The organism is Burkholderia sp. BE17 (assembly GCF_009362305.1).
In the GTDB taxonomy this organism is placed as follows: domain Bacteria; phylum Pseudomonadota; class Gammaproteobacteria; order Burkholderiales; family Burkholderiaceae; genus Burkholderia; species Burkholderia pyrrocinia_C.
Genome location: NZ_WHNU01000007.1, coordinates 57,672 through 115,342, shown reverse-complemented (window position 1 = coordinate 115,342; position 57,671 = coordinate 57,672). Strand labels below are relative to the sequence as shown.

Genomic DNA, 57,671 nt, shown 5'->3' with positions numbered 1-57,671 from the left:
CGCTGATCTACGGCGCGGGTACGGTCGGGCTGACGATCCTGCAGGTGCTCAAGCGCGTGTACGGCATCCGCGCGTTCATCACCGACCGGCTCGATGCGCGTCTGCAACTCGCGCGCAAGTGCGGCGCGGCGGAGGACGAAGTCATCAACACGAGTGTCGAGTCGTTGCCGGACGCGCTGGAGAAGCGCGGCGTCGACGGCGGCCCGACGCTGATCTTCGATGCGGTCTGCCATCCGTCGATTCTCGAGGAAGCCGTGCGGATCGCGGCGCCGGCGGGCAGGATCGGCGTGCTCGGCTTCTCGTCGGAACCGTCCGCGATCGTGCAGGCGGAACTGACGAAGAAGGAACTCACGCTCGCCGCGTCGCGGCTCAATTGCGCAATGTTCCCGCAGGTGATCGACTGGATCGGCCGCGGGCTGATTCAGCCCGAGCATATCGTCACGCACAAGGTGGATTTTCGCGACGTCGCGCGGGCGTTCGAGATGGCCGAGCAGCGGCCTGCCGAGAGTTGCAAGATCCTGCTCGATTTCGCGGGCGGCTGATACCGGTTCGCGCCGCGAGCCGGGGCGGCGGCATCCGGTTCCGGATCGCACCGCACCACAAGTACTTCAGGAGACAGGCAGGATGATCCGAATTCCGTTCGAGGAGTTGCAGGGCGCCATTTATCTCGCGCTCCTGAATGCGGGCATGAACGAGCACGACGCGGGCGTTTGCGCACGGGTTCATGCCGAGGCGACCTGCGACGGCGTCAATTCGCACGGCATCAATCGCGTCGCGCGCTTCGTCGACTACGTCCGCAAGGGCTGGGTGAATCTGCAAGGCGCCCCCATGCCGGTCAAGCGCTTCGGCGCGATCGAGATCCTGGACGGCAATCGCGGCCCCGGCATTCTGAATGCATTGTCCGCGACCGAGCGCGCGATGGCGATCGCCGACGAGCAGGGCGTCGGCATCGTCGCGCTGCGCAACACGACGCACTGGATGCGCGGCGGGACGTATGGCTGGCACGCGGCGGATCGCGGCTACATCGCGATCTGCTGGACGAATACCGAATCCTGCATGCCGGGCTGGGGCGCCAGGAAACCGCGCGTCGGCAACAACCCGTTCGTGATGGCGGTGCCGCGCGACAAGGGCCCTATCGTGCTCGACATGGCCATGTCGCAATACTCGTACGGAAAACTGCAGGCGACCCGCCTCAAGGGAAAGAACATGCCGTTTCCCGCCGGTTTCGACAGCGAAGGGAAGCTGACCGTCGAGCCCGGCCCGATCGAGGCGTCGATGCGGATCCTGCCGATGGGTTACTGGAAGGGCTCGGGGTTCGCGATCATGCTCGACGTGCTGGCCGCCGTGCTGTCGGAGGGGCTGGCGACGAACGGGATCGATGCCGTGCAGCAGGGAAGCTGCACCGGCTGCTCGCAGGTGTTCATCCTGATCGACCCACGCAAGCTGGGCGGCGAAGCGTTCACGAACGAGGTCGCCGACGGCGTGGCCAATTACGTGAATACGTCGGAAGTCGCGGAAGACAGCGACGAGGTGCTGTATCCCGGGCAAAGCGCGCTGCGAACCCGCATCGAACAGCGGCGGCACGGCGTTGCCGTCGACGACGGAATCTGGGCCGACGTGTTGGCGCTTGCGGAGCGGTGAAGTCAGCGCATTCGCGACGCGGCGCCGGTAGGCAACCCGGCCCGCTGCGAGCATGCGAAACGGACCGGCGTACGGATCGATTCCATCGCCGTCGAGGTTCTTGTTTTCATCGGGAGAACTGATGATGAGGGGGGACGTCACACTTGCGCTAGGCGCAGGCACCGAAGCGCTGCACGAAGACGCGTTGTACCGGAAGGTGATACTGAGGATCGTCCCGCTGTTTTTCCTCGGGTTCGTCATGTCCTATCTGGACCGCGTGAACATCGGCTTCGCCAAACTGCAGATGGCGGCCGATTTCGGCCTGACGAATGCGTCCTTCGCACTCGGCGCGAGCGTGTTCTTCTGGGGCTACATGCTGTTCGAGATTCCGAGCAACCTGATCCTCCGGCGGGTCGGCGCGCGCGCATGGATCGCGCGGATCATGATCACGTGGGGGATCGTGTCGACCCTGATGATCTTCTCGCGGAACGAGGCCGCGTTCTATTCGCTTCGCTTCCTGCTTGGCGTATGCGAGGCCGGGTTCGTTCCGGGCGTGATGTATTACACGAACACGTGGCTGCCCGCCCGGCGCCAGAGCGGCATGTATTCGCTGTTCCTGATGGCGTTGCCGATTGCGGTCGTGTTCGGTGCGCCGCTGTCCGGCGCGATCATGGAGACGATGGACGGCGTGGCGGGCATCAGGGGATGGCAGTGGCTGTTCCTGCTCGAAGGGCTGCCGTCCGCGGTGCTGGGCGTCGTCATCCTGGCGCTGCTGCGGAACCGGCCGGCCGACGTCGATTGGCTGACGCCGCGCGAGAAGCAGATCATCGACGCGAATGTCGCGAAGGAAGCGGCGTTCAAGTCGCATCGCGTCGCGGATGCGTTCCGGACACCGAAGATCTATGCGCTGATCGTCGTGATGATCCTCTTCAACACCGCTTTCTATGGGCTGACGTTCTGGATGCCGACGCTGTTTCATGACGCCGGCGTCGCGAACAGCCTGGATGTCGGGCTGTTCACGGCCATCCCGTTCGGCGTCGCGGCGATCTGCATGTACGTGAACGCGAAGTATGCGGAGAGGTCCGGGCGGCTGCGCAGGCACGGCGGCGTGGTGCCGGTCGCGCTGGCCGCCATCGGGCTGTTCGTCGCGACGCTGGCGCACGACAGCTTTTGGCTCGCGCTGATCATGCTGACCGTCGCGACGTCGGGCATCCTGTCGCTGATGCCGATCTACTGGACGCTGCCGGGACGCGTGCTGTCCGGTGCGGCCGCGGCGGCCGGCCTCGCGCTGATCAACGCGTGCGGGAGCCTGTCGGGAATCCTCGGCGCGATGATCATCGGCTATGCGGGCATCCGGACCGGCATGGCGATCCTTGCCGGCTTCCTGTTGCTGTGCAGCGTCGTGTTCTACCGGGTCTGTCCGCCGACGGCGGAATGACGTCGAGCCGGGCCCGGCTTCCGGCGGCCCCGGCCGTCAGAACGACACCGTCGTCGTCAGCGTGACGAGCCGCGGCTCGCCGACCGCGACGATCAGGTTGTTGTTGCTCGACGGGTAGTAGGTCTTGTCGAGCAGGTTCTTCACGTTGAGCTGGAAGCGCGTCGGGAACTTGCCGATCGTCGTTTCGTAGGCCGCGAACGCGTCGACGGTCACGTAGCCGGGCAGCGTGAAGCTGTTCGCGGTGTCGCCGGAGCGTGCGCCGACGAGGCGTGCGCCGCCGCCGAAGCGCCAGCGGCCGGGCAGGTTCGCGAGCGCCGTGTCGTACACCGCGAACAGGCTGCCCGTGTGGCGCGCGACGTTGACGAGCGGCGTATTGCTGTCGCGATCGGTCGCGTTCGTATACGCATAGCTGCCGATCACGCTCAGGTGGCGCGTGATCTGCCCCGCGACGTCGAGTTCGATTCCGCGCGAGCGCGCGGTGCCGATCGTCGACGTGATGTCGCCGTTCGTGACCGCGACGTTGCGCTTGTCGATCTGGTAGACCGCGAGTGTGCCCGTGATCGCGGGCTTCAGGCTGAACTTCAGCCCGGCCTCGAGCACGCGGCCGTATTCCGGCGCGAGCGGCGCGGCGACGTTCGTTGCGACATTCGGCTTGAACGAGCGGCTCACGTTCGCATACGCGGTCAGCGCAGGCGTGATTGCATACGCGAGCCCGAACTGCGGCAGCCAGACATTGCCGCGCGAGCGGTCGGCGAACACGAACGGCCGCCCCATCCCCGATTCCTGCTGCCAGTTTTCCCAGCGCAGCCCGCCGACCGCGGTGAGACGCTCGGTGAGCTTCACCGAGTCCTGCACGACCATCGAATACGCATGCACCACCGAGCGCGAATCGCTTTGCTTCGGGTTGGGTATGCCGCCCGGCGCGAGCAGGCCGTACACGGGATCATAGAGATTGAAGCCCGTCGTTGCCTTGCCGCGGATCGTGTCGCCGCGGAAGCTGCGCTGCCGCTCGTATTCGCCGCCGAGGTAGAGCGCGTGGTTCATCCCGGCAAGCGTCACGTTGCCGAGCAGGCCGAGCGTCGCGATTTGGTCGGAGTCGTTGCGCCCGAGGTTTGCATCGGACGAGCGCGTCATTGCGCCCGTCTTGCTGTTGAACGAGTTGCCGCGGGTAATGTACTGGTCGTAGCGGTCGCGGCCCCAGCCGTAGGTCGCGCGCACGCGCCACGCGTCGGAGAAGCGGTGCTCGATGCGCGCGCGCAGCGTTTCCTGAATGCCGCTGCTCTGCGACCATGCTTCCTCGTAGCGGCGATAGCGCAGCGCATCGTCGAGCTGGCCGTTCACGAGCACGGTGCCGCGATCGAACGGCGTCGTGTAGTCGACGTACTGGTAGCTGACGTCGATCGACGTGTTCGCGTCGTGCCACGACAGCGCGGGCGCGATCAGCGCGTCGCGCTGGCGGCCGAAGCTGCGCCAGTAGCGGCTCGTGTCGTATTCGCCGGTCAGCCGGAACGCGAGCGTGCCGCCCGCGACCTGGCCGGGCTTGCCGAGCGGGCCCGTGAAATCGAACAGCGCGCTGCCGCCGCCGTGGCTCGTGCGCGACGCGGAGATCGAGCCGCCGAACGTGTCTTCCGGCTTGCGCGTGACGAGGTTGATCACGCCGCCCGGATCCTGCATCCCGTAGAGCAGCGAAGCAGGGCCCTTCAACACTTCGACGCGGTCGATCGTCGCGAGATAGCTGTGCAGCACCGGCGTGCGCACGCCGTCGACGAGCACCGAGCCGTCGTTGTTCGATCCGAAGCCGCGCTTGGTGAACGCGTCGCGCGTGCCGCCGAGCGTGTTCGTCTGCGTGACGCCGCTGATGTTGCCGAGCACGTCGTCGAGCGAGCGCGCCTGCTGGTCCTGCATCACGCTGCTGCTGACCACCGCGACCGATTGCGGAATCTCCTTGAGCGGGCGGTCGTTGCCGCCCGCGATGCTGGTGGTGCGCGGTTGATAACCGATCGTCGGATCGACGGCCGCCGATGCGTTGACGCTGATGGTCGGGAGTTCGCGTTCGGCGGGCGTCGATGCGGGCGTGGAGGCGGATGCGGGCGCAACGGGTTCGGCGTCGGCGCGTTCGGCGGCGTCGGCATGCGCGCCGCTTGCGACGCAAAGGGTGATCAGGGCGGGCAGGCTAGTGCGCCACGGACGAAGGGGCCGGGCGCGGCGGGTGGTTCGACGGGATGGCATGAATCGATGCAGGGCGGAGTGCTAAGGATCGTGTCGCGGGTCGCAGCACTGCGCCGCAACCGGGATGCGGATAATACATGTAATGAGAATCATTTGCAATTGTAATGGGGCGATCGGCAGCGGGCGGGCGTTGGTTGTCGGGCCGTCGGCCGTCTGCTACCGTAGCGGCCAAAATCAGACGCAGTGAAATTCAATGAGAGAGCCCGGGGGCCGCACCATGTCATCTTCCCGTCGCGTCGCGTTCAGTGCGACGCACCGCACTCGACCATGCGGGTGGTGAAGTGATCGCAGCCGTGTTCCGCCATTCGAACGACTGAAGCAACGGAAGCGAATTCAGTTGGCGTTGTGCCGCGCAGCCGACGCAGCGCCGCCTTCAATTACTTCAACCACCACGCTAGACGGGAGACCACCCATGAAAAAGATTTCCGCGCCGTTCGCGGCGGCTGCGCTTGCGGCGTGCGCGATGCTGGCGGGCGTTCACCGGAACGCCTGCGCCGCACCGGCGGACGAGCCCGCGATCGATGCGCACTACAGCGTCGTGATCGAGGCCTATACGCAGGACATGGCCGCCGCGAAGACGAAATACGACGGCAAGCGCCTCGCGTTCGTCGGCGCCGTGATCCGGATGGGCAGCGATCCGGGCGGCACGTACTTCGGTGCGCTGACGACCGACGGCGGGCAGTTCGACACGCACTTCGACGTGGCCGACCAGGATGTGTTGAAACCGAAATTCCCCGGCGGCGAGATCAAGCCGTTTACGGCGTCCGCGAATTTCCGGTTCAGCTGCGTGAACGAAGGTTATATCGATGCGCCGGTGTTGCCGGGATTGAAGCTGGCGCATTGCCGTCTCGCCAACTGATCGACGTACCGCGACGATGGTGTCGCGGTGTCGCGGTAACCCCGCCGCCGCACATCACGCGCGCGTGTTTTCCCCTTCCAGCCGCCGCACCGCTTCCGCCACTTCATTCCTGAAGCGCACGAGCGCCGCCTGTTCCGGCGCGGGCGGCTGCACGGCGGCCCACAGCATGTCGACCAGCTGCGTGGCCGTCGTTTCCGTATCGAGCTTGCGGTGCCCGAGGATCGCATCCCACAGCACGTGCTCGATCGGCCCGAACACCATCGAGCGCAGCAGGCTCAGCGGCAGGTCCGCGCGGACCTGCCCGGCCGCCTGGCCGCGCGCGAGCACGTCCATCAGCGGCGCGGTATAGCGGCGCTGCAGCGCGGTGAGCTCGTCGCTCAGCGCATGCTGCTTCGCGCGGCCTTCCGACAACACCAGCGCGCACAGCCCCGTGCCGTTCACGAGCATCAGCCGCAGGTGCGTGCGCACGATGAACGCGAACTGCTGCTGCACCGACGCATCCTGCGGCATCCCGTGCTCGAACGCGGCGATGATTTCGTCGTACCAATCCGCGATGACGCGCGCGCACAGCTCGCGCTTGCCGCGGAAGTAGCTGAACACCGTCGCTTCCGACACACCCACGCGCTGCGCGATCTCGGCGGCCGTCGCATGCTCGTAGCCTTTTTCGGCAAACACTTCACGACCGGCGCGCAGGATGTCCTGCACGCGCTGCTGGGATTTGCGCCCGGCGGGCGCGCGCGGCGTGTCGGCGCGGTCGGCTTTGACGGTGGCGGTCATGGTGTCGGCGGTAGCGGCTGTCATGTCGGCATGATATCTGAGTGTCACTCAAAAAACTATTGACGCCGAACCGGACGAGGCGCGAAACTGTGCAAAATTTCCGCTGTATTGGTCAATAAATCGACGCATTCATTCGATTTGAGCGAAACTCAGAAATCGGTGCATGCGACACACTTTCTGGAGACGGAGGAGACATGATCAACCTGCCCGGCGTGCAATTCATGCTCGGTGAAGACATCGAGATGCTGCGCGATGCCGTCGCGACGTTCGCGGCGAAGGAAATCACGCCGCGCGCGGCGGAGGTCGACCGCACCGACCAGTTTCCGATGGATCTGTGGAAGAAGTTCGGCGATCTCGGCGTGCTCGGCATGACGGTCGCCGAGGAATACGGCGGCGCGAACATGGGCTACACCGCGCACATGGTCGCGATGGAAGAAATCTCGCGCGCATCGGCGTCGATCGGCCTGTCGTACGGCGCGCACTCGAACCTGTGCGTGAACCAGATTCACCGCAACGGCACCGAAGCGCAAAAGCAGAAATACCTGCCGAAGCTCGTGTCGGGCGAACACATCGGTGCGCTCGCGATGAGCGAACCGAACGCCGGCTCCGACGTCGTCAGCATGAAGCTGCGCGCCGACAAGCGCGGCGATCGCTACGTGCTGAACGGCACGAAGATGTGGATCACCAACGGCCCCGATTGCGACACGCTCGTCGTCTATGCGAAGACGGACGTCGAAGCGAATTCGCGCGGCATCACCGCGTTCATCGTCGAGAAGGGGATGAAGGGCTTCTCGGTTGCGCAGAAGCTCGACAAGCTCGGCATGCGCGGCTCGCACACGGGCGAGCTCGTGTTCCAGGACGTCGAGGTGCCGGAAGAGAACATCCTCGGCCAGCTCAACGGCGGCGTGAAGGTGCTGATGAGCGGGCTCGACTACGAGCGCGCGGTGCTGTCGGGCGGCCCGACGGGCATCATGGCCGCATGCCTCGATGCGGTCGTGCCGTATATCCACGACCGCAAGCAGTTCGGCCAGTCGATCGGCGAATTCCAGCTGATCCAGGGCAAGGTCGCTGACATGTACACCACGTTCCAGGCATGCCGCGCGTACCTGTACGCGGTCGGCCGCCATCTCGATTCGGCGGGCAGCGACCACATCCGCCAGGTGCGCAAGGACTGCGCCGGCGTGATCCTCTATACGGCCGAGAAGGCGACGTGGATGGCCGGCGAGGCGATCCAGATCCTCGGCGGCAACGGCTACATCAACGAATACCCGGTCGGCCGCCTGTGGCGCGATGCGAAGCTCTATGAAATCGGCGCCGGCACGAGCGAGATCCGCCGGATGCTGATCGGCCGCGAGTTGTTCGCGGAAACGATGTAACGCCCCACGTCACGCGAACGGAGCCTCGTCGATGCCGATCATCGAATCAAAAATGAACCCGCGTTCGGAAGACTTCCGCGCGAATACCGCGGCGCTCGAGGCGGTCGTCGCCGACTTGCGCGCGAAGATCGAACAGCTTGCGCAGGGCGGCGGTCAGGCCGCGCGCGACAAGCACCTGTCGCGCGGCAAGCTGCTGCCGCGCGACCGCATCGCGCAACTGCTCGATCCGGGCGCACCGTTCCTCGAGCTGTCGCAGCTCGCGGCGAACGGCATGTACAACGACGACGCGCCGGGCGCGGGCGTCATCACCGGGATCGGCCGGATCGCGGGCCGCGAGTGCGTGATCGTGTGCAACGACGCGACGGTCAAGGGCGGCACCTACTACCCGGTCACGGTGAAGAAGCACGTGCGCGCGCAGGAAATCGCCGCGGAAAACCGGCTGCCGTGCGTGTACCTCGTCGATTCGGGTGGCGCGAACCTGCCGAACCAGGACGACGTGTTCCCCGATCGCGACCACTTCGGCCGCATCTTCTTCAACCAGGCGACGATGTCGGCGGCGGGTATCGCGCAGATCGCGGTCGTGATGGGCTCGTGCACGGCAGGCGGCGCGTACGTACCCGCGATGAGCGACGAGTCGATCATCGTGAAGAACCAGGGCACGATTTTCCTCGGCGGGCCGCCGCTCGTGAAGGCCGCGACCGGCGAGGAAGTGAGCGCCGAGGATCTCGGCGGCGGCGACGTGCACACGCGCCTGTCGGGCGTGGTCGACCATCTCGCGCAGAACGACGCGCATGCGCTGTCGATCGCGCGCAACATCGTCGATCATCTCGCGCCGAAGATCGCATCGCCGGTGGCGCTGCGCGAGCCGAAGCCGCCGCGCTACGACGCAAAGAGCCTGTACGGCGTGATTCCCGTCGATACGCGCAAGCCGTTCGACGTGCGCGAGGTGATCGCGCGCATCGTCGACGATTCCGAGTTCGACGAATTCAAGGCGCGCTTCGGCACGACGCTCGTCACGGGCTTCGCGCACATCTGGGGCCACCCGGTCGGGATCGTCGCGAACAACGGCATCCTGTTTTCCGAATCGGCGGTGAAGGGCGCGCATTTCATCGAGCTGTGCTGCCAGCGCAAGATCCCGCTCGTGTTCCTGCAGAACATCACGGGCTTCATGGTCGGGCGCAAGTACGAGAACGAAGGCATCGCACGGCATGGCGCGAAGATGGTGACGGCCGTGTCGAATGCGAAGGTGCCGAAGTTCACGGTGATCATCGGCGGCTCGTTCGGTGCCGGCAACTACGGGATGTGCGGCCGCGCATTCGGGCCGCGCTTCCTGTGGATGTGGCCGAACGCGCGGATCTCGGTGATGGGCGGCGAGCAGGCCGCGTCGGTGCTCGCGACCGTGCGTCGCGACGGTATCGAGGCGAAGGGCGGTTCGTGGTCGACCGACGAAGAAGAGGCATTCAAGCAGCCGATCCGCGACCAGTACGAGCGCCAGGGCCATCCGTATTACGCGAGCGCGCGGCTGTGGGACGACGGCGTGATCGATCCCGCGCAGACGCGCGACGTGCTCGGTCTCGGCCTTGCGGCGTCGATGAACGCGCCGATCGACGATACGCGCTTCGGCGTGTTCCGGATGTAACGAGGAGAGCGGACGATGCGATACGAAACCATCAAGGTCAACGAAGCAAACCGCGTCGCGACCGTCACGCTCGCGCGTCCCGACGTGCGCAACGCGTTCAACGAGACGACGATCGCCGAGTTGACCACCGCGTTCGAATGGCTCGACGCGCACCAAGGCGTGCGCGCGATCGTGCTCGCGGCGGAAGGCGCCGCGTTCTGCGCGGGCGCGGACCTGAACTGGATGAAGAAGATGGCCGGTTACTCGGACGACGAGAACCGTGCCGATGCGCGCAAGCTCGCGCGGATGCTCGAGGCGATCCATCGCTGCGGCAAGCCGGTGATCGCGCGCGTGCATGGCGACGCGTATGCGGGCGGCGTGGGCCTCGTCGCGGCGGCCGATATCGCGATCGCCGCCGACGGCGTGAAGTTCTGCCTGTCGGAGGCGCGGCTCGGGCTGATTCCCGCGACGATCGCGCCGTACGTCGTGCGCGCGATGGGCGAGCGTGCGGCGCGCCGCTACTTCACGACGGCCGAGGTGTTCGACAGCGCGCGTGCCGCATCGCTCGGCTTCATTCACGACGCGGTGCCGGCCGACGCGCTCGACGAGACGGTCGCGAAGCTGGCCGCGACGCTCGTCGCGAACGGCCCCGACGCGGTGCGTGCATGCAAGCGGCTCGTCGCCGACGTGGCCGGCCGCGCGCTCGACGCGACGCTGATCGAGCAGACCGCCGACTGGATCGCGCGCACCCGCGCAGGCGCGGAAGCGCGCGAAGGGATCGCGGCCTTCCTCGAGAAACGCACGCCGTCGTGGCGTGAATGACGTCGTCGTGACCCACTCTTTCCGGACGAAACCGAAGCCATGTTCGACAAGATTCTGATCGCCAACCGCGGCGAAATCGCGTGCCGCGTCGCCGCGACGTGCAAACGTCTCGGGATCGCGAGCGTCGCCGTCTATTCCGACGCCGATGCGAACGCGAAGCACGTGGCCGCATGCGACGAAGCCGTGCACATCGGCGGCTCGGCGGCCGCGGACAGCTATCTGCGCATCGAGCGCATCATCGAAGCCGCGCGCGCGACCGGCGCGCAGGCGATCCATCCCGGCTACGGCTTCCTGTCGGAGAACGAAGATTTCGCGCATGCGTGCGAGGCGGCCGGCATTGCGTTCATCGGGCCGCCGGTCGACGCGATCGCGGCGATGGGGTCGAAGGCCGCCGCGAAGGCGCTGATGCACGCGGCCGCCGTGCCGCTCGTGCCCGGCTATCACGGCGACGACCAGGACGCGGCCTGCCTGCATCGCGAAGCCGACGAGATCGGCTACCCCGTGTTGCTGAAGGCGAGCGCGGGCGGCGGCGGCAAGGGGATGCGCGTGGTCGAGCGCTCCGGCGATTTCCCGGCGGCGCTCGCGTCGTGCCAGCGCGAGGCCGCGAGCAGCTTCGGCAACGACCGCGTGCTGATCGAGAAATACCTGACACGCCCGCGCCACGTCGAGGTGCAGGTGTTCGGCGACACGCACGGCAATACCGTGTACCTGTTCGACCGCGATTGCTCGGTGCAGCGCCGTCACCAGAAGGTGCTCGAGGAAGCGCCGGCGCCGGGCCTGCCCGACGAGTTGCGCCGCGCGATGGGCGAGGCGGCCGTCGCGGCCGCGCGCGCGGTCGGTTATGTCGGCGCGGGCACCGTCGAATTCATCATGACGGGCGACGCGTTCTACTTCATGGAAATGAACACGCGCCTGCAGGTCGAGCATCCGGTTACCGAGATGGTCACCGGGCTCGATCTCGTCGAGTGGCAACTGCGCGTCGCGTCCGGCGAGCCGCTGCCGTTGCAGCAGGACGAACTGCGCGTGCAGGGTCACGCGCTCGAGGCGCGCCTTTACGCGGAGAACCCCGCGCGCGGCTTCCTGCCGTCCACGGGCACGCTGAAGCACCTGCGGCTGCCGGAAGGCGTCGAGTTTGACATCGGCGCAGCGGTGCGCGTCGACAGCGGCGTGCGCGAAGGCGATGCGATCACGCCGTTCTACGATCCGATGATCGCGAAGCTGATCGTCCACGGCGCGGACCGCGCGGAAGCGCTGGGCCTGATGCTGCGCGCGCTGCGCGCGTGCGAGGTGGTCGGGCTGCATACGAATGCCGCATTCCTGCAGCGGATCGTCGCGTGCGAGCCGTTCGCGACGGCGGATCTCGATACGGGCCTGATCGAGCGCAACAATGACGCGCTGTTCGCACCGCAACAGCCGCCGCGCGCGACGCTCGCGCTTGCTTGCGCGGCGCTGCTCGCGCGCGAACGCGGAGCGGCCGCGCCGGGGGCATCGCCGTGGGGCGCGCTGCCGGACTGGCGACTGAACGGCGGTTATCGCCGCACGCTCGAATGGCGCGCGGTCGATCGCGAAGCGGACGTGACGGTCGCGTATGAAGACGACGGCGCCGTTGCGCGCATCGCGGCCGGTGATGCGGCCGCGCAACCGTTCGTTTGGACGCGCGGCGCAACGCCGCTCGATTTCGACGTGACGCTCGGCGGCATGCGCAGCAGCGGCCGCGTGTATGCGGACGGCGACACGTTCCATGTGTTCACGCAGGGCGCGGCCGAGACGTTCGAATGGCGCAACCTGCTCGCGCATGCGGGCGATACCGAACAGGGCGGCGGGCGTTTGACCGCGCCGATGCCCGGCAAGGTGATCGCGGTGCTGGTCGAACCCGGCCAGAAGGTCGAAGCCGGCACGCCGCTGATCGTGATGGAAGCGATGAAGATGGAGCACACGATCGGCGCGCCGGGTGCGGGCGTCGTCGCGGAAGTGCTGTACGGCGTCGGCGACCAGGTCGCGGATGGCGCGCAGTTGCTGATGATGGCGGAAGGCTGATCGACGCTTTCGCTGTGCGCGGGCCGGCAGTTGCCGGCCCGTGAAAACCGCTTCGCGAATCGCAGCACGCAGGTGGTTGCGACAGGTGCCGCATCGATTGAATCGACACGCCGGCGCCGCACCAATCTTTCTTTCGCATTACGTATTTCCTGCGAAATACATACTTCCGTCGAACGCATGGCCCGCTGTGCCACTTCCTCCCGCCGCACCTTCATCGTCACTCGACACCTTCGTGTAACAAGTCGAACATAGCATCTCGCCGTCGATATGACCGACGCGGGTTCGCGTCCGTGTCACGTCATCACATCCACGGAGATACGTTATGCGAACGTCGGCCTTACGGCCTTTCGCGGTCGTCGGCCTGGTCGCGCTGATCGCACTCCTCAGCGCCTGCGGCGACGACCTGAATGCGGACCCCGCGCCCGTCGCGCAGCAGAAGGCCGCCTGCGGCGGCGCCGTCGTCGCCACCGCGCAGATGCGCTGCCCGCCGGGTTTCACCGCGCCCGCATCGTCGCCCGCTTCCTGATACCGGTCGTTCCAACCAGAAATCCAATCAAGAGCAACCAGCATGGCCACTCATTCGCGACGCGATTTTCTGAAGTTCTCCGCCGGCCTCGCCGGCGCGACCGCCGCCACCGCACTGCTTCCCGAATCGATCCGCAAGGCGCTCGCGATCGAGCCGAATACCGTGACGGGCACGATCCAGGATGTCCAGCACATCGTCGTGTTCATGCAGGAAAACCGCTCGTTCGATCACTACCTCGGGCACTTGAGCGGCGTGCGCGGCTACAACGACCGCTTCCCGGTCACGCTGCCGAACGGCAAGCCGGTGTGGTTCCAGCCGCGGCAGGAAGACAAGACGAGCGTGATCGCGCCGTTCCGCTACGACACGACCGACCCGGGCGTCAACGCGCAGTGCATCGGCGGCCTGCCGCATACGTGGGCGACGACGCACGGCGCGATCGACAACGGCCGCGCGGACCAATGGGCGGCGCAGAAGTCCAACATGACGATGGGCTACCACGTCCGCGACGACATCCCGTTCCACTACGCGCTCGCGGATGCGTTCACGGTGTGCGACAACTACTTCTGCTCGATCCCGGGCAACACGCACCCGAACCGCATGTACCTGATGACGGGCATGGTCGATCCGCTCGGCACGGGCGGTGGCCCGCTGCTCGACAACACCGACTACATCGACAACCAGTTCGACAAGATCAAGTTGCCGCCCTTCAACTGGACGACCTACCCGGAGCGGCTCGAACAGGCCGGCATCTCGTGGCAGGTCTACCAGCAGGGCACCGGGTTCGACAATTTCACCGGCAACTACGGCACGAATATGCTGGCGTGCTTCGACAACTTCGTGAATGCGCCGGCCGGTTCGTCGCTGCAGACGCGCGGGATGAGCACGCGTCCGATCACGCAACTGAAAGCCGACGTGCAGGCGAACGCGCTGCCGCAGGTATCGTGGCTGCTGCCGCCCGCCGCGTATTCGGAGCACCCGAAGTTCACGCCGCTGTACGGCGCCTACTACCTGTCGACGATCCTCGACGCGCTGACGTCCAATCCGGACGTGTGGAGCAAGACCGTCCTGCTCGTCATGTACGACGAGAACGACGGCTTCTTCGACCACGTCGTGCCGCCGCAGGCGCCGACGCTGCCGGGATCCGGCATGAGCACCGTGGACGTGTCGCTCGAGCGGCACAACGTCGTGACCTCGACGCAGAGCGGCACGTATACCGCCGACAACCTGCCGTACGGCCTCGGCCCGCGCGTGCCGATGTTCGTCGTGTCGCCGTGGTCGAAGGGGGGCTTCGTCTGCTCGCAGGTCTTCGATCACACGTCGGTGCTGCAATTCATCGAGAAGCGCTTCGGCGTGATGGAAACGAACATCTCGCCGTGGCGCCGCGCGATCTGCGGCGACCTGACGTCGGCGCTCGACTTTTCGAAATCGGACGCGACGCTGCCGACCCTGCCGAGCACGCAGGCGTATGTCGCGCAGGCGGACCTGCAATGTTCGCGTGCGTCGTCGCAGACCGCGCCGACCAGCACCGCGCAGCAGGTCGTGACCGCGCAGGAGCCCGGCACGCGGCCGGCGCGCGCGCTGCCGTACGAACTGCACGTCACCGGCCAGCTCGGCGCGCAAGGCTATGCGCTGACGTTCGCGAATACCGGCACGCAAGGCGCGCACTTCTGGGTCTATACGGGCGACGCCACCGCGATGCCGCGCCGCTATACGGTCGAAGCGGGCAAGCAGTTGACCGATACGTGGGCGCTCGACGCGAACGGCAACTACCTGGTGAGCGTCTGGGGCCCGAACGGCTATTTCCGGCGCTTTGCGGGGGCCGCTGCCGCGGACGCCGTCGCGAAGCCTGAAATCACCGCGTGCTATGACGCGGCGAACGGCGACGTTTACGTGACGTTCGCCAATGCGGGCAGCAGCGCGCTGACGATCACGGCGACCGACGTTGCCTACGGCGGGGCGGCGCGCACGCTGACGATTCCGGCGGGGCAGCGCGTCGAGGCGCACTGGGATCTGTCGTGCAGCAGCCACTGGTACGACCTGCAGTTCGCGGTTGCCGGGAATGCGGGCTGGATGCGCCGCATCGCGGGGCACGTCGAAACCGGCAAGGCCAGCGTCACTGATCCGGCGGCCGTCGCGCCGACGGTTACGGCGATCTGACGGCAAGCGGCATGCGTCGCCGGCTGGTTGGAGCCGGCCGGCGCATGCGCTTGAGATGTTGATGTCGCGGTGGCGGCGTCAGGGCATCAGCCCGTCGTCGTGCGCCATCATCGGCGCGCGCATCGCGGACTACATCCCGTAGTAATGCACGATGTAGCTGTCCGCGCGGCGAAACAGCCAGCGCGTGTTTAAGCTGACGAGATCGGCCACGCCTTCGCCGTGCAACTGCCCGTCGCGCTCCATCGCGCGAATGAAATGCAACTGGTCGCCGTCGCTGGCATGGACGGTCGACCTGTCTTGCGGCGCGGCGATCGTGGCCATCGTGGCCATCGTGTCGCGCAGCATCGCGTCGTTGCGTTCGGTGCGCCGGGACGCCGTCACGCCGGAGTTGAATGTGCACTGGCCGATATCTTGCGCGAGCAGCCAGTCTCGCCCTTCGAGCGGCGGCTCCAGCGCTTTCTGCTGGTCCGCGATCAGCACGTCGGCGTCGAGCCGCACGACCCATTCGTGGTGCCGCAGGTACGCATGCAGCGGCCAGGGCTTGAACCGGTTGCCGGTCGCGTGCAGTCCGATCTCGGCGGGAATGTCGCGATGCACGTAGAGCGTATCGCCGTGCGCGTCGCAGTGGCGCCGGACACTTGTTGATCGCGAACGTTGATTAGCGGCACCACATGGGATCGAGATTGGGGCCAGTCGGCATGACCGGATACAGCCCGTCGCTCGGTGTCATGTCGTGATGCGTGTCGAGATCCGTGAACAGCCTCATTAATTTTCCAATAGCTGTATTGCATTAAAAATCATCGCGTGAGTTTCTCGCGAGAGATTCAGGCATTGCATGCATTTCGTGAAAGTTATGGAATTTTAACGATTTGAAAACTTAATTTTCACGTCACTGATTTAATTTGCCGTTTTCGTAAATTTCGTATTTGTCTCATGGATTTTGCTGCGAATACTTGCTTAACTCGGGAAAATCTGACGGCATCGTATTCCTGAGGTTTTGGCGAATGGGCGTGCCGATGTATGTAACCCTTCATGCAACGGTGGCCATGCGAACCATTCAGGATGTGCTCAAACACCCGAGCGCGATCGCTACCCAGTCGCTTCATCTCGAGATCGCGACGCTTGCCTCTCCGCTCTCCGTGTTCGAATTCACGCTCACGGAGGCGATGAACACGCCGTTTCTTGCCGACATCACGGTCACGTCTCCAGACAAGCATATCGAGGGCGCGGCCTGCGTCGGGCGGCCGGCGATCTTCATGATCGACGAGCATGCGTCGGTGCCGTCCCTGCCGGGGTTGATCGACCCCGTGCTTCACACCGCGCGCACCGTGCACGGTATCGTCATGCAGTGGACGCGGATCAAGACCACGCGTGACGAGGCGACCTATCAACTGCATCTGAAGCCGCGCTTCGCGCTGCTCGAGTCGGTGCATGACTCGGCCGTGCTTCTCGACCGCTCCTTGCGCGAGTTGCTCACCGACGCGATCGTCGACCGCAACCTGTTCCAGTCCTTCGATGTCGAGTTCGAACTGGAAGGGCTTGACGGGAAGTTCGAACAAACCGTGATGTACGAAGAGACGGTCGCGAACTTTATCGACCGGCATTGCCGGCGCGCCGGGGTCTATTACTACTTCAAACAGGCGAAGAAAGAAGACGGCCCGCAACGCGACACGTTGGTGTTCGGCAATACAGCACGAGGCTATGTGCGTGCGCTCGAAGTGCCGTTGCTGCCGCACTCTGGTCTGGTGAGTTGGCACGAGGCGATTCTGACGTTGGAAGCCACGCGCGAGCTGGTGCCGCAGACGGTGCGCGAATGGGATCACAACTATCGCACCCCCGACGATCCGTTGCAGGTCGAATCGGTCGTGGCCGACGACGATCGCTCGGTCTATGGGAGCGTGAACCGCAGCATCGAGCACTTCCATTCGGTCGAAGAGGGGCAGGCGCTGGCTGATGCGCGGCGTGACGAACTGCTCACGCGGCAGATGCGACTCGCGGGCACGAGTAACGTGATTGGCATGATGCCCGGCATGGTGGTGCGGATCACCAATGACGTGGTTCCCGAGGCGCCGCACGGGATCGTGATCACGAAGCTCGTCACGACCGGCAGTCGCAGCCAGTCGGTGACCAACACCTTCGAAGCGATCCCCGCGCACCAGACCTACCGGCCGGAATATGTGCCCGAAAAGCACTGGCGATGGATCACCGGCATGCTGATCGGTGTGATCGAGTCCGGCGATGACGAACCGTACGCGTGGATGGATGAACACGGCCGCTATCGCGTCAAGTTTCTGTTCACTCGACACAGCGGCAAACGAGGCACGAACAGCATGCCGTTGCGCTTGCTGCGGACGTCTGCGTCGTATCAGGGTGGCTTGCACATTCCCTTGTTGCCAAGAACGGAGGTTCGCGTTGTCCCGACGCAAGGCAATTGCGATCGATTGCTGATTGCCGGGGCGGTTCATGACTACGCCCGCCGGGATCTGGTACATGGCAAGGAGGGCTGGTACAGCCGCGCCGTGTTCCGCTCACCGTTGCTTGGCAACAAGCTGCGCTTCGAAGACCTGAAAAACCACGAGGGCATTCGGCTGGCGACGGTGTTTGGGCAGTCATCGCTCAATATGGGTTATCTGGTCGACAGGGAGAAGAACAAGCGCGGTGAGGGCTTCGAACTGACCACGCAGCACTGGGGCACGGTGCGTGCGCCGAAGGGGCTGTTTTTCTCGGCGGACGCAGCCGCCGGATCCGAGACGCCGCACCTCGATATGCCTGCCGCGATCGCGCAGCTCAAGGCTGCGTTGCAGCGCGTGGCGGATCTTGCGGCAGCGACGACGCAAGCCAAGGGCGACCCTGCGGACCGTGCGGCGCAGACGGCACTGCTCGATGGCCTGAATCAGCTTCGCGACGCGGGGCTGCTTGCGAGCGCTCCCGGTGGTATGGCATTCGTGACACCGAAATCGACGCAGCACTCGGCGGGCGAGAACGTGATCGTCACCGCAGGGCAGGACATGGACGTGAGCATCGTCAAGCGCCTGCGCATGGTCGCGGGTGACCTGATATCGCTGTGCGCGCACAAGCTTGGCATCAAGATTTTCTCGAAAGGGAAAATCGAGTTGCAGGCCCAAGGCGCCCCTATGGATCTCTTTTCCGACCAGCAATTGCATGTGTCGAGCGCCGGCGCGAACGTGCTCGTGAGCGCTAAGACCAAGGCGACGGTGGTCAGCGGCGGTGCGTCAATGACCATCGAGAACGGCAACGTTGTCTTCAACTGTCCGGGCGAATTCCGCATCAAGGCGGCGTCGTTTAAGTTCGAAGGGCCTGGCCATACATCGGTCGAACTGCCACAACTGCCGGTAAGCGACTATCAGCCGAACACTCGATATAGCCACACGCATTAACGACCATGATTATCAGCCCCCCATTTTTGCCCGATGCAGGTCTCGCGGCCCCAACCGGGACGAACCCCGATCCGATGATGGACGCGGTGGACAAATTCGAATGCGCCCATGGTGTCTACCCGATCGCCTTCGATCGGCGCTGGCATTGTGGTGTGCATCTTCAGCCGAATACAAAGGCCAAGGTGTACGCGATCGCCGATGGCGAGGTCGTTGCCTACCGGGTGTGTCAGCATGCGGTTGACGACGGCGCGAGCCATACAGGATTTGTGCTGCTCAAGCATACGACCGAGACCGGTGAGGGCCGCACGCTGACCTTCTATTCTCTCTATATGCATCTGTTGCCGTTGGTGGAATATGGGGAGCACGGTGCGGACTCTAAAGAGTTGCCTTACGAGTTCTTGCGCATGCCGACTGGCCCGGTGAGCAAGGGGCAGGTGACGCCGGCGGTCTCGGGGGAGGGCAAGAAGGTCCGGCGCAAGGACGTGCTTGGGTGGCTTGGAAAATATGAAGATATGCCGCATTTGCATTTCGAAATCTTCATGTTGCCGGAGGATTTCGACGCCTATTTTGGGCGCACGCAACTGGGTAACAGTACGCCAACCCCTCCCGCTCCTACTGAAACCGACTGGTGGGGGCATGCGTACTTCGTCATTCCAGCAGGCAGCGCGTTTCGCCGTCTGCCTGAAAAAGCCGATGCCCGCAACAAATTACACGGGATCGCATTCAAGCCAGGTCACGAGGGCTCTAACACCCTGCCGTTGCTTGTTGAGACCTACTTCAGCCTCGGTTCGAAATACACCAACGTTTGGAGCTTGGCACAGGACGGCACCCGCGCGCTGCTCACGCCACAGCCCGTTGAGGAAAAGGACTACGAATACGATCTGTATAAGCGTGCGACAGCGCTTTATTCGTCATGTCCAAGCGATGGTTACGAACTACTGCGTTTTGGTCGCATCCTGTCCACAGACAAAAAATTGGCTGCCGATGCATGCGTGACATGGATGCAGGTCAACTGGGCGGCGGACAGGGCCGGCTACATTGATATCAATGACTCGAATATTCATAAGTTCTCCGACGCTGATTTCCTGTCCTTTATGGGTTGGCAGAAAATTAGTAACGGTAATACACCGTTCGGCAGTGACGGTCTATGCGATGTAGATGCATTGAAAAAAATTGTCAAGGCTGCTGCAGATAGTGAGCAGCCAACGGTAGTGGTGAAAACGACCGAAAACCAGAAAGCAGCCGCACTTTCGAGCTATGTGAAATACAACGATCAGGTACGCCAGCAGTTGTGCGGATTTGTCTGTGACGCGCCCAGCGAGTGGGATAGTGCAAATAACGAGGAGCGCTATGCGAAGTTGCTTGATGAGGACGGCTATTACCACGGTAATGACAAGGGCTACAATGATTTCATGAAGTATCTGAAGGAAGTTCAGTTTTGGAACAAGACAGGACTTCCGGCAGGGCAGAAGCTGTGGTTTTTCCATCCGCTTGCGTTTATTCGGCATTTCAGACGGTGTGGCTGGCTATCGTTGCCCGAACTCTCGTGCATCTACCCAGATAAGTTCTATAGACGTAAAGAAACGCCAGATCCAAATGCCAAGAGAGAACAATATCGGATATCGCTCAATCAAGGAATGCGCAAATATCTGATAAGCACATCAACGAGGATGACACATTTTCTTGGCCAAGGAGCCGTGGAATCATTCATGCTCGCTCGCATGTTGGAAGCGTCCACCACCAATTTTTCGGCGAGTCTTCAACCTGAGACAAGTGGTTATTACAACAGTAAAGATGATCGCTATTTCGACTATCTTGAAGGGCGAACTGATCTTGGAAACATCGCCTCTGGCGATGGGATCAAATTCCGAGGTCGTGGCATGAAGCAACTTACCGGGCGAGTGAACTATGCCAGCTACTGGGTGTACCGCGGCTGGCTAGATTCATCGTCATTCGACAAAAAATGGTGGGAAGATAAAACGCGTCGCCGACCTATTATTGCCGCCCCCCAACAAATTAGCATCGTTCCATTCAACTGCATCGATGCAGGCGGGTGGTATTGGACGGCAGGCGCTGCAAGCAATAAGTACATTACGATTAATTCATCGATCCAAGAACTAGACGTTTCCGCTCAAGCCATTTTCTCCGTATCTCGTTCCATTAACGGGATAAATAAAAAGACGCGTAAACCAAACGGGCTAGAAGATCGCATTAGCCACACTCAACGAATTTCAAAAATACTAATGGATCTGGCATGAAAAATATAAATGCCATCGCACTTCTTATTTTAAGCAATTTTACTTGGCTCATATCGCCTTCGTATGCGCAAAATATTACATTTAACAACGGGACGGAGATTCATCTTCCAACTTACGAAAACAAACGAACCAACCCAGATGGTTCCGGTTCCGTATGCGTAGATGTGAATCGACTAGAGGCGATAGCCACCATATGTCTATACGATAAAACTTCTTACAAAATTACTCAAGACAACGGATTCATTAAATATAGAGAACTTTCTTCGGAAGGTAGAAATCGAATTTCTTCATTGCCTGATGATGCCCTTGTGTACGTAGAAGGGAGCTATAGCACGCTCTATGAAACAAGAAAGGGAAAAATTGGCGATTTTATAGTATATGAGGCTGATAACACACTCTGTGACGTTTCTGACGCTACAGAAAAACGTCCCGCAGTCTGTTACGCAGCAGCACTAATTCCATCAAAAAAGTCCAACACGCCTCCAGCAATTTTTGTCTCCGCCATCATTGAACAGCCGCCCACTCCCGGCGGAGCGCTCAGTAAAAAAGCAGAGAATAAAGTAAATTCAATCAGAAAAATAATTAAATCCATAAGGGTCGTAAATAGTCACAAAGCGAAAGCCAAAATGAAATCTCCTATCCGTAAAGGCGACAAACTCGAACATGGCGGCGAAGTGACCGGAATGTGCTCTCCGTGGAGCACATTCATGGGCAGGCCACTTGCCCGCAAGGGCGACGAGGCAGTCTGTGATCTACACACGGCCCGACAGTCATTGATGAGGGCGCCGACAAGTTTCCCGATCGCGACCACAAGCTGTTCGCGCTGGACGGCCATCGCTGCGCATGTGGTTGTCGGCTGATTTTCGAAATTACATAAGTATGGTGGATTATTTTTTAATTTTACTTGGATTGATTGTTATGGGTGGTCGACGATTCTTCGCGTTGAATATTTCGCTGGCGTTGTTCATTCTGCTCCTTGTGCCGCGAGCCTATGCAGCCGGCGTTCCTGTTGCTATTCAGGCAGCAATAAAGGCCCGCACCGATGAGACTCATAAATTTCGGCCGCCTGTTATTGATGCCGGGCCTGTAATGCAGGGTGTTTATATTTATTTTGTTGAGAATTCGTCGGATATTCCGGGTTATGCCAAAGACGGTATGCCCTACGTGCTTGATGCGCACCTCTTGTTTGTTGATGGAAATCATGGATGGCACGATGTTGTTTTTGATCGTTATGTGAAGGATGACGGAGTTCCGGAGATTTCCGCTGTATTTTTTGTGAATGCTGATCATGAACAGAGAAGCAAGGAGGTTGTTGTTTTGGTGCGAACGCCACTCAATCATTATGATTACGGTGGTGAGTATTTTGATGGCTATGTCTACAAATTGACTGGTGATCCGAGAGCGGGAGTTGTTTTTGCTGGCCTGCAAAGTGATGTCAGTGCGCCTTTCTTAGATCAATGCGAGTGCGGTTTTCGCGATGGGCGAACTACGCATGCGCAGTATAAAGATGTTGATTCTATTAGAAAGGCGCTTAAAAATAAATATCGAGCTGCTCATTGGGTAAATTGAGTGATTTATTATTGATGTGTGGAAGGCTAAATGAAATCTCCCATCCGCAAAGACGAGAAACTCGAACACGGCGGCGAAGTCACCAGTGGCTCGCCCTGGACCGAATTCATGGGCCGGCCCCTTGCCCGCAGGGGCGATGAGGCGACCTGCGAACTGCATGGCCCGACCGTCATTGACGAGGGCGCCGACAAGTTTCCCGATCGCGACCACAAGCTGTTCGCGCTGGACGGCCATCGGTGCGCATGTGGTTGCCGGCTGATCTCGTCGTTGCCGAACGTCCACTTCGCGTAATGCCCGTCGACCTTTCTCCGGCGGGGCGCCCGAGCGCCTATCCGCACCGGCCACGCTTCTGGCCGTGGTGGTTCTGCATCTGGCTGGCGTGTGCGGTGTTCGGAGCGGCCATTACTTTGCTGATGTGGCCGAAGAGTGAACGCGCGGGCGACACATGGTTCTGGTTCTGCGTCGTCGGTATCCCGAACGGCTTTTTCGGCTTGCTCTTCGCGATCGAGCGCGCTCGCTATGAGGCCATGTGGTATCGCGCATACCACCGCAACGTCCATCGCGACCGATGGCTGGCGGAGCGCATCCGCGTCGCCCAGCAGCCGCTTCGGGTGCTGGGCGTCGGCTACTGCTTGCCCTTGAACGACCAGACGCTTGCACAGGCGATCCATGCTGGCATGCGTTTGCCGCGACAACAACAGCCCCGTTTGGGTGCGGGTGTCGTCGAGCATTGCCGTTTTGATGACTCGCCGGAAATATTCGACGAAGTCGACGCGGTCGATCCAACTGACGAGGGCGGGACCGATGCCGTAGAGGAAGAGGCTCCAAAGCGACCCGCTACCCAGCTTGCACTCAGGATTGCCGAAGCGCTTGAACCGCTCACTGCGAGCCTGCATGCGCTCACGCACTATGAATCGGCTCACTGGCCAAAGGTGCGCGTGCTGGCCGAACCCGGCGAGGAAGTTTTGCGCGAGCAGGAGGTGCGCGACGCGCTGCAATTGGCCGGTCTGCCACCGCTTACCGTGTTGGCGGTACCGGCTTCGCACGGATTGCTGGTGGCTGACGCGTGGCTCGACGCCCGCGAGGCATGCCCGCTGCTCGTGATTGCTACGACATGGCACGAAAAACAGCCGCCGGCCGGCAGCACGGAGGGATGTGTCGCGATGCTGCTCGATGCCGGCTTCTACTGTCTACCTGAAGGTGTGCCCGTGATGGCAACCCTTCATCGGCCAGTCGAAGGCAAGACCGACGAGATTGAGTACGGATTCGCGAATGCCGTGATTTGGGGCAGGGCGGATTTCTCTGTCGTTACGCGTGCCTGGGTCACGCGTGCCGTCAAGCGTTGCAATCAGGGGCTGCGCATCGCGAACCTGGATGCGCTTGCGAATAGCGACGCCCAATGCGAACTCGCCTACATCGTCGGCGATTTTGGTAGCGCCTGCGGCTGGCTGTCCGTCGCAGCCGCTACCGAATGTGGTGCGACGGACGCGCCACAACTGATCATCGATGGCGCGCAGTCCGCCATTGTTCACGTTCTTCCCGGTACGCACGGGAAGGAACCTTTGTTGTCTGAACACGCTCAGCATGACCGATCCGAAACTGACTTTGCGACCGCTTGACTCAGCCCCCGCTGAGGAATCTGCGCCCTCTGGACGGCTCGCGCTCTGGGGAGTGATCGTTGCAGCCCTGATCGTTTCCGCGTTCGCGATTGGCCTCGTGTGGGGCCGGGGCGACCTGTTCGGTCTCGCGCCCGGTGTGGCGCGTATGCAGGTGGTGATCATCATCGTCATCGCCCTGCTTGGCTTCATCGCCATACATTTCTGCTTGTTTTTCATCGGCGCATACGCCGTCGCTGGACGGATGTTTCGCAAGGAGACCGGTGACACGACGGAGGCGCAGAATCCGCTCAAACGCGACGCACGTCTGCAACGGATGGTCGATGAACTACGTGTCTCGCAAGGATGGCGCTGGCGATACCGATCACCGTGGCTGCTGGTGAGCGGAACGGACGCATTGATCGACAAAGTCGCGCCGGGCCTCAAGCGCGCGGGTGCGATGTCAGTCGGCAACGCGATCCTCGTGCACGTGGCACCGGACGGCATCGAGGCGAGCGAGTGGCGCCGTCAGATCCAGAGGCTGCGGCCTCGGCGGCCGGTCGATAGCGTAGTGCAAGTCACGCACGTGGATGAGCGCGATACCGAACTGCCGCGTGTGCTTGCCGCGCTCGCGAACGATCTCGGCTGGGCCGCGCCCGTTACCTTCCTGCATGCGGTGCCTGCGCAGGGCGGGAGCCCCGAGACGTTCGAGACGATTGGCGCGTTTCCGGGGCCGGCGTACAAGGGAGCGCCAGCAGCGGTCGCCTTACGCGATCAGCTTGCCACTATTGAGCGTGGTACAGCGGATGCAGGCGTGCGGCTTTGTGCGGCACCCGCACGCGTCAACTATCTCGCCGAGATCTCGCAATACATCGGTAAACAGCACGAACACATCGTCACGAACTGGCAAGCGCTACTTGCTTCGCACTCTTTGCGAGCGCCGCTGGCGGGGGTGATGTTCGCGCCCGTATTTGCAACGACGGTGACCATGCCGGCGCCCGTGCCGGTCGCCGAGGGCGGGGACGCGGCGCCAAACGCTGCAACAGTTAAGAACGAACCGGTTGAGTTCCCGCGACAACCCGCCGCGTTATTGCCGACGTGGCTTGAAATTGCCAGCCGACGAGGCAACGGCCGGCGCGTGGGGTTCTACTGGCCGAACGCGCTGGCGATGTGCGTGACCCTTGCCGCGATTACATGGTGCATATGGATGACCGCATCGTTCATCGGCAACCAGCAACTCATGCGCGAGGCGGAGGAGACGGCGAACGCTGCCGTCGGCGCCCGGCCACAGACGGCAGTTGCCTGGCGCACGCAGCTCGCGTTACAGCAGTTGATGGAAAAGCTTGAATACCGGCAGCAGCATGGCGCGCCGTGGTACCTGCGCGCGGGCCTGTCGCGCAATGGCGATATCCTGAATGATCTCTGGCAACCCTACCGAATCGCGGCGACCCGTAACTTGCAGATACCCGTCGTGCAAACGATCGGCGAACTGCTGAAAGCCGCAGACCAGACTCGCGCCGACAGCCTTCAATCGCAGGACATACGCAGCAGTACCTACAACGCGCTCAAGACGTACCTGATGCTCGGCGACCCGTCGCGCGCCGATCCGGCGTTTCTAAAGCGCCTGCTGGTCGCCTTGTGGTCGCGACCCGTCGAGATGCCGCTAGGCGAGCGCGACGATACCGGCCGGCGGCTCGCGGCGTTTTACGCCGATCACCTCCAAGCGCATCCCGAATGGCGGATTGCGATGGACGACAGTGTTGTGACCTCGACTCGTAACATGCTGGTCACCCAAATGGGACTCGAATCGGCCGACGATACGGTGTACCAAAGTATTCTCGACGACGTTAAGAACAAATACGCCGACGCGTCGCTCGAAACCCTCCTGAACGGTGCCGATGCCTACGGGATGTTCACGGCGTCGCAGACTGTACCGGGAATCTATACGCGCGCAGCATGGGACGGGATGATCGCTGCGGCGATCGACAAGGCATCCCGCGAGCGTCGGGTGAGCCGTGACTGGGTGTTGACCGGTTCGCAGGCGTCGCATACGAAAACCAAGGCGATCGTTGACGAAAAGCGCGCGGCCGAGGAACTGAAGCAGCGGCTGACGGCGCGCTATTTTGGCGAATACACGGCTGCGTGGCAGCGCATGCTCAACAGTATGCAGTGGCAGCCGGCATCCAATCTCAGCGGCGCGGTCGAACAGCTTTCTCGACTCGCGGATGCACAGACCTCGCCGTTGATCGCGCTGATGAAATCCGTGCAATATCAGGCGCAGGCGGGGCGCCCGTCGCAGGCGCTGGCCGACACGCTGGTGCGCAAGGCGCAAGACCTGATCGGCACGGACGAGCAGGCGGGAGCGGCCGTCGTCAATCCGCTCGACAAACCGTTTGGTCCGCTGCTCGTACTGATAGGCGACGCGGGCGCGTCGCCGACCGCTGCAAATGAGAAGACCGCTGCGCCGGCCAGTATCGCGCTGAACGGCGTGAGCCTGTCGCGCTACCTGACGGCAGTCACGACGATGCGGCTGAAGTTGCAGCAGATTTCCGGCAGTCCCGATGCGCAGGCGATGGCGCGCTCGCTTGCGCAGGCGGTGTTCCAGGGGAAGTTGTCGGAGTTGTCGCAGGCGCGCGATGACGCGGCGCTGACGGCCGCAAGTCTGGGTACGGCGTGGGCGGGTTTTGGCGATGCGGTGTTTACGCAGCCGCTCGAGTCCGCGTGGCAGACGATCCTGCAACCGGCCGCAGCGAGCCTGAACGACGCATGGCGAGCCAGTGTTGCTGCGCCTTTCAACGCGGCGATGAGTGGCCGCTATCCGTTCTTCGATACGCAGGCCGATGCGTCCTTCGCCGAGCTTGGCCGCTATGTGCGTCCCGATACCGGATTGATCTCGCGTTTCGTCACCACACAACTGGCCGGCGTGATGAAGCTGGAGGGCGATCACTGGACGCCGAATGAGTTTGCGCCGCAGGCGCTGCAGTTCGACCCGAAATTCCTGAGCGCCGTCCGGCAGTTGTCGACGGTTGGCGCGCAGCTTTACTTGCAGGGCGACGCGGGAGAGAAATTCGAAATGATGGCGCTGCCGACACCGAAGGTAACGCGCTCGGAACTGTCGGTCGACGGCAAGCAGATCGTCTATTTCAATCAGCAGGAGCGCTGGACGCGGCTGGCGTGGCCGGGCAATGGCCTGAACGGACACGCGGGGCTCACGTGGCAGACGCTCGACGCGAGCCTGCGGCAGGCGTTCGGTTCGACCGGCGATTGGGCGTTCCTGCGGCTGCTGAGCAAGGCGGACGTCAAGCAGCTTGATAGCACGCGCTATCGGCTCACGTGGAACACCGGGAACGGCGAGCCGCTTTCGTACGTGCTGCGCACACAGGTCGGCGCCGGGCCGATCGACCTGTTGAAACTGCGCGGGTTCCGAATGCCTGATCGCATTTTCGTGGTCGGCAAGGCGGGTGTCGTGTCCACCATGCCGCTCCTGCCGCCGCTGCCCCCGGATCTCCAGCCATGAGTGAAGACAAAAACAAACCGTTGATGCCCGAAGGGGGCGGCTTCGGCGCGGAGGACGATCCGTACCTGCGCTACTTCGATGCCGAGATGTGCTACCTGCGCGAAGCGGGGCGGGAATTTGCGAAGGACCAGCCGCAAGGCGCCCGCCGTGTGGGAATGACGATGATGCCCGGTGCGCTACACGACAGTGTCGAGCGGACTTACGAGGGCTTCGCTTTCCTCGCGAGCCGGCTGCACATGAAGCTTGACGACGCGTTGCCGGAAATCGCTGATCCGCTGATCGACCACCTGTGGCCGCATGCAGGTCGCACGATTCCGTCGCTGGCGATCCTCGAATGCATGCCCCGCACCGGCGAGGCGCGGAATCTCGATACGTTGCCGCCTGGGTTGCAGGTGCGTTCGACACCGGTCGGCCATGGCGGGACGATATGCGTTTATCGAACCACTCAGGCGGTAAGCCTGTTGCCGCTCAACGTGCGCGAGGCGGGCGCGCGCATGCGCGAGGACGGTCGCACGGTGATTCGGCTCGCGTTCGACCTGCTGCACCGCGAGCAGCGGTTGCGGGATGACCTGTCGCGTATCCGGCTTTACCTGCATGGCGACCGGCCGACTGCTTCCGCGCTGTACGCGGTGTTCACGCGCCAGGTCGAGTCGATCGGCGTGCGCATGCCGCGCATACTCGACGGCCAGTTGCAGCCGCGTCCGGCCATGAGATTCGAGGCGGCTGGCTTTGGCGCACAGGCGCGACTGTGGCCGGTCAATCACGACGCACGCGACGCCGATCTCGATCGCGAGCAGACGATGCTCGAATATTTTGCGTTCCCGGAGAAATTCCACTTCGTCGACTTGTGCGGTTTCGACGCGGCGAGTGTGCCACCGGGCGAAACGCGTGTTGAATTCGAAATCGTGATCCGGGATCGGCTGCTCGGTGACGTCACGTTCGGCGCGGACAATATCCGGTTGTTCTGCACGCCGGTGATCAACCTGTTCGAGTTGGACGCGCAGGCAATCCGACCGAACGTACACGATCGCGACTATCCGGTGCTCCCCCCCGCGTCAGCAGGCGATCACGTTGAGCCCTACGAAGCGCTGTCAGTCGTGGCGACCGATCCGCGCACCGCCAATCAATACGCGTATCGGTCGATCAAGGAATTCCGTCACCGCGGCGGGATGATGCGACACGAGTCGCCGGATCGCTACTACCACGCGTCGATTCGGCACGGCGTGACCGGCCAGCGCGAGATGGTCGTGACGTTAGGGGGGCATCTGTGGGATGAGCCGGGCAGCCTGCCGGACGGGCACGTGACGGTCCGGGTGTTGGCAAACAATGGCAGGTTGCCGCGCATGGCCCTGCGTGAATCGATGATTGCCACGCCTGCTTCGACCTTTAACGGTGTCGAGCGCGTACGCAACCTGACGGCCCCGACGATGCCGCTGTATCCCCCGCGCGGTGGCCACTATGACTGGCAGGTGATCTCTCACTTCAATGCGGCCGGTGCGAGCGAACTGAACATGATGGACGCGAAGGTGCTGCGCGGCGCGCTGTTGTTGTACGACTGGACGCGACAGGACGATAACCGGCGACGCATCGAGGCGATCCACAACGTGTGGCTCGACGAGGAAACGGAACTGGTGGGGGCGCGCGTCGATCGCATCGTGAATGTGAACGTGGGTATCGAGCCGTCGGGTTTCGCTGGGCCGGGCGACGTCGCGCTGTTCGGCGACGTACTCAGCCGCTTCGTAGGCCGCTACGCGTGTTGCCACTTTGCGGTGCGGCTCGTTCTGTATGAGGGCGTGGGCGGCCCGATCGGGCGCTATCCGTGCATGAGCAAGACGGGAGATTGGTTGTGATACCGGGGACGCATCGGATGATGCGAAGCATTCGACAGGTAGCGGTCGGTGCGCTGACGGTCGCGTCGATGTCTGGCTGCGGCATGTGGCAGTCGGTGAAGGATACGACGGTCGACGCGACGCGCGCGGTATTCATCGCGAAGGTCAAGCAGATGAATCTGGTGATCGAAAGCCGTTCCGCCCTCAACGAAAACGAGCAAGGCCAATCGTTACCGGTTGTGGTGCGCGTCTACCAGTTGAAAGACGCGAAGGTCTTCGGAAAAGCGAGTTACACCCAACTGCTCGATGACGATAGCGCGTTACTGAAGGCCGATCTACTCGGCGGTATGGAAACCACGCTCGGGCCTGACGCCGCGGTGAAGCTGTCTGCGCCCATGGCGGATGATGCGCAAGTTGTCGGTGTTGCGGGATTCTTTCGTGATCAAGCGGGTGCCGAGTGGCAACTGGTGATTCCGAAATTGCAATGGAAGAAGACTGATCCCGTCAAGCTGATCGTGACCGGCAATCGGATGGAGTTGGTGCCATGACCGAGGCGCATTTTCGGGAGCTTGATCGTCGGCGAGGGAATGCCTGATGTGATCTGGCGATAGCGAAAGCGCCGGAGCGCCGACGCGACTCATTCACGGCGTTCGTCCGGACTTGCAGCGGGTACAAAGTCCAGCGTTGGGGTGCCGTCGAGGATCGCTTGCGCCCCGCCATCGAGCGGATTCGAGATGCGTTCAGATCGATGATCGTCCGAGATAATCAACCATCCCCGCTAACTTGCCGCCCACCGGCAGTCAACGTCGCTTGCACCCCGGCGGCCACAGACTCCTCATCCGTTGGAAACGCGTCCAGAATCGGCTCCTGATCGCCCGTCCAGGCTCCTGTTCCATTGGAAAGCGCTGCCTGCCCGGCGCTAACCATCCATGACAGTGTGCCCGCCGGCGATTCGCTAGAATGCCCGGTTGCCGCCGCCGCTTGACGCGGGCGGCGCTTCGCGCGCTACACTGCGTTCATTCCATTCCCATCCAACCTCCCATCCCGCTGACGATGACGTCTCCTGTCCTGAACGGCCTGCGCATCGGTATCACGATCGGATTGCGTGCCCCCGACGAAAGCCTGTGGATCAACGGCATCAAGCAGAACGCGCTGTTTCTCGCGAAGCTGCTGATGGCGTCGCCGCGCGGCTACCGCGTGACGCTGGTCAACACGACCGACGTGCCGCTCACCGACGCGCTGCCGTGGGATCGTGCCGTGTACGACACACGCGCGTTCGCCGACATGAAGGATTCGCTCGATGTGGTGATCGAGCTCGGCGGGCAGATCGACGCCGAGCAGACGGCCTACCTGAAAGCGCGCGGCGCGAAGCTCGTCAGCTACTGCTGCGGCGTCGAGTACATCAACGCGATGGAGTCGATGCTGTTCGGCCGCCGGCTGTGGGATTCGCTGTTCGTCAACCGCGGCTTCGACGAGGTGTGGGCGATTCCGCAGATCGCGCCGTCGTCGCTGCCGTTCCTGCAGTCGCTGCGCCGCTGCCCGGGGCGCGTCGTGCCGTTCGTGTGGGATCCGATGTTCCTGAGCGTGCGCGCGCAATCGCTGCCGGAGCACGGCGAATACCGGCCGCGCAGCGAGCCGGGCAAGCGGTTGACGGTGATGGAGCCGAACCACAACGTAGTGAAGTTCTGCGTGTATCCGATGCTGATCATCGACGAGGCGTTTCGCCGCGATCCCGATGCGATCTGCTTCACTCACGTGACGAACGCCGATCGCCTCGCGCACGACAGCCCCGAGTTCGTGATGCTGATGAATTACCTGGACATCGTGCGCGCTGGCAAAGCGAGTTTCGTCGGGCGCTTCGATACGCCGCTGTTCCTGGCCGACATGACCGATATCGTCGTGTCGCATCAATGGTCGAACCCGCTCAACTATTTCTATTTCGACGTGTGCTGGCAGGGCTATCCGCTCGTGCACAACGCGAGCCTCGCGCCCGATCTCGGCTACTACTATCCGGACAACGACGTGCAGCAGGGCGCCGATGCGCTGCTGCGCGCGCTGCATACGCATGACGACGACTGGGAAGCGTACACGCGGCGCCAGCGCGACATCCTCGGCCGCTATACGTCGGCGAATCCCGCACTCGTCGCCGAATACGACGCGCTGCTCGCGAACCTGATCGGTGCGACGGCCGCATAACGCCCGTTTTTTCGAGGCGCTTGCCCGTTGCGCCGCGGGCCGCCATCGGGGCTGTCCCACCCTAATGTCTGATGAATTGATGCCGTTAAAAAAGAAACCGTCGAACCCGTTCGGGTCGACGGTTTTTGAAGGCACGAATTTGACGGCTCCGAGGGAAGTCCGTCGGAAACAAGTTTATAGGTTAACGAATTGGAAAGATTGTTAAACTTGGTTCAATCTATAATCATCATATAATTAAACTTGATATTATTGATTAAAGGCTGGTTGATTCTGCTTTGAGATTCATTAATATCGTTAGAAGCGTGAAAATTGAATGCTGCGATGATCGAATGGCGCAGCGGCAGGTTTTCAACGGGCGGTAAGCCCGGGCGGCCGGCTACGGCGGCGAGCTTGGCATCGAATGCGGACGGCGCTTCACGGGCCGGCATTGATCCGATCAATTGAAAAATTCCCGATTCACGGGATTGGCGTGTCGCCGGAAAATCGATTCGGACAAATTTGTTCGGACGAAAAAGATAAGCGACTTCCGGATCGGGGTTCCGTAATTCGCGTTGTGTAACCTGTCGCACAGTCGGTGTCGTGCGTACATGGTGTATTCCCGGTAATTGAATATCGTTGACAATATCGAATTTGACGGCGCGCCGAAGCGAAAAGTACGCTCCCGGAAAAGATCGACATAACAGAATGGGCCGGGTAGGCGGCGGAGCGCGTCATGGTCGGTTCGCTCCGCATGTTTGTTGAGGTCGAGCCGTCTTCGGCGGCTCGCCATTTGCCGGAGCGCCGGATGAATGCGGTCGAAGCTCGCCTGGAGGCGAATCGGGAAGCGAATCGTGACGAAATCGATCTCGTGTTCGGCGCGCCCGACGATCATCCCGACCTCGCGTCGGTACGCAGTTTCGTGGAAAGCCGGCTCGGGTTCGCGCACGAGCCGGTGTGCCGATCCGACCTGTCGGGCGGCGTGCTGTACCAGGAGTGCCTGGCGCGGTTGCGCTGGGGCGAGCGCGACGCGTTGCCGCCGGCCGCGTTCCTGCCGCGCCTCGAGTCGCTCGGGCTGATGCGCTGGTTCGACCGGCTCGTGGTGAGCCGGACGATCGACGGGCTGCGCGCCGATCCGGGCACCGTCTACGGTTGCAACGTCGCGGCGGCGAGCGCGGTCGTCGACAACGCGTGGCTGGCCATTTTCAGGCGGCTCGAGCGCGAGCCGTCGGTTGCGGCGCGGCTGGTGGTCGAGATCACGGAGACGGGGCCGCTGAACCCCGTCGCGGGCCGGTCGTTCGTGAACCGCTTCCGGCAGGCCGGATGCCGGATCGCGATCGACGATTTCGGCGTCGGCTTCAGTGCTTTGAACAATCTGGTGGTCGGCAATCCCGACATCGTGAAGCTCGACCGGTCGGTCCTGTCGATGATCAAGCGCAATGCGGTCGGGCGCTACCAGTTCCGCAGGCTGATCGCGTTCGCGCATGAAGGCGCGCGGCACGTCGTCGTCGAAGGCGTGGAGAACGAGCTCGACCGGCAGATCATCGTGGATGCCGGCGTTGCATGGGCGCAGGGCATCCGCTTTTCATTGCGGTCGCCGGCCGCCGCGTAACGGCGCGGGAACAGGCGGGCGGCGTGCGTGATGTGCGCCGGAGTCGGGCGGGTCCGGCGCGTGGCCGGGACGAATCGCAAAGGGGCACACATGGCGGAGACGAAGACCGGACGCGGAACGGGCACGCAGGCGGCCGATGCGCGCGACCTGGTCGCGATCGCCGAGCTGGCCGACATGCTGTGGCAACTGGGCGCCGAATCGACCGATGTGCCGATCGACGTCGTGCCGTATCTCGACGGCCTGAAGGCCGTCGCACGCCGTATTCAGCGGATGACGCCGCTCGACGCCAACGGCCGCGAGCTGGCGGCGCGCCACTATTACGCAGGCGTCATCGCGGGCGCGTGTGGCGACGATTCGGCAATCGCGCGCGGCGTATCCGACAGCCTCGTGAAGCAAACCGGCGGCGCAAGCCGGCCGGCGGCTCGTTGCTTCGCCGTGCTCGCGCGCACGGGGCGGCGGCATGGCCGCGTATTCGCCGCGTCAAGCGGCGCTCGGGTGCTGGTGTAGCGCACCTTCCCCTGTTGAGAAAAATCATTCGTGGGGCTGGCCACCATAAGGGGCCGTCATTGGCGCGAACAGGCCCTGGCGCATCCGGTGCGCGCGCGGGCCGGCATGCGGCCGGCTTCGACATCGTCCGGGCGCAACGGCCCGGACGCCCGGACGCACGGCAAATCGATCAATCCTTCCCGAACCCGCCAAGCACCAGCGCCATCGCGCGGTCGATCGCGTCGTCCCATTGGCCGACGTGCGCGGCGCGCACGATCCGGATGCCCGGGTAGAGTGCGGTGCGCGAGCCGGTTTCCCAGCGCGCATCGGCCTTCGGGCTGAGCAGCAGCACGGCCGGCACGCCGAGCGCGCCGGCGACGTGGATGTGCGCGGTGCAGGTGGTCACGATGGCGTCCATCGCGAGCATCAACGCCGCGAGATCGCTGAAATCGCCGATCGCGTGATGCGGGAACGTGACCGGCAGGTCCGATTGCTCGGACTGCGCGGACAGGTCGCGGTTGATGCAGTACACGGCGTGGCCCTGCATCCGTGCAAGCGGTGCGAAATCACGCAGGCTCGCCGCGCGATGGAAGCGCGCGTCGCTTTCGTCGCGGCCGCGCCAGTTGAGCCCGATGCGGCGCGTGCCGGGCGCATGGCCGTCGCGCGACACGCGCTCGCGCCACGCGGCCGCATGCGCGGGCGGGCACGACAGGTACGCGGCCGGTGCGCCTTCCGGCGCCGGCGCGTAGCCGAACCGGGCGGCGAGCATCAGGAACGAACACCAGTAGTCGTGCGCGATCTGCGGCGTGTCGGCCCATGCGCCGTGCACGCCGATGAAATCGATGCGCGGGAACGTATGGCGCAGCAGCCCCGTCAGCGCATCGGGGACGACGACGGTCACGCCCGCACAGCCGAGCACGCCCAGCGCATGCAGGTAGCGCGCGTACTGGAACTGGTCGCCGGCGCCGCCGTAGCTGAGCACGAGCAGCCGCTTGCCTTGCAGCGGCTGGCCCACGTAGAGCCGCTCCATCGGCAGTCCGAACCGCGCGGCCGTCAGCACGTTTTCGCTGGCGATGGTGGCGCGGGCGGCTTCTTCGCGCCGGCCGGCGCGCAGCAGCAGCGCCGAGCGCGCCAGTTCGATGCGCCCGCGCGCCGCGTCGGGCAGCGCGGCCGGATCGCCGAAGCGGTCGAGCGCGGCGAGCCCGGCGTCGGGCGCGCCGGCGAAGCCGTAGCACGACGCGAGCTGCAGCGCGATCGCATCGTCGTCGAGCCCGCGGCCACGCGCACGTTGCCAGCGGTCGATCGCATGGCCCCACTCGCAGCGCGATTCGTGGTCGAGCGCGCGATTCCAGTTTGTTTCGGGCGCGTCGGCGTCCACTGTGCCCGCGGTCGCATGATTCGCGCTGCTTGCGGCCGCCGATGCGGTGGCGAGCGGCTCGCCCGAGATGAACAGCCGCTGCCGGTCCCAGCGCGGGTTCGGCACGCAGAGCATGTTCAGCCCGTCGATCCGGTAGAACGTATAGTCGAGGCCGGCGAACGTATCGATGATCGGCGCTTCGCCGACTTTCCAGTATTCGATCCAGCACCACGGCAGATGCGTCTCGATCAATCGGCGCGCGCCGCGCAGCGCGTCGATCTCCATCCCTTCGATGTCGAGCTTCAGGAAATCCAGCCGCGGCAGGCCGAGCGAATCGAGCCTGACGACCGGCGTCGGCGTGCCGCTCGCCGATTGGCCGTCGACGAGCGACACCGAACCGAAGTCGGCGTCCTGCCCGTAGTCGATGTCGGGCACCTTCATCGTGCCGTTGGCGCTGGCGAGCCCCATGTTCAGCAGATGGAGGTTGTCGAGCTGGTTGAGCGCGACGGTGCCGCCGAGCGCATGGAACAGCGTGCGCTGCGGCTCGAACGCGTACACGCGGCCGCCGCGCGCGTGCAGCCGGTGTGCGATCGGCACGCACACGAGCCCCGCATTCGCGCCGCCGTCCACCGCGATCGCGCCGTCGGGCAACTGGTCGATCACCTGCAGGATCGTGTCGAGCTCGGCCTGGATATGCGGCCGGCCGGTCTTGATCAGCGCCTCGGCCTGCAGCGCGCAGTGCCGGTTGATGACGAACGGGCCGTGGATCGAATCGATCACGACGAAATTGCGGACGGTCTGATTCATGGGCAGGAACGCGTGCGAAGGAGGTCAGCCGAGCGCGCGGCCGGCGAACAGCTGCTGGATCTGCGCGGAATATGCGCGGACGTTGTGTTCGGCGAGCGTGTCGACCTGGTGCAGGCAGCGGCGGGCGGCCGCCGCATAGTCGTCGAGCCGCGCGTCGTGCGTCTGCGCGGCGGTCGCGATCGCGCGCGCCGCGTCGAAGATCTCGAAGTCCGGATAGTAGTAGCCGACGTCGCGCAGGAACGGCGAGTTGTGCACGAGCGGGTAGTTGCCGTACAGCGCGTCGTACAGCAGGTAGTTGAGGCCGTTTTCCCAGTGGTGCGACACGACGATGTCGGTGTGATGCGCGGCCCACGCGACGAACGGCGCGCGCACGTCGGCTGTCGCCTTGCCGTCGCGCACCATCTCGAGTCCGAGCGCGAGATGCTTGAAGGCGACGTTCTCCTTCTTGTCGAACGTGTTGGTCATGTACACGTGCTCGACGAGCTCCGGGTGCTCGACGTAGCACGCGTTCGCGGCGAGCATCGGCACGATCGAGCTCTTCACGACGTTCAGGTTCGGTTCGAAGAACGCGATGCGCTTTGCCGGGCCGTGGTTCCGGTAGCCGAAGCGGGCCTTCAGTTCGGGGTCCGCGTCGAGGCTGCGCTCGATGAAATACGGCGACCAGATGTGCGGCAGCTCGATCACCGGCGCGCGATACACGGCCTGGAAATAGGCCGCGCACGTATGCATGTGCTGCGGGTTGGTCCAGATCTCGTCGAACTGCACGCGGTGCGGGTTCGGCCGCCAGTCGTTCTTCTCGAAGTTGATCGTCTCGACCGCGATCACGTAGTCGTTGCCGAAGCGGTACGACACGCACTTGCCGCCGCGCCGGCGCACGGCGTCCGTGTGCGACGGGTCGATGAACGCGTTCATCTCGATCAGCAGGTCGGTCTGGTGAACGACCGACGACAGCGGCCGCAGCGCGTCGCCGAACGCGTCCATCATCAGCGCCTGCGGATAGTCGGTGACGCCGTCGTCGTGCGCGAGCCAGACCTCGCCGATCAGCGGCGACTGCTTCAGCAGCATGTACAGGTACACGCAATGCTGGTTCGCGCCGTTGTACCAGATCGACTGCGTCGCGTCGCGCTGCACGTTCATCGTTATCGCGACATTGAGTTTCATGGCGGCTCCGGTGAGGCGGGCGGTGCGCGGCTTACTGCACGGCGCCTTGCGACTGGCGCGGCACGTAGCCCGTCAAGTGCCAGCGGCCGTCGTCGTCGAGGCGAAAACTCAGCTTCTCGTACACGGTCGCGCCGCTCGTCAGCGTGGTTGCATAGTCGACGTTCGCGTAGAGCCCGTCGGGCATCGTCGACGCATTCTTGTAGCGGATGCGCGTGATCTGCGCCCAGCCGCGATGGCTGACCGCACCGACCGACTGGCGAGCCTGCTGCATGTCCGCCGCGAACTGGTCCTGCTTGATGCGCGTCTTCACGAACGCGGCGGCATCGCTCCACACCGCGCCGTACTGGCCGGCGTCGAGCTGCTTGAACACTGCATCCGAATCGCGGAGCAACGGGTCGGCCGTTTCGCCGGCCGATTGCGCGTGCGCGCCGATCGCGATCGACGCGACGGCGCAGCCGATCAGCCATTTCGCGCGGGTGAGGGGCGTGCGTGCGTTCATGTCGGGTTCCGGAAAGGGCGGCGCGTCACGCGTCGCGATAGAGGGTGGCGATCGCGTCCGTATAGGCGGCGACGTTGTCGGGGTTATAGATGCTGACCGAGTCGAGCACATGCTTCGACTGTTCGCGGTACGCGTCGAGATTCGCGTCGTGTTCGGCGAACGCCTGCAGCAGCGCGCGGCCGCCGGCCTGGCAGTCGAAGTCCGGATAGAAATACCCGGCCTTGCCGAGGAACGGCGAGTTGTGGATCAGCGGATAGTCGCCGTACAGCAGTTCGTAATACAGGTAGTTCTGCGCGTTTTCCCACGTGTGCGACACCACCGCATCGCCGTACGCGGCCATGAACTCGTACACCGCATAGCGGCTTTCGAACGTCGTGATGCCGTGCTCGACGATGTCGAGGCGCTTCGCGAAGTGGACGAAGGTCGCGTGCTCCTTGATGTGGATCGTGTTGCACACGCGCACGAACTCAAGGAATTTCGGATCGGCGCGGTATGCCTCTTCCGTGACCAGCATCGGGATGATGCTCGTCTTCACCATGCAGATGTTCGGCTCGAACATCGTCACGCGCCAGCGCGGCTTGCCGGGCCGATAGCCGTACGACAAGCCGGCGCCGAGCGTCGCGCGCGCCTTGTCGAACAGCATCGGGTGCCAGATGTGCGGGACGATCGTGACGGGCGCGCGCAGGCCCGTCTGGTAATAGTGCAGGCACGAGCGCTCGAATTCGGGAATCGTCCACACCGCGTCGTACGGCGCGCCCGAGAACAGGAAGCCCGGCGGCTTGTTGAACATCGCGCGTTCGATGTCGATCACGTAGTCGTTGCCGACCCGCATCGTGACGACCTTGCCGCCGCGCTCGCGAAACGCGCGCAGGTAGTCCGCGCCGAACTGCGCGCTCATTTCGATCAGCACGTCGCAGCGTTGCAGCGCTTCGTCCATCGACAGCAGCGGCACGTCCCATTCGCCGAGCATCATCTGCGGATCGGCGACCTGTTCGCCGCCGTTCACCATCACGGCTTCCGCGACGAGCGGCGACTGGCGCAGCAGCAGGATCAGCAGCAGGCAGTTCTGGAAGATGCCGTTTTCCCACAGCGACTGGCCGGCGCCGCGCACGAACAGCGATACGCCGACGACGAGACGCTTGCCCTCGCCGGGCGCTTGACGGGCATTGGAGTCCGACATGCGTATGCTCCGGTTCAGGCGACCAGACGCGAGACGAACGCGTCGAGGTTCGCGGGGTTGTCGATCGAGACCGACTGCAGCAGCCGGCCGGCTTTCGCGCGATAGTCGTCGAGGCGTTCGTCGTGATGCAGCCACGCGTCGAGCAGCGCGCGGCCGCCCGCGGCCGAGTCGAAGTCCGGGTAGTAATAGCCGGCGTCGCCGAGCAGCGTCGAGTTGTGGAGCAGCGGATAGCCGCCGTGCAGCACGTCGTAATACAGGTAGTTCTGCCCGTTTTCCCAGTGGTGCGACACGACCGCATCCGCGTGGCGCGCCATGAAGCCCGGCAGATCGATGCGCGGCTCGAAGGTCGCTTTGTGCTGGCGCACGAGATCGAGGCTGTTCGCGAAGTGCACGAAGGTCGGATGCTCCTTCATGTGCATCGCGTTGACGACGTACATGTGTTGCACCGCGTCCGGCCGCGCGCGGTAGAACTCGTCGCACGCGAGCATCGGGTAGTGGCAGGACTTGGCGACCGAGATGTTCGGCTCGAGCATCGCCAGGCGCCACGGGCGGCGGCCGGGCCGATAGCCGAACGATTCGCCTTCGGTGGCGAGCGCGGCGACGCGGCGATCGAGGAAGTACGGCGACCAGATATGCGGCATCAGGTGCACCGGCGCGCGCAGTATGGACCGCAGCATCGGCGCCGCGGTCTTGTCGTATTGCGGCAGCAGCCACACTTCGTCGAACGGCGCGCCGTTGAAGATGTGCCCCGACGGTTTTTCGAAGATCGGGGTTTCGCACAGCCCGGCATACACGTGCCCGCAGAAGAACGCGGCGATTTTCTTGCCGAGCGCCTTCATGTGCCTGAGCCATTCGACCGGCAGCTGCGCGCCCATTTCGATCACGACGTCGAGTTCGTGCGTGACGTCGGCGGGTTTCACGAGCGGGATGTCGAGGCCGTCGAGTTCGAGGCCGGCCGGCAGTGCGTTGGCGTCGCCGCCGTTCAGGAAATAGACGGGGCCGACGCGATCCGAGCGCTTGAGCATCATCGCGAGGAACGCGATGTTCTGGTGAATGCCGTTTTCCCAGATCGCCTGGCCGTCCCGCGCAAACAGCGAGATGCCGACTGCCGGCCGTTGCTTGCGGGTGCCGCCCGCGGCGGCTTCATTGATGTCCGTCACCGGTTGGTTTCCTCTGCGGCGTCGTGCGTCCGGGCATGGCGTCGAGCGTCTGGCCTGGAAGCGGCGCACCGTGGATTGTCAGGGTTGCATTCGCGCCGTTGCGCCGCGGCAGGCGAATCGGGCGACGTGGTTCGCGGGGGCGGCAGCCGGGTTCCGGCGTGTCGTCGGGCACGCCTGGCACGGCGCGCGATTCGGGCAGGCTGCCCCGGCGACTGTCTGCGGCGATTGTGGCACGGAAATCGCCGGTTTGTGGCGGCACGTGACGAACTTTGACATAGCCGCCGGCCGGCGCAAACGGGGCGCCGGTGCAGCGGCGCCCGCGTAGATCGGCGGAGGTCCGGCGCGGAGCCGGCGGCCTGCCGGATCGGGCCGCCGCGCGCGACGGTCGCCCGCTCAGTGCTGCAGCGTGATTTCGACGCGGCGGTTGCTGGCGCGGCCTTCGGCCGTGGCGTTGGACGCGACCGGATCGGCCTTGCCGCGGCCCGTGACCGTCAGCGTGCCGGCCTTCAGCCCGTGCGCTTTCAGGTACGCGGCGACGGATTCGGCGCGGCGCTTCGACAGCGCGAGGTTGTAGTCGTCGCTGCCCACCGTATCCGTAAAGCCGGTGACCGTCACCTGCGAGTACGTGCGGTCCGCGCGCTCGCTCAGCAGCCGGTCGAGCGATTCGCGCGCGGTCGGCGCAAGCGTCGCGTGGTCGGTCGCGAACAGCGCGTCGCCCGACAGGTTCACGTGTTCGACGGTGGCAGGCGCCGGCTCGGCGGCCGAGGCCGCTTCGGCCGGCGCGGCGCCGCACTGGAAGATCAGCGTCGCGGGATCGGATTTGTCGCGCAGCGCGCGGGCCGAGTCGACGGCACGCACCGGCTGGTCGCCGCAGATCTTGCGGGCGGCCTTCATGCAGGTCTGCGGGCCGGACAGCAGGCCGTGGCAGTCCACCTGGAACGTGCGCATGCCGTCGCGCGGCTGCAGTTCGGAGGCGCTGAAGGTCGGGCCGGATGCGGTCGAGCACGCGGCGAGGGCCATTGCGGAAAGCGCGAGCGCAAGAGCGAGTTTGTTCACGGTTACGTCCTCAAAGCTTGGGTTGACAGAAGCCGGCCGCGGGCTGCGCGGCCGGCTCGTCCTGCCGTCGGGGGCCGCTGCGGGCCGGCCGGCTGGCGAGCCGGGCGGCCTGGCGGCGCGACGCGTTACTTCCACTGGTACAGCATGCCGGCGCCGATCACCTTCTGACCGCCGCTGAAGCCGCCGTTGATCGACGCCTTCAGGTTCTCCGTGATGCGGGCCTGCATGTTGACCGCCATCGCCTTCTGGCCGAGGAAGGTCGACGTGCCGACACCCATGCCGAAGTTGGCGTCGCGATCGAGTTGCGGGATCGACGCCATCGCGCCGACGGCCGCGATACCCTGCTTCGCCATCTGGTCGGTCTGCTGCAGTTGCGAACCCAGCGAGTTGATCTGCGTTTGTTGGCCCGACAGTGCCGTCGACAGCGTCGTCTGCACCTGCGTCAGCTGGTTCACGTTCACCGCGTCGGTGCCTTGCGTACCGGGCGCGACGTTCACGATCTGACGCTGCTGCGTGTCGCTGCCGACCGACACCACGTTCGAGCGGCCGCCGTCCGTCGAATTCGCGCCGATCGCCACCGAGTTCGAGCCGGCGGTGACGGTCGGATGATCGCTGCCGGTACCGTTCATGTCGGCGGCGATGCCGTTGGAATTGAGCGAGCGCGTCGTGTTGTTGTTGATCGTCGTCGACAGCGAGTTCAGCGTGTTGTTGATGTTCGTCACGCCGGTCGACAGCGAGGCGACCGTGCTGTTCGTCGAGCTCAGTCCGGTGGACAGCGAACCGATGCCGGTCGACGTCGACGTCGACAGCGAGTTGACGTTGCTGTTCGTCGAGCTCAGGCCCGTCGACAGCGAGCTGATCGCGGTCGAGGTCGACGTGGACAGCGATGCCACGTTGCTGTTCGTGGTGCTCAGGCCGGTGGACAGCGAGTTGATGCCGGTCGACAGCGACGAGATGTTCGACGCGGTCGACGTGGACAGGCTCGTGATTGCCTGGTTCGTCGCGTTGAGCTGGCTGCCGTTGATCGCGTCGGTGCTGCTGGCCGAGATCCGGCCGGCGGCGACGTTCGTGATCTGGCGCTCCTGGCCTGGTGCGCCGACGCTCACCACGCCTGCCGGCGAGCTGCCCGCGAAGAAGTACGTGGCGCCGCCGATTGTGGCGCTCGACGTCGGGTTCGCGGCGCTCGTGACCGAGTTTGCACCGAGCGCGATCGAGTTGGCGACGTTGGCTTGCGCGTTCGTGCCGAAGGCGAGCGCGTCGGCGGCCGTGGCCTTGGCACCCGAGCCGTAGGCTTGTGCGCCGATGGCGCTGGCCGTGGCCTGGTTGCCCAGCGCGATCGTGTTGTCCGCGGTGGCCTGGTTCGAGCTGCCGAGTGCGAGTGCGCTGGCGCCGTTTGCGGTGTTCGCGTTGCCGAGCGCCACTGCGCCGTTGCCGGTCGCCGTGTCGTTCGCGCCCAACGCTACCGCGCCGGTGCCCGTCGCGATGCTCGGGTCGCCGATCGCGACCGCGCCGTCACCGCTCGCGGTGTTGCCGGAGCCGATCGACACGGCCTTGCCGCCCGTTGCCGACGCGTTCTGGCCGATCGCGACCGCGCCCGCCGACTGCGCGTTCGAGCCGTCGCCGACCGCGACGCTGCTTGCGCCTGCCGCGCTGGCGTTGACGCCGGCGGCGAGGGCGTTGGTGCCCGTTGCGCCGTCGTTGGCGTAGTTGCTTTGCTGCGTGCCGTTGTCGTTGACGCTGTAGTAGTGCGTCTTCGCGGCGTTGATCGCGGTCGAGGTCGACGTGGACAGCGACGCCACCGAGCTGTTCGTCGTGCTCAGGCCGGTGGACAGCGAGGTGATGCCGGTCGAGGTGGAGGTCGACAGCGAGGTGATCGTGCTGTTGGTCGAGCTCAGGCCGGTGGACAGCGAGTTGATGCCGGTCGAGGTCGAGGTCGACAGCGAGGTGATGGAGCTGTTGGCCGAGGACAGGCCGGTCGACGTGGAAGTCGACAGCGACGACACCGAGCTGTTGGTCGAGCTCAGGCCGGTGGACAGCGAGTTGATGCCGGTCGAGGTCGAAGTCGACAGCGAGGTAATCGAGCTGTTGGCCGACGAGAGGCCGGTTGACGTGGAGGTCGAAAGCGACGTGATCGAGCTGTTCGCCGAAGACAGGCCAGTCGATGTGGAGGTCGACAGCGAGGTGATGGAGCTGTTGGCCGAAGACAGGCCGGTCGACGTGGAGGTCGACAGCGAGGTGATGGAGCTGTTGGCCGAGGACAGGCCGGTCGACGTGGAAGTCGACAGCGACGTGATCGAGCTATTCGCCGACGAGAGACCCGTCGACGTGGAGGTCGACAGCGACGCCACCGAGCTGTCGGTCGAACTCAAGCCAGTGGACAGCGAGCTGATGCCGGTCGAGGTCGACGTGGACAGCGACGTGATCGAGCTATTCGCCGACGAGAGACCCGTTGACGTGGAGGTCGACAGCGACGCCACCGAGCTGTCGGTCGAACTCAAGCCAGTGGACAGCGAGCTGATGCCGGTCGAGGTCGACGTGGACAGCGACGTGATCGAGCTGTTTGCCGACGAGAGGCCCGTCGACGTGGAGGTCGACAGCGAAGCCACCGAGCTGTCAGTCGAGCTCAGTCCAGTGGACAGCGAGCTGATACCGGTCGAGGTCGAAGTCGACAGCGACGTGATCGAGCTATTCGCCGACGAAAGACCCGTCGACGTGGAAGTCGACAGCGAAGCCACCGAGCTGTTGGTCGAGCTCAGGCCGGTGGACAGCGAGCTGATGCCGGTCGAGGTCGACGTGGACAGCGAGGTGATGGAGCTGTTCGCCGAGGACAGACCCGTCGAGGTCGAGGTGGACAGCGACGTGATCGAGCTGTTTGCGGACGACAGACCCGTCGACGTCGAGGTCGACAGCGACGACACCGAGCTGTTGGTCGAACTCAGGCCGGTCGACAGCGAACTGATGCCGGTCGAGGTCGAGGTCGACAGCGAGGTGATGGAGCTGTTGGCCGAGGACAGTCCGGTCGAGGTCGAAGTCGACAACGACGTGATGGAGCTATTCGCCGACGAGAGACCCGTCGACGTCGAGGTGGACAGCGACGCCACCGAGCTGTCGGTCGAGCTCAGGCCTGTGGACAGTGAGCTGATGCCGGTCGAAGTCGACGTCGACAGCGAGGTGATCGAGCTGTTGGCCGAGGACAGGCCGGTCGACGTGGAAGTCGACAGCGACGTGATCGAGCTGTTCGCCGAAGACAGGCCAGTCGATGTGGAGGTCGACAGCGAAGCCACCGAGCTGTCGGTCGAGCTCAGGCCTGTGGACAGTGAGCTGATGCCGGTCGAGGTCGAGGTCGAGAGCGAGGTGATGGAGCTATTCGCCGACGAGAGACCGGTCGAGGTCGACGTGGACAACGACGTGATCGAGCTATTCGCCGACGAGAGACCCGTCGACGTCGAGGTCGACAGCGACGACACCGAGCTGTTGGTCGAACTCAGGCCGGTGGACAGCGAGCTGATGCCGGTCGAGGTCGACGTGGACAACGAGGTGATGGAGCTGTTAGCCGACGAGAGGCCCGTCGAGGTCGACGTGGACAACGAGGTGATCGAACTGTTTGCGGACGACAGACCCGTCGACGTCGAGGTCGACAGCGACGACACCGAGCTGTCGGTCGAGCTCAGGCCGGTCGACAGCGAACTGATGCCGGTCGAGGTCGAGGTCGACAGCGAGGTGATGGAGCTGTTGGCCGAAGACAGGCCGGTCGACGTGGAAGTTGACAGCGAGGTGATCGAGCTGTTCGCCGACGAAAGACCGGTCGAGGTCGAGGTGGACAGCGAGGTGATGCCGGTCGAGGTCGAAGTCGACAGCGAGGTAATCGAGCTATTGGCCGACGAGAGGCCCGTCGAAGTCGACGTGGACAGCGAGGTGATGGAGCTGTTCGCTGAGGACAAGCCCGTCGACGTGGACGTCGACAACGACGCGATCAAGCTGTTCGCTGACGACAGACCGGTCGAGGTCGACGTGGACAACGACGTGATGGAACTGTTGGCGGACGACAGACCCGTCGACGTGGAGGTCGACAGCGAGGTAATCGAGCTATTGGCCGACGAGAGACCTGTTGACAGCGACGTGACGCCACTTTGCGCGGTGCTGATGCCGGTCGACGTGGAAGTCGACAACGAAGTCACCGAGCTATCGGTCGAGCTCAGGCCGGTGGACAGCGAGCTGATGCCCGTCGAGGTCGACGTCGACAGCGAGGTGATGGAACTGTTCGCTGAGGACAAGCCCGTCGACGTGGAAGTCGACAACGACGTGATCGAGCTGTTCGCCGACGAAAGACCCGTCGAGGTCGACGTGGACAACGACGTGATCGAGCTGTTGGCCGAGGACAGGCCGGTCGAAGTCGAGGTGGACAACGACGTGATGGAGCTGTTTGCGGACGACAGGCCGGTCGAGGTCGAGGTCGACAGCGAGGTGATGGAGCTGTTGGCCGAGGACAGGCCGGTCGAAGTCGAGGTCGACAACGAGGTGATGGAGCTGTTGGCCGAAGACAGACCGGTCGACGCGGACGTCGACAACGAAGTTACGTTGCTATTGGTCGTAGAGAGCCCGGTCGACAGCGATGAGATCGCGCTGTTGGACGACGACAGCGTCGAGGACAGCGACGTAACGGTGCTGTTCGTGCTCGACAGGCCAGTGGACAAGGAGCTGATGCCGGTCGAAGTCGACGTGGACAGCGAAGTGATGCTCGAACCGGTCGTGCTTGCGACGGCATAGAGCTGGCTGCCGTTGATCGCGTCGGTGCTGGTCGACGTGATCCGGCCTGCCGCGACGTTCGTGACCTGGCGCTCGGCGCCGGCTGCGCCGACGCTGACGACGCTTGACGGCGTAGCGCCGGCGAAGGTGCCGTACGTGGTCGAGCCGATCGTTGCGCTGGAGGTCGGGTTAGCGGCGGCGGTGACGGAACCGGAACCGAGGGCGACGTCGCCGGCGTTGTTCGCAACCGCGTTCGGGCCGATCGCGACGGAGTTGGTGCCGAGGGCCTGGCTGTCGGGCGCGGTCGAGTTCGCGTGGAAGTACTTGATGCCCTGGTTGTTGATGTTGTCGATCGCGGTGCCGACGCTGTTGGCGGTCGTTGTGGTGCCGTTGGCGTTGTACGTGGTGTACGAGGGGGCCGAAATCGTGCCGGTGGCCGGGTTGTAGGTTGCGCCGCCGCCGAGCGCCGCGGCGGTGCTGTTGCCGAGGTTGTTGGTCGTGGCGGTGACCGAGCTCAGACCGGTAGACAACGAGCTGATGCCGGTCGAGGTCGACGTGGACAGCGAAGCGACGGAGCTGTTGGTCGAGCTCAAGCCGGTCGACAGCGAAGTGACGCCGCTTTGCGCGGTGCTGATGCCGGTCGACGTGGACGTGGACAGCGAAGCGACGGAGCTGTTGGTCGAGCTCAAGCCGGTCGACAGCGAAGTGACGCCGCTTTGTGCGGTGCTGATGCCGGTCGACGTGGACGTGGACAGCGAAGCGACGGAGCTATTGGTCGAGCTGAGGCCGGTCGACAGCGAAGTGACGCCGCTTTGCGCGGTGCTGATGCCGGTCGACGTGGACGTGGACAGCGAAGCGACCGAGCTATTGGTCGAGCTGAGGCCGGTCGACAGCGAAGTGACGCCGCTTTGCGCGGTGCTGATACCGGTCGACGTGGACGTGGACAGCGAAGCGACGGAGCTATTGGTCGAGCTGAGGCCGGTCGACAGCGAAGTGACGCCACTTTGTGCGGTGCTGATGCCGGTCGAGGCCGACGTGGACAGCGAAGCGACGGAGCTATTGGTCGAGCTGAGGCCGGTCGACAGCGACGTGACGCCGCTTTGCGCGGTACTGATGCCGGTCGAGGCCGACGTGGACAGCGAAGTGACGGAGCTATTGGTCGAGCTGAGGCCGGTCGACAGCGAAGTGACGCCACTTTGCGCGGTGCTGATGCCGGTCGAGGCCGACGTGGACAGCGAAGCGACGGAGCTATTGGTCGAGCTGAGGCCGGTCGACAGCGACGTGACGCCACTTTGCGCGGTACTGATGCCGGTCGAGGCCGACGTGGACAGCGAAGTGACGGAGCTATTGGTCGAGCTGAGGCCGGTCGACAGCGAAGTGACGCCACTTTGCGCGGTACTGATGCCGGTCGAGGCCGACGTGGACAGCGAAGCGACGGAGCTATTGGTCGAGCTGAGGCCGGTCGACAGCGAAGTGACGCCACTTTGCGCGGTACTGATGCCGGTCGAGGCCGACGTGGACAGCGAAGTGACGGAGCTATTGGTCGAGCTGAGGCCGGTCGACAGCGAAGTGACGCCACTTTGCGCGGTACTGATGCCGGTCGAGGTCGACGTGGACAGCGAAGCGACGGAGCTATTGGTCGAGCTGAGGCCGGTCGACAGCGAAGTGACGCCACTTTGTGCGGTACTGATGCCGGTCGAGGCCGACGTGGACAGTGAAGTGACGGAGCTGTTGGTCGAGCTCAGGCCGGTCGACGTCGAGGTGGACAACGACGTAATCGAGCTATTCGCCGACGACAGACCGGTCGAAGTCGAAGTGGAAAGCGACGTGATCGAGCTATTCGCCGATGACAGACCCGTCGACGTGGAGGTCGACAGCGACGACACCGAGCTGTTGGTCGAGCTCAGGCCGGTCGACAACGAGCTGATGCCGGTCGAGGTCGAAGTCGACAGCGAGGTGATCGAGCTGTTGGCCGAGGACGGGCCGGTCGAAGTCGACGTCGACAGCGACGTAATCGAGCTATTCGCCGACGACAGACCCGTCGACGTCGAAGTCGACAGGCTCGTGATGCTCGACGTCGTCGTGCTAGCAACCGCAAAGAGCTGGCTGCCGTTGATCGCGTCGGTGCTGGTTGCGCTGACGAGGCCCGCCGCAACGTTCTGGATACGGCGTTCCGCGTTCGGCTGGCCGACGCTGACGACACCGCCCGCCGAGCCGGCGCCGGCGTAGTTGCCGAATGTCTGGCCGCCGATCGTCGTGTTGCTCACCGTGGTGGTGCCGCCGGTCGTCGCCGACAGTGCACTGGTCGTCACCGAGCTGCTACCGAGGGCGACCGAGTTCGCGACGTTCGCGGTCGAGCCGACACCGATGGCGATGGCGTTCGAGACCGACGCATTGGCGTTTTGCGCGAACGCGACCGAGCCGGCGCCCGACGCGGTTGCATTCGAGCCGAAGGCCGTCGCATAGGAATTCGACGCCACGGCTGCGGCGCCGACGGCGACTGCGCCGGCGGCGCCGCTGGCCGTCGAGCCGTTGCCGAGGGCCAGCGCGTCCGTGCCGGTCGCGCGCGTGTTGGCGGCGAAGCTGCCGACGTTGCCAAGCGCGATCGCACCGGTGCCGGTTGCGGTCGCGGAGTTGCCGATGGCGACCGCACCGTTCGTGCCCGTGGCCGTCGCCGAGCTGCCGATTGCAACGGAGCTGTTGAGCGCCGTGCTGCTGTTGCCCAGCGCGACGGAGCCCGTGCCGCTTGCCGAGTTGGTGTTGCCAAGCGCGAGGGCGCCGGAGCCGTTCGACGTGTTGTTCGCGCCGATCGCGAGCGCACCCGTGCCGGTTGCGCTGTTCGGATCGCCGATCGCAACTGCGCCGTCGCCGCTAGCTGACTGGCCGCGACCGATCGCAACCGCGCCGCCGGCGGCCGAGCCGCCGTTGGCCGTCGTGCCGCTCGAGCCGATCGCAACGTTCTGGCCCGTCGCGCCGGACACGACACCGTCGCCTTGCGCGATGCCGTACGCGCCGTTGACGGTCGCGCCGCGGCCGACTGCGATACCCGACGTCGCGGTTGATGCGACGGACGACTGCCCGCCGATCGCGATGCTGTCCGAAGCGGCCGATTGCGCGCCCTTCGTTGCGTTGCTGCCGATGGCGATCGCGCCCGCGCCCGACGCGATGGTCGAGTTCGCTTGCGACAGCGGCGTCGTGCCGTTGCCGCCCGCACCGCCGATCGCGACCGAGTTCAGCGCGTTTGCCGTCGAGCCGAAGCCGAGCGCGGTGGCGCCTGCGCCGCTCGCGGTGGTTTCGAGGCCGGCGGCGACGCCCCACAGGCCGGCCGACGACTGCATGCCGGTGGCGACGGCGCCGTTACCGGTCGCTTGCGCGAAGGAGCCGTAAACCGTGACGCCGGTCCAGCCGTTGCCGTTGGAGTTACAGCCGGCCACGACCGAATACGTACCGGAGCCGTCCCCTGCCTGGTTCGCCGTACCGCCCGGGTTGACTCGGCCGACTGCGCCGTTGCTTCCCGTAAAGCAGGTCTGCACTGTGTTGAGCGTGTTGGCCTCGGCGAGCCCCGGCAGGCCGATCGCCAGTGCTGCGACTGCGGCGACCACGACGGCCGACTTGTTCGGCTTGCCCCGTGCCGAATCGATTTCCGATGCCGCGACCCAGGCGCCAAGAGCTTCGTTCCAGATCGAGCGGTATGTGCGGTTCATGTCCTACTACCTCCAAATGTGCACGCTACACACCGGTCTCTTTTGTTAGAGGAATACTCCGTGCGCTCGCGCGAATCTCAAAAATTGATGGGCGGAGTTTATTGGAGGTACCTTTTTTAAATTGACAAATAGTGATAAATGGGAGGTTTTAAAAGTTAAAAGATGGTTAATGCATTGCGTTTTGATGTATCCGCGAAGAATGAATTTGAAAGTTGTTGGAATGTATCGTGTAGGGTTTGAGTTTTTCGCGATCCGTCTTGTATATCGTATAAAAATCAAGCGGTTACGTGAGTTTTGTGCGGCAGATCACATGGGTCTCGAGCCAAATAGTAAGACAAATGAAATAGCAAACGTTTGCGGAGATGGTCGTCCTTTCTTTATTGTAATATTCAGATGTTTGTCGATTGATAATATCTTGAGCATCTTGTTTTCTTGTTAATTATTGGTTTTTTGGTGGTTTTTATTTTGTTTTGTCTTGTTATCTATAAATCAACTTAATTTGAAATTTTGAATTTACGGGTATGCTGATTTGCGCATCCTGTCAGCCGCGGTTGCCCCGTATGGCGGGCGTTCCGGGCCGGCGGGATCGTCGTATTTGTAAAAAAGTGCAACAGAGCGATAGCCAGGGTCGTTAGCATTCAACTATCGGATTTGTCTTATTGACGATTTCGTCAATTTACGTATTGGGGCGGGTTTGGGGTGCGTATCGAACCGCCCCGGGAGGTGGCACCCGCGCGGCGCTTGTCTGCACGGGGCGACACGTTGTCGATGACACCGGTCAGCGTCGTCGGCGGCGCTCCCGAATCGTCGATCCTGGATGCGACAGGTGCCCGGCATGCGGCGCGCGTGTCGCAAAAAAAGGGCAGGGGTAAGTGTGTCGGGCGCGCCACATCCGGCCGCCGGATGCAGGTCGGCGCGGCCCCGCATCGGATGCGACGGAGCCGAATCGAGCGGGGTGTGCGGTCGAACGTCCGCCTGTATGGAGCCTGCGACAGGTGTCCCGGACGAAACCGGCACCGGCGCCGGTGGTCAGTCCGCGCGGCGGTGCATCGACGGCGACGGGGCGCGCAACGGCGACAGCGGAACCGGCGAGCGTGCAACACGCGCCGGCTCACGCATCCCGCGGCCGCGCCCCTCGACCTTACTTCTTGAGAAACCGCAGCGCGAACCGCGCCATCCGCGGCACGAACATCGGGCGCAGCAGGCGCTTGTCGTAACCGGCCATCCGCCGGTCGTTCTCGACGAGACACAGCTCGATCAGCTCGCGCGGGTTCAGCGCCTCGCCGATGTCGGCGGTGCCGGTCGCCGGGAAGTTCGCGTCACGCGCGACGCCGTCGGCATCGATGCCGCGCGCGATGCCGATGCGGTCGCGGATCAGGTGCACCCAAACGGCCGCGACGCGCGCGAAGAACCACGGCCGGCGCCACCACGGGATCGTGCGCCGGTACCACGCATACCAGTTCGCGAAGAACAGGATGTGGCGGCCTTCTTCCTGGATCACGGGCTCGAAGGTATCGACGAGTTCGGGCGGGAAATAACCGGAGCGCTGCGCGGAGCGGAACAGGCCGAACGCGAAGAAGCTGTCGATGCATTCGCTGAAGCCCGTCATCATCCACGACCACTCGGGGTCCTTCGGCGCCGGGTAGGCCGGCTCGGGCGCGAGCCGGATGCCGTAGGCCTCGACGAGCTTCGACAGTACGACCTTGTGGCGCGCTTCCTCGCCGCCGTCCATCTCGAGCGCGCGGCGCAGCAGCGGATCGCCGACCGTCGCTGCGTAGGTCGCCACGCGAATCGACGCGCGGCCTTCGGTTTGCACCGCGATGTCCCAGATCGGCAGCGACGTGAGCCGCCTGAGTTCGTCGGGCTTGAGCGCCGGCCAGTCGATCACGGCCGGCTTGTACGGGTTGTGTGTGTCGAGCAGCATGCGACAGAACATCTGCTTGTGCGCATCGGAACCGATCCTGACCGGACCTTGCCTCTCGAAGGTCCAGTTGCGCATCGCGTGATCTGCGGCTGCGTGCTCTTCCTGCAGCGTGTCAGTCATGGCTATTGTTATGCGATTACGGGCCGAAAGATTCTTGCATAGCTTCCGTAAACGCGTATTTTCGAGCGGCCATGCGCGCCGGCCAGGCGTGCGTCACGCGTGCGTGTCGACCCAGAGGCGGCCCCAGCGGGACGCATAGGCGAGCGCGTGCTCCTCCTCGAAGAAGAAATCGATCGCGTCGAACGAAACGGAGCGCGGCGACGAGCCGCCGCTCGCCTTCTCGATCGTCAGGTTGGCGGCGAACAGCCCGTTCGGCAACCGGGCGGCAGCGGGGGCGACTTCATAGCCCTTGTAGCGGATCGTACGGGTCATGGCGTGCGCGGAGAAAGTTCGGACTTTCAGCGTACGAAAACCCGCCGGCCGCGTGAACCAATCTTTCGGCCAATGCAAATCACGCGGCGGGCCGAATCGTTATCGAGCGGGGATGCCGGGGAAGGGTATTCGACGCGAAGCGTCGGCGCGGCCTGAGCGTCGCGCTGCGTCGGCGCGCGCAGCACATGCCGCACATCGCCGCGCGTCCGAAGACGCGCCGCCCGCGCACGGCGAACCTCGTCGGCCGGGCGCGGGCGGCGGAGTGAAGGGGATTACTGGTTGGCGACCTTCAGCACGGGTGCGAGTGCGTCGACCGATGCCGCGTGCGTGGTCGCGCGATGCGACGCGAATGCGAGCGCGAACTCGGCGGCTTGCGCGCCGACCGTCTCGAGCTGCGCGACGACCTTCGGATCCGAGCAGCTGTCGGCGCTTTCGAAGCGCGTTTCGAGCGTGTTGACGGTCGCGCCGAACGGCGTCGGCCAGCCGCGCAGCGCATGGACGATCGAACGCAGCGACGTCAGCACGGTGCCGGCTGCTTGCCAGCCGTACGCGGTGACGATCAGGCCGACCGCGCGGCCGTCGAGATAGGGGCGATCGTCCGCGCGCAGTTCCTCGAGCGTGTCGAGCGCGTTCTTCACGAGGCCGGAGACGCCGCCGTGATAGCCGGGCGTCGCGATGATGATCGCGTCGGCCTGGCGCACGGCGTCGATCAGTTCGCGTTGCGCGTCGGTCAGCGTTTTGTGTTCGGGGGCGTAGTGCGGCAGCGTATGCAGGAACGGGCCGTCGAACAGGCGCGTGCGCGCGCCGGCGGCCTGCGCGCCGCGCAGCGCGAACGACAGCGCGCGTTCAGTCGACGACGCTGCTCGGGTGGTACCGCCGATGCCGACGACGAACGGGCGGCGGTGTTGATCGAATGCAGTCAAGGGGCGCTCCTCGGGGATGGCTTGCCCGGCTAAGCACAGGCTTAAAACCAGATGGTAACGACCCCGTCGCCACTCTGAAAACGACTTTTCGTTCTATCGATATGCCGCGCGGCGGGGGCAATCGTGTGCGCGGCCGCGCAGATCGATAGCAGAAATGCTTGGTTGGGACGGTGCACCACGGTCGATAAGATGGGCCCGTCTCCTCCATGATGTCTCTACTGACATGGGTTGGCCCCGCCGCGCGGATGCAGGCGGGGCTTTTTTTCGTCCCGGCCGGGAAACGGGGCGCCATGCCGGCGGACGTCGCCGGTTACTCGAATACCGGCCGGAAGAAGCTGCGTTCGTAGCTGACGATGCAGCGCGTTTCCTCCGCATAGCGGAACGCGGCCTGGCACGCCGGATCGTCCTTCGAGCGTTCGCGGTAGCGTTCGTACTCGGCGAGGCTCGGGAACGAGAACATCGCGAGCGCGATGTCGTTCGCGCCTTCGGACGGCAGGAAATAGCCGTGATGCGTGCCGCCGAACTTTTCGACGAGCGGAATCCACATCTTGCCGTAGGTTTCGAACTGGTCGAGCTTGTACGGATCGATGACGTAGCGGAGGAAGCAGGTGACCATGAGCGCTCGCGGTGCGGTGACGGAACAGCGAGTCTGGATCGCGTCGCCGCAGGTGTCAACGGAGCGCGTGCGGGGCGTCGATACCGTCGCGGGATTCGTTGCTTGCGCGAACAACGATCGGCGCACTTTCATGCGTTCGCAACGACGTTGGCAGAGCGGCGCCACGTACCGTCGCGACCGATTTTCCCGCGCGCATTTCCCCAAACTTTTACGACATTTTTTCTTGCGACGGGGACTGGCGCGCTCATAGACTTCGGGCATCCCAACCACGGAGCACTGCGATGTCGAACCCCTGGAACGCGATTGCCGAACGTCTCCCTGCCGCGCCGCCTTCCGTGTGCGCCGACCGGGTGGTCGTACGGCGTTTCGATCCGGCAGTCGACAGCTATGCGCAACTCACGCCGATGCTGCATCGCGCGTTCGCGCGGCTCGGCGCGATGGGGCTCAACTGCACGTGCGTCGATCAGGACGAGGACGTCACGCGCCGCCGCGCGGAAGCGGGCGAGTGCTACGTCGCCGTGTGTGGCGGGCGCGTGATCGGCACGGCCACGCTGTATGGGGCCGATCCGTCTTCGGCCTGCTCGCTGTACCGGCGGGACGGCGTCGCGAGCGTGCGTCAGGTAGCCGTGGATCCCGATTGCCAGAGCCGCGGGATCGGCGCATTGCTGCTGTCGTTCGCCGAGCAGTGGGCCGCGTTGCGCGGCTATACGCTGCTCGCGCTGGATACGCCGCATCCCGCTTCGCATCTGCTGGCGTTCTACGGCGCGCAGGGTTTCGAGGTCGTCGACGTGATGCGCTTCGCCGGCAAGCGTTACGACAGCGCGATCCTGTGCAAGCGGCCCGTCGCGCACGTCGTGCGCCGCGTGTCGCCGGCGTCGCGGCTGGCCGCGCGCGTGGCGTCCGTGCGCCGTTTGGCGTATGCATTGCCGGCGCGCGTCGTTGCAGTGGCACGGCGCGACCTGCGCGTGCGCCGTGGCGCGGGATGGGCGGCACGACTCGCGGCCGGCGCCGCGAGTTGCCGTTCGTCGCCGTGGCGGCCGCGTCAGCACGGGCGCTACACGTTCGGCTGAGCGTCGCGCACCGGCTTTTCCCTGGTTTTACCGCGTAAACGTCGCGTGAGCGGAGTGTGGCGCTTCCGCTCGAGTACGGCCCATGAGACCCCCCCGCCGCGCTGCGGCGAAACGGATGTTTACGCGCTTTTTATGCGTTGCTGCGATCCTTTGCCGAGATATTCACGCGAACCTTCATAAGATGGTTCACGTGGAAACGGATGCTGCACGACCGTGCGCGCGACGGCGTCGGCCCGCGAAGATCGATGCCGAACGCCGCCACGACGGCTCTTCGCAGTTACGCGTTGCGGCCGTCGAAAGAAACAGGTGTGCCGGATAAACGCTGCATAAAGGCGGGCGATGGATGCGGGCGCGTCGCGTCACTCGTCGCGGTTGCGCGGCTCGCCGCCGCCTTTCGCGAGACGCCAGGCAATCGTGCCGAGCGCACCGACCGCGATCACCAGCGACGCCCACAGCACGTAGCGGCGCTTCGCGTCCGTATCGGCCGCCGCCGGCGCGACAGCCGAAACCGGCAGCGCCGTGCCGACGCGCGCGGGCCGGACTTCGGGCGCCATGCCGACCAGCAGTGCGTCGCGGTTTACGGCCGACGACACGAGCGACGCGTCGCCGACGCCGAGCGTAAACGGCGGCGTGCCGCGTGCGACGAAGGTCAGCGCGGCCGGGTGCCAGCCGATCACGACGGCCGGCTGGCCGGCGCCGAATCCGCCGTTGCGCATGTCGACGACGATCCGCCACGTGCGATCCGTGTTCGCCGCGAACTCGAGCGGCGGATTGCGCTGCTCGCCGGCCTTGCCCTGCAGCCGGAACAGCACGGCGCCCGCGACGTCGCGCCACGGCGCCTGTGCATCGGCGCGGCTTTGCAGCGTCGCGCGCGCGACGGTGTTCGGCTGCGGCAGGTCGATGCGTACGCGGTCGATCGGATACGCGCCGTCGGTGTCGAACAGATACTCGCCGGGCGCGCTGCCGGCCCGTACGCGCGCGGCGTCGCGCCATTGACGCGGCACGGATGCGGTGTCCGTCCCGCGCGCGTCGCGCGGATGCGTCTCGACGTCGATCGACGCGATCGCGGGCGCGCCGTCGAGCCAGTCCAGCCGCAGGTAGCGCGGCGCCGCGCCATCGAGCCCGATGCGTTCCTGCACCAGCATGTCGTCGCCGCGGCCGACCTTCAGCAGCTGCGTGCTGCCGAGCGAGCGCCAGTTGCGCAGGTCGTCGCTGGCGTCGACGGCGACGCGCCCCTGGTAGCTGTCGTCGCCCACGTGCACGAGCAGCGCGTCGATGGCGCCGTTCGCACGCGACAGGTCGACGAGATCCGCGCCGCGCTTTGCCGGCGACGGCGTGGCGACGGCCGCGCGCAGCGAGCCGTCGGGGCCGACCGTCACGCCGAGCGGCGCGTTGCCTTTATCGGCGCGCACCGGCGGCAGCGGGAACCAGTGCACCGGCGTGCGCGAGGTCGGCACGGCGGGCGCGGCCGCCGCGGGTGCGTCGAGCGAATACGGAACCGGCTCGCCCGCGCCGTTGAAGACGCGCACGTCGCCGAGATCGTCGCGCCGGCTGGCCGCATACACGGGCTGCGGCACGGTGAGCTGGTAATACGCGGCGTTGCCGTCGAGGTCGAGCGAGAAGCGCTGCGCGACGCGCCCGGCGCCCGGCGTGCCGTCGGCAGCCGCGAACGACGCGAACGACGCGAGCAGGCTCAGTCCGAGCAGGGCGGCGAGTCGCTTCATTGCGGGTCGTCCTGGTGGGCCGCGGCCTTCGGCGGCAGCGGCGAGAAATAGCCGATCAACAGCAGCAGCACGCCGATGCCGATGAACGACACGATGCGCTCGATGCCGGTTACGTGCGACAGGTCGAACAGGAACAGCTTGACGACCGTGAGCGCGAGCAGCGCGGCGCCGACGAACCACAGCGGACGCAGCCCGCGGCGCGTGGCCCAGATCGTCGTCGCGAGCGCGCAGACCGTCCAGTACACGGACACCGACGCCTGCACGAGCGTCGATTCGGCCATCGCGCCGAACTCGTACGGCACGCCGGCCCAGTGATGCAGCGCGCGCAGCAGGATCGCGTTCAGCCACAGGAACACGGTCGCACCGGCCGCACTCGTCAGTTCGACGCGATATTTGTCGAACGACCAGCCGAGCTTGCGCGCACGCACGAACCACGTCGCGGCGAGTGCATAGACGACCGCGAGCACGAGATCGAGCGGGTTGAAGAGTGGCACGCGCGCCCAGCTTCCGCCGTCCTGCGTGAAGTTCGCATAGAAGGTCCACACCCACATCACGACGATCAGCGGCAGCGACGCGAGTGCACACACGCGGGCGATGCCGTCGCGGCGCGTCAGCCACATGCCGGCGAACGCGAACAGGCTCCAGCCGACCATGAACACCTGCTGGATGCCGAACGACGACAGCACGGTGTCGATGCCGTAGGCCATGTGGAAGCGCTGATGCAGCGTGCGCAGCATCAGCGCGTTGAACCACAGGAATACGGTTGCGATCGCAACATAGTCGACCGCGCGCGGATGCCACGCGATGCCGAGCGTCTTCAGGCGGCGCAGCCACGCGGCGAACGCGACGAAGACCAGGAATTGCGCGATGTCGAGCGGATTGAGCAGCGGCAGCCAGAAGAGCGGCGATGCGTCGCCGTCGCTGGTCGCGCTGGCAATGCTCCACAGCCACAGCAGCGCGGCGAGCGGCGCCGCGCCCCATACCTGGTAAGCGTGCGGGAATGCCGCGACGGGCCAGCGCAGGCGCGAGCCGGGGCCCGATACGAGCAGGAGCAGCGCACCGAAACCGTAGGCCCACGCGCTCCAGCTCCACGCGCCTTCGGGCACGAATGCGCGCAGGCGCCAGAAGCCTTCGAGCGACAGCAACCCGCACAGGGTCCAGAACATCAGCGTATGCAGCGGCGCGATCACGCCTGCGGCGATGGATGGGCCGATGCCGGATGCCGCACCCTTCGCGGCATCGGCGCTTGCCGATCCGCGCGACCGGCGCCACAGCAGCGCAAGACCCGCGCCGACGGAGACGGGCCACGCGAACGCGCCCATGCCCGACAGCGGCGCTTCGTACGCATCGAACGCGCGCAACGCGAGCAGCGCCAGCACCGGCGTCAGCGCGAGCGCGGGCCATTCGGCGAGCGGCC

At 64.5% G+C, this 57,671-nt stretch carries 39 protein-coding genes and 1 pseudogene (2 of these 40 cut by a window edge); 23 read left to right on the top strand and 17 right to left on the bottom strand.

Annotation, left to right across the window (positions count from 1 at the left end; all coding sequences use genetic code 11):
* From GD429_RS08705 to GD429_RS08695, 3 genes are all read left to right on the top strand, one after another.
* A protein-coding gene (locus GD429_RS08705; protein WP_152856555.1) for a Zn-dependent oxidoreductase crosses the window boundary here: on the top strand, nucleotides 1-542 show its 3' portion. Its footprint begins 490 nt before the window's first position; 542 of the gene's 1,032 nt are visible here — the last part of the coding sequence; the start codon falls outside the window, past its left edge; its stop codon occupies nucleotides 540-542.
* Nucleotides 543-624: 82 nt separating this feature from the next.
* A complete protein-coding gene (gene yiaK / locus GD429_RS08700; RefSeq protein ID WP_152856554.1) occupies nucleotides 625-1,641 on the top strand; it encodes a 3-dehydro-L-gulonate 2-dehydrogenase in 1,017 nt (338 codons plus the stop codon).
* Nucleotides 1,642-1,762: 121 nt separating this feature from the next.
* Nucleotides 1,763-3,058 carry an MFS transporter gene (locus GD429_RS08695; protein WP_227791596.1) on the top strand — a complete coding sequence of 432 codons (1,296 nt, stop codon included), beginning with the start codon at nucleotides 1,763-1,765 and terminating at the stop codon, nucleotides 3,056-3,058.
* 36 nt (nucleotides 3,059-3,094) lie between these two features.
* Here the strand turns inward: GD429_RS08695 and GD429_RS08690 are convergent, their stop codons facing one another.
* Nucleotides 3,095-5,287: a TonB-dependent siderophore receptor gene (locus tag GD429_RS08690; protein ID WP_152856553.1), complete on the bottom strand. Its 2,193-nt coding sequence runs from the start codon at nucleotides 5,285-5,287 to the stop codon at nucleotides 3,095-3,097.
* Between the two features lie 412 nt (nucleotides 5,288-5,699).
* Here GD429_RS08690 and GD429_RS08685 point away from each other — a divergent pair, with 412 nt between their 5' ends.
* Nucleotides 5,700-6,146, top strand: coding sequence for a hypothetical protein (locus tag GD429_RS08685; RefSeq protein WP_152856552.1), 447 nt, complete (start codon nucleotides 5,700-5,702; stop codon nucleotides 6,144-6,146).
* A gap of 54 nt (nucleotides 6,147-6,200) precedes the next feature.
* Here the strand turns inward: GD429_RS08685 and GD429_RS08680 are convergent, their stop codons facing one another.
* Complete coding sequence (locus tag GD429_RS08680) at nucleotides 6,201-6,947, bottom strand: TetR/AcrR family transcriptional regulator (protein WP_152856551.1); 747 nt, start codon at nucleotides 6,945-6,947, stop codon at nucleotides 6,201-6,203.
* Between the two features lie 170 nt (nucleotides 6,948-7,117).
* Between GD429_RS08680 and GD429_RS08675 the strand changes: the two genes are divergently transcribed.
* The 6 genes from GD429_RS08675 to GD429_RS08650 all read left to right on the top strand — a co-directional run bounded on the left by GD429_RS08675 (nucleotide 7,118) and on the right by GD429_RS08650 (nucleotide 15,459).
* Nucleotides 7,118-8,299 carry an isovaleryl-CoA dehydrogenase gene (locus tag GD429_RS08675; protein ID WP_059238999.1) on the top strand — a complete coding sequence of 394 codons (1,182 nt, stop codon included), beginning with the start codon at nucleotides 7,118-7,120 and terminating at the stop codon, nucleotides 8,297-8,299.
* 31 nt (nucleotides 8,300-8,330) lie between these two features.
* Nucleotides 8,331-9,938 (top strand): carboxyl transferase domain-containing protein, encoded by a 1,608-nt coding sequence (locus tag GD429_RS08670; RefSeq protein WP_152856550.1) that lies wholly within the window; start codon nucleotides 8,331-8,333, stop codon nucleotides 9,936-9,938.
* Between the two features lie 15 nt (nucleotides 9,939-9,953).
* On the top strand, nucleotides 9,954-10,739 hold the full coding sequence (locus GD429_RS08665; RefSeq protein WP_152856549.1) for an enoyl-CoA hydratase/isomerase family protein: 786 nt from the start codon (nucleotides 9,954-9,956) through the stop codon (nucleotides 10,737-10,739).
* 39 nt (nucleotides 10,740-10,778) lie between these two features.
* A complete protein-coding gene (locus tag GD429_RS08660) occupies nucleotides 10,779-12,776 on the top strand; it encodes an acetyl/propionyl/methylcrotonyl-CoA carboxylase subunit alpha (protein WP_152856548.1) in 1,998 nt (665 codons plus the stop codon).
* A gap of 322 nt (nucleotides 12,777-13,098) precedes the next feature.
* Nucleotides 13,099-13,302 (top strand): hypothetical protein, encoded by a 204-nt coding sequence (locus GD429_RS08655; RefSeq protein ID WP_152856547.1) that lies wholly within the window; start codon nucleotides 13,099-13,101, stop codon nucleotides 13,300-13,302.
* Nucleotides 13,303-13,344: 42 nt separating this feature from the next.
* Nucleotides 13,345-15,459, top strand: coding sequence for a phosphocholine-specific phospholipase C (locus GD429_RS08650; protein WP_152856546.1), 2,115 nt, complete (start codon nucleotides 13,345-13,347; stop codon nucleotides 15,457-15,459).
* Between the two features lie 129 nt (nucleotides 15,460-15,588).
* Here GD429_RS08650 and GD429_RS08645 read toward each other — a convergent pair.
* Nucleotides 15,589-16,219 (bottom strand): annotated as a pseudogene (locus GD429_RS08645) (hypothetical protein); the annotation flags it as partial.
* Nucleotides 16,220-16,505: 286 nt separating this feature from the next.
* Here GD429_RS08645 and GD429_RS08640 point away from each other — a divergent pair.
* From GD429_RS08640 to GD429_RS08595, 10 genes are all read left to right on the top strand, one after another.
* Nucleotides 16,506-18,857 (top strand): type VI secretion system Vgr family protein, encoded by a 2,352-nt coding sequence (locus GD429_RS08640; RefSeq protein WP_152856608.1) that lies wholly within the window; start codon nucleotides 16,506-16,508, stop codon nucleotides 18,855-18,857.
* Nucleotides 18,858-18,862: 5 nt separating this feature from the next.
* Nucleotides 18,863-21,115, top strand: a complete 2,253-nt coding sequence (locus GD429_RS08635; protein ID WP_152856545.1) for a M23 family metallopeptidase — start codon at nucleotides 18,863-18,865, stop codon at nucleotides 21,113-21,115.
* Nucleotides 21,112-21,975, top strand: a complete 864-nt coding sequence (locus GD429_RS40975) for a PAAR domain-containing protein (RefSeq protein WP_227791594.1) — start codon at nucleotides 21,112-21,114, stop codon at nucleotides 21,973-21,975. Before GD429_RS08635 ends, GD429_RS40975 begins: the two co-directional genes overlap by 4 nt.
* Before the next feature lie 19 nt (nucleotides 21,976-21,994).
* Nucleotides 21,995-22,684, top strand: coding sequence for a hypothetical protein (locus GD429_RS08625; protein ID WP_227791593.1), 690 nt, complete (start codon nucleotides 21,995-21,997; stop codon nucleotides 22,682-22,684).
* Nucleotides 22,685-22,714: 30 nt separating this feature from the next.
* Nucleotides 22,715-22,975, top strand: coding sequence for a PAAR domain-containing protein (locus GD429_RS08620; protein ID WP_152856544.1), 261 nt, complete (start codon nucleotides 22,715-22,717; stop codon nucleotides 22,973-22,975).
* Nucleotides 22,927-24,303: a hypothetical protein gene (locus GD429_RS08615; protein ID WP_227791592.1), complete on the top strand. Its 1,377-nt coding sequence runs from the start codon at nucleotides 22,927-22,929 to the stop codon at nucleotides 24,301-24,303. Before GD429_RS08620 ends, GD429_RS08615 begins: the two co-directional genes overlap by 49 nt.
* Entirely contained in the window at nucleotides 24,269-27,796 is a 3,528-nt protein-coding gene (locus tag GD429_RS08610) for an ImcF-related family protein (RefSeq protein WP_152856542.1), read from the top strand. The genes GD429_RS08615 and GD429_RS08610 overlap by 35 nt, the downstream gene beginning before the upstream one ends.
* Nucleotides 27,793-29,646 carry a type VI secretion system baseplate subunit TssF gene (gene tssF / locus GD429_RS08605; protein WP_152856541.1) on the top strand — a complete coding sequence of 618 codons (1,854 nt, stop codon included), beginning with the start codon at nucleotides 27,793-27,795 and terminating at the stop codon, nucleotides 29,644-29,646. Before GD429_RS08610 ends, tssF begins: the two co-directional genes overlap by 4 nt.
* Nucleotides 29,647-29,663: 17 nt before the next feature.
* Entirely contained in the window at nucleotides 29,664-30,173 is a 510-nt protein-coding gene (gene tssJ / locus GD429_RS08600; RefSeq protein ID WP_152856540.1) for a type VI secretion system lipoprotein TssJ, read from the top strand.
* A gap of 505 nt (nucleotides 30,174-30,678) precedes the next feature.
* On the top strand, nucleotides 30,679-31,821 hold the full coding sequence (locus GD429_RS08595; RefSeq protein WP_152856539.1) for a DUF2827 domain-containing protein: 1,143 nt from the start codon (nucleotides 30,679-30,681) through the stop codon (nucleotides 31,819-31,821).
* Nucleotides 31,822-32,033: 212 nt separating this feature from the next.
* Here GD429_RS08595 and GD429_RS08590 read toward each other — a convergent pair whose 3' ends face one another.
* The gene (locus GD429_RS08590; protein ID WP_193727080.1) at nucleotides 32,034-32,390 is read right to left on the bottom strand and encodes a hypothetical protein; all 357 of its coding nucleotides are present in this window, start codon (nucleotides 32,388-32,390) and stop codon (nucleotides 32,034-32,036) included.
* A gap of 215 nt (nucleotides 32,391-32,605) precedes the next feature.
* Here GD429_RS08590 and GD429_RS08585 point away from each other — a divergent pair, with 215 nt between their 5' ends.
* Together GD429_RS08585 and GD429_RS08580 are read left to right on the top strand one after the other, a co-directional pair.
* Nucleotides 32,606-33,409 carry an EAL domain-containing protein gene (locus tag GD429_RS08585; RefSeq protein ID WP_152856538.1) on the top strand — a complete coding sequence of 268 codons (804 nt, stop codon included), beginning with the start codon at nucleotides 32,606-32,608 and terminating at the stop codon, nucleotides 33,407-33,409.
* A gap of 90 nt (nucleotides 33,410-33,499) precedes the next feature.
* Nucleotides 33,500-33,916, top strand: a complete 417-nt coding sequence (locus tag GD429_RS08580; RefSeq protein ID WP_193727079.1) for a hypothetical protein — start codon at nucleotides 33,500-33,502, stop codon at nucleotides 33,914-33,916.
* A gap of 169 nt (nucleotides 33,917-34,085) precedes the next feature.
* On the opposite strand, the gene GD429_RS08575 is transcribed toward GD429_RS08580, so the two are convergent.
* The 11 genes from GD429_RS08575 to GD429_RS08525 all read right to left on the bottom strand — a co-directional run bounded on the left by GD429_RS08575 (nucleotide 34,086) and on the right by GD429_RS08525 (nucleotide 53,460).
* Nucleotides 34,086-36,059, bottom strand: coding sequence for an FkbM family methyltransferase (locus GD429_RS08575; RefSeq protein ID WP_152856536.1), 1,974 nt, complete (start codon nucleotides 36,057-36,059; stop codon nucleotides 34,086-34,088).
* A 24-nt stretch (nucleotides 36,060-36,083) separates the two neighbouring features.
* Nucleotides 36,084-37,220, bottom strand: a complete 1,137-nt coding sequence (locus tag GD429_RS08570) for a DUF2827 family protein (RefSeq protein WP_152856535.1) — start codon at nucleotides 37,218-37,220, stop codon at nucleotides 36,084-36,086.
* Between the two features lie 31 nt (nucleotides 37,221-37,251).
* Nucleotides 37,252-37,719: a DUF4019 domain-containing protein gene (locus GD429_RS08565; RefSeq protein ID WP_152856534.1), complete on the bottom strand. Its 468-nt coding sequence runs from the start codon at nucleotides 37,717-37,719 to the stop codon at nucleotides 37,252-37,254.
* A 25-nt stretch (nucleotides 37,720-37,744) separates the two neighbouring features.
* Nucleotides 37,745-38,899: a DUF2827 domain-containing protein gene (locus GD429_RS08560; RefSeq protein WP_152856533.1), complete on the bottom strand. Its 1,155-nt coding sequence runs from the start codon at nucleotides 38,897-38,899 to the stop codon at nucleotides 37,745-37,747.
* 14 nt (nucleotides 38,900-38,913) lie between these two features.
* Nucleotides 38,914-40,059, bottom strand: coding sequence for a DUF2827 domain-containing protein (locus GD429_RS08555; protein WP_321574477.1), 1,146 nt, complete (start codon nucleotides 40,057-40,059; stop codon nucleotides 38,914-38,916).
* Nucleotides 40,060-40,452: 393 nt separating this feature from the next.
* Nucleotides 40,453-41,115 (bottom strand): OmpA family protein, encoded by a 663-nt coding sequence (locus GD429_RS08550; protein WP_321574475.1) that lies wholly within the window; start codon nucleotides 41,113-41,115, stop codon nucleotides 40,453-40,455.
* 125 nt (nucleotides 41,116-41,240) lie between these two features.
* Nucleotides 41,241-49,565: an ESPR-type extended signal peptide-containing protein gene (locus tag GD429_RS08545; protein ID WP_152856605.1), complete on the bottom strand. Its 8,325-nt coding sequence runs from the start codon at nucleotides 49,563-49,565 to the stop codon at nucleotides 41,241-41,243.
* A gap of 1,141 nt (nucleotides 49,566-50,706) precedes the next feature.
* Nucleotides 50,707-51,609 (bottom strand): ferritin-like domain-containing protein, encoded by a 903-nt coding sequence (locus GD429_RS08540; RefSeq protein WP_152856532.1) that lies wholly within the window; start codon nucleotides 51,607-51,609, stop codon nucleotides 50,707-50,709.
* A 93-nt stretch (nucleotides 51,610-51,702) separates the two neighbouring features.
* Nucleotides 51,703-51,921 (bottom strand): transcriptional regulator, encoded by a 219-nt coding sequence (locus GD429_RS08535; RefSeq protein ID WP_152856531.1) that lies wholly within the window; start codon nucleotides 51,919-51,921, stop codon nucleotides 51,703-51,705.
* A 272-nt stretch (nucleotides 51,922-52,193) separates the two neighbouring features.
* Entirely contained in the window at nucleotides 52,194-52,844 is a 651-nt protein-coding gene (locus tag GD429_RS08530; RefSeq protein ID WP_072444516.1) for an NADPH-dependent FMN reductase, read from the bottom strand.
* 310 nt (nucleotides 52,845-53,154) lie between these two features.
* Nucleotides 53,155-53,460 carry an NIPSNAP family protein gene (locus tag GD429_RS08525; RefSeq protein WP_034180841.1) on the bottom strand — a complete coding sequence of 102 codons (306 nt, stop codon included), beginning with the start codon at nucleotides 53,458-53,460 and terminating at the stop codon, nucleotides 53,155-53,157.
* Between the two features lie 281 nt (nucleotides 53,461-53,741).
* Between GD429_RS08525 and GD429_RS08520 the strand changes: the two genes are divergently transcribed.
* Complete coding sequence (locus GD429_RS08520; protein WP_152856530.1) at nucleotides 53,742-54,530, top strand: GNAT family N-acetyltransferase; 789 nt, start codon at nucleotides 53,742-53,744, stop codon at nucleotides 54,528-54,530.
* A gap of 359 nt (nucleotides 54,531-54,889) precedes the next feature.
* Here the strand turns inward: GD429_RS08520 and GD429_RS08515 are convergent, their stop codons facing one another.
* The gene (locus tag GD429_RS08515; protein WP_152856529.1) at nucleotides 54,890-56,254 is read right to left on the bottom strand and encodes a DUF3999 domain-containing protein; all 1,365 of its coding nucleotides are present in this window, start codon (nucleotides 56,252-56,254) and stop codon (nucleotides 54,890-54,892) included.
* A protein-coding gene (locus GD429_RS08510) for a DUF2339 domain-containing protein (RefSeq protein WP_152856528.1) crosses the window boundary here: on the bottom strand, nucleotides 56,251-57,671 show its 3' end. 2,002 nt of this gene lie beyond the right edge of the window; the window shows 1,421 of its 3,423 coding nt (coding positions 2,003-3,423); its start codon lies beyond the right edge, outside the window; its stop codon occupies nucleotides 56,251-56,253. The genes GD429_RS08515 and GD429_RS08510 overlap by 4 nt, the downstream gene beginning before the upstream one ends.

Excerpts from the sequence above, each read along its gene's own strand:
- yiaK (WP_152856554.1), top strand. The coding sequence starts at position 625 with ATGATCCGAATTCCGTTCGAGGAGTTGCAGGGCGCCATTTATCTCGCG.
- GD429_RS08695 (WP_227791596.1), top strand. The coding sequence starts at position 1,763 with ATGATGAGGGGGGACGTCACACTTGCGCTAGGCGCAGGCACCGAAGCG.
- GD429_RS08690 (WP_152856553.1), bottom strand. The coding sequence starts at position 5,287 with ATGCCATCCCGTCGAACCACCCGCCGCGCCCGGCCCCTTCGTCCGTGG.
- GD429_RS08685 (WP_152856552.1), top strand. The coding sequence starts at position 5,700 with ATGAAAAAGATTTCCGCGCCGTTCGCGGCGGCTGCGCTTGCGGCGTGC.
- GD429_RS08680 (WP_152856551.1), bottom strand. The coding sequence starts at position 6,947 with ATGACAGCCGCTACCGCCGACACCATGACCGCCACCGTCAAAGCCGAC.
- GD429_RS08675 (WP_059238999.1), top strand. The coding sequence starts at position 7,118 with ATGATCAACCTGCCCGGCGTGCAATTCATGCTCGGTGAAGACATCGAG.
- GD429_RS08670 (WP_152856550.1), top strand. The coding sequence starts at position 8,331 with ATGCCGATCATCGAATCAAAAATGAACCCGCGTTCGGAAGACTTCCGC.
- GD429_RS08665 (WP_152856549.1), top strand. The coding sequence starts at position 9,954 with ATGCGATACGAAACCATCAAGGTCAACGAAGCAAACCGCGTCGCGACC.
- GD429_RS08660 (WP_152856548.1), top strand. The coding sequence starts at position 10,779 with ATGTTCGACAAGATTCTGATCGCCAACCGCGGCGAAATCGCGTGCCGC.
- GD429_RS08655 (WP_152856547.1), top strand. The coding sequence starts at position 13,099 with ATGCGAACGTCGGCCTTACGGCCTTTCGCGGTCGTCGGCCTGGTCGCG.
- GD429_RS08650 (WP_152856546.1), top strand. The coding sequence starts at position 13,345 with ATGGCCACTCATTCGCGACGCGATTTTCTGAAGTTCTCCGCCGGCCTC.
- GD429_RS08640 (WP_152856608.1), top strand. The coding sequence starts at position 16,506 with ATGCGAACCATTCAGGATGTGCTCAAACACCCGAGCGCGATCGCTACC.
- GD429_RS08635 (WP_152856545.1), top strand. The coding sequence starts at position 18,863 with ATGATTATCAGCCCCCCATTTTTGCCCGATGCAGGTCTCGCGGCCCCA.
- GD429_RS40975 (WP_227791594.1), top strand. The coding sequence starts at position 21,112 with ATGAAAAATATAAATGCCATCGCACTTCTTATTTTAAGCAATTTTACT.
- GD429_RS08625 (WP_227791593.1), top strand. The coding sequence starts at position 21,995 with ATGGTGGATTATTTTTTAATTTTACTTGGATTGATTGTTATGGGTGGT.
- GD429_RS08620 (WP_152856544.1), top strand. The coding sequence starts at position 22,715 with ATGAAATCTCCCATCCGCAAAGACGAGAAACTCGAACACGGCGGCGAA.
- GD429_RS08615 (WP_227791592.1), top strand. The coding sequence starts at position 22,927 with ATGTGGTTGCCGGCTGATCTCGTCGTTGCCGAACGTCCACTTCGCGTA.
- GD429_RS08610 (WP_152856542.1), top strand. The coding sequence starts at position 24,269 with ATGACCGATCCGAAACTGACTTTGCGACCGCTTGACTCAGCCCCCGCT.
- tssF (WP_152856541.1), top strand. The coding sequence starts at position 27,793 with ATGAGTGAAGACAAAAACAAACCGTTGATGCCCGAAGGGGGCGGCTTC.
- tssJ (WP_152856540.1), top strand. The coding sequence starts at position 29,664 with ATGATGCGAAGCATTCGACAGGTAGCGGTCGGTGCGCTGACGGTCGCG.
- GD429_RS08595 (WP_152856539.1), top strand. The coding sequence starts at position 30,679 with ATGACGTCTCCTGTCCTGAACGGCCTGCGCATCGGTATCACGATCGGA.
- GD429_RS08585 (WP_152856538.1), top strand. The coding sequence starts at position 32,606 with ATGAATGCGGTCGAAGCTCGCCTGGAGGCGAATCGGGAAGCGAATCGT.
- GD429_RS08580 (WP_193727079.1), top strand. The coding sequence starts at position 33,500 with ATGGCGGAGACGAAGACCGGACGCGGAACGGGCACGCAGGCGGCCGAT.
- GD429_RS08575 (WP_152856536.1), bottom strand. The coding sequence starts at position 36,059 with ATGAATCAGACCGTCCGCAATTTCGTCGTGATCGATTCGATCCACGGC.
- GD429_RS08570 (WP_152856535.1), bottom strand. The coding sequence starts at position 37,220 with ATGAAACTCAATGTCGCGATAACGATGAACGTGCAGCGCGACGCGACG.
- GD429_RS08565 (WP_152856534.1), bottom strand. The coding sequence starts at position 37,719 with ATGAACGCACGCACGCCCCTCACCCGCGCGAAATGGCTGATCGGCTGC.
- GD429_RS08560 (WP_152856533.1), bottom strand. The coding sequence starts at position 38,899 with ATGTCGGACTCCAATGCCCGTCAAGCGCCCGGCGAGGGCAAGCGTCTC.
- GD429_RS08545 (WP_152856605.1), bottom strand. The coding sequence starts at position 49,565 with ATGAACCGCACATACCGCTCGATCTGGAACGAAGCTCTTGGCGCCTGG.
- GD429_RS08540 (WP_152856532.1), bottom strand. The coding sequence starts at position 51,609 with ATGACTGACACGCTGCAGGAAGAGCACGCAGCCGCAGATCACGCGATG.
- GD429_RS08535 (WP_152856531.1), bottom strand. The coding sequence starts at position 51,921 with ATGACCCGTACGATCCGCTACAAGGGCTATGAAGTCGCCCCCGCTGCC.
- GD429_RS08525 (WP_034180841.1), bottom strand. The coding sequence starts at position 53,460 with ATGGTCACCTGCTTCCTCCGCTACGTCATCGATCCGTACAAGCTCGAC.
- GD429_RS08520 (WP_152856530.1), top strand. The coding sequence starts at position 53,742 with ATGTCGAACCCCTGGAACGCGATTGCCGAACGTCTCCCTGCCGCGCCG.
- GD429_RS08515 (WP_152856529.1), bottom strand. The coding sequence starts at position 56,254 with ATGAAGCGACTCGCCGCCCTGCTCGGACTGAGCCTGCTCGCGTCGTTC.